Genomic DNA, 56846 nt, shown 5'->3' with positions numbered 1-56846 from the left:
TGAGCGTTACGGCCCTGATACATTTCCTACACCAACTGTGGAAATATACATAAACAATGAGATATTTCGTCATAAAGTTCGTGCCGTAGAACTTCCTTTTGCTGAGGCTGAAGGAGAACCTGGTATTGCTGGTCATGCAACAATTACACCTTCTGAATTATACAGTTCTTTGCACGATGATTATTTGGAATATGACTGTGTTCCAATATTTGGCTGTGGCTGTGGAATTGTTGAATGTTGGCCACTTGAAGTAGCTATAGATGTTGGCGAAAAGGTTGTTACATGGTATGGATTCAATATGTACCACCGGGATAATTGGGATTACAGTAAACTGGGAAGTTTTGTTTTTGATAAAAAGCAATATTTCAAGGAAGTAGATAGGCTGTTGGATATAAAAAAACAAGGCAGGGAGATAATTGAAAAATTCCAGGTTTCTTTTAAGCCTGAAAAATATGGTTGGGCAAATATGTATATGTACCTTGAAGGAAACAGATGTAAAACCCGTTTATCCTATTTATTCTCTCCTTTTGGTGATTTATTGAATATGCTAAAAAATGTGGAAAAAGGCAGTTCCTCAGAAAAAGTAACAATAAATGAAGAAGGTTTTTATACAGTTATAAATATTTGTGAGGGAAAATCAGCTGATATGCTGAATATAACAGTTATACAAGGAAATGCGGATGATACGATAAATAATCATCATCATTGCAATGTGTTGAGGAAAAACTTTTTGCAAGTATTAAAATGGGCTTTTGCCGAATTAAAAGATGAAGGATTTGATCCGAATTATTGGGATGAACATGAACCTGATTACGCATATAAGGACGAGGATGAAACAAATCCTCGGGATGTGTTGGATTCATTTTGGAAAGACTCTTGGTTTGAAATAAAAGAGTATGAGGGGATTTTTGAAGAAGCTGTTATTGAAAGAGCCAAAATATTATCTGAATTAGATAAAGATACAATTAAGGCACTTGAATACATGGATTTTGATGATAGCCGTTTGAAACGGTGGAATGAATCAAAAAGTCTGGCACGCTATCAGTTGGAATGTGAAAAAGAAGATGCCTGTCATGATCTTCAACAATACGATTGGTTTTATAATTTTGAAAAATATGATTATAGGTATAGTAGTTTTGACAGCAAAGATATAAATGAAATGTACTCTGGGCTGGCAAGAAAATTGGCGAATGAGTTATATGAAGAAGTATATGAAGATTTATTAGAATATGCACATGACACTGAAAGTTCATTTTATGGTGACTATCCGACTATTTGGGAACAGTTAAAAGCGGATGAACGTCATGGCGATCCTGCAATGAATGAAGAAGAACTGGAAAATGCCTGTTATGAACATTTAGATGGACTGATGGAACATGAATTATATCTTCTATGGGTATATTTGTGCGAAGATCCCCACTCTCCAGTGGAAGATTCATTAAAAGATGTTCTTATACGAATTAATGATCCTCGAGATGCAGATTTTAAAAATGATATTTTCCAAGAAATAATGCAAGCGTTGTGGAATGCTGCTGAAGCGGAAAATAATGATGAGTAGGTGACAGTATGCGTACGGCCAATAGTAGACAATTATTTAACTTGATGAGGGTGAGGTGATTGCCATGGAAGAATTAGCAAGAAAACAAGAGAACAGCGGCGTTGGATGACCCCCAAGAGAATTGAGGTGAGCACTATGGCAGAGAAAGATAAAAAGGATTTAGAGCAGTCAAACAAAAGTACAACTCACGCGAAGGGGCTTATGTCTACAGAGGAATTATTAATTTTGGCGTTGTCTGACGACCCAAAAGAAAGGAAAAAAATATCTGATTTAGTATGTGAGCGTGAAATGAAAAGGTTGGAAGAAGAAAGAAACATCAATAAGTCCTCTACAGAAAATGTGAATAAATCTACTATAACCGACCGTGACATAATGGAATATGCAGTAGATTTATTTATTGATGCACTGCCTAATCTTAACGAACGCAATAGCTTGCCAAAGGAGGCGTCCGCTGATGACAGAAGAACAAAAGAAGATGTATTCAGTTCTCTTAAAGACAAAGACTAAAGAGGAAAGAACGCAAGCTGCTAAAGACCTTTGTAAGAGTTTTGGAATTGAACTTCTCCCAGAGGAATTGGAAGTTATAGAAAACTGGGAACCAGATGATATTGATAAATAATCTGTAAATATTGTGTCGGCCGATTGGGGTGATATGTATGGAATATGAGAGATACGATGAAAAACTGTGGCAGCCGGAGGTATTGAAAAAGAAAGAACGCTCTATGAAAACCATACAGAAATATGCACATTTAGTATTTCTTTATGAGAGATTAAAAGAAGATGCCTTGCCTGATGATCACTCTATTAATTTGAAATTAAGAGAATGTAAAAATGAAGATGATTACTTGAAACTCAAATTTACAGCAGAAGAAGCAGCTTGGATTTTATGTTTATCATTCACAAATGAAATTGTTGATCCTATGCTTGCATCTGATGTTAAAGTAGAGTGTGCAGCACATTACAATGCAAGTAATTTTTTACAAACTTCCGCCTATAATATTATTTGGCGGGCAAGTTGGGATAATGATTTTATATATAAAGATAACGAAAATGGGGAATGTGAACCTGTAGAATTAGAACATCCAGTATCAAAATATTTTTCCAAAGATGAAAACACGATTATGGATATTGCACTAAGACTGGATGAGCTGATTTTGGGAGAATGGGAAAAGCAGGAAAATAAGGCGAATGCTTGACTTTAAAAAGGAGGGGCTGTTATGAAACTCGATCCTTGGAAACTATCATTAAAAGCCTATGAAGCAGATACACCAGAGGAAAGATTGGCAGCTTTTACTGAGCTTTATGAGCATTATGGGATAGAAATGCTGCCAGAGGAGAAGGAGATTGTGCTTAAGGATAAGAATTATAGGTCCGAAGATTGAACATTTACTTTAATAACTGGTTATGTGCAATTTTTAGTGACATGATTCTGCTTCTGTGATATATTTAGGCAAAGAGAAGAAAGCGGATGACCGGAGTCGTTTTGGGCGTTGTGTTCGGGGCTGTTAGCATCGTGCATCCGGGGAGCTTTTTTCTTTAAGAGTCCACTCCACCAGAAGATGGTCTGGTGGCAGTAGGTACAGGACGACCGACAACTTCTGTACTGTAGGACTCTTTTTTTATTGGGCGGGGCGCGTCAACCATTCGGTATCCATATTTTTTTAGCCACGCCAATTTTCCTTCAACTCCAATTTCTGTTACGATAAGCATATCACCTGTACCGGAACAGGCTATTAAGTAGTCTTGGCGTCTGGGAACTACCTCTCTGCTTAATCGGCATCATTATCAGGAGTGATGAGCGGAAGTTGGCCTCGGTGGGGAATAGATAGATGGGAAGAATATTATTTATATGCCAGTAGAACCAATCGCATATTTGTAGATGAATTATAAAAAGTATGTACTTTTATGTAGTACATGCTTTTTTTATTTTACGATCTGTAAAAGCTGAAAATTACGGTAATAAAGATTATATAGAGCGAACCACTTCAAAGCGTTCTAAATACAACACAAACAAAGGGGACACATCTATATGTTTGACCGCAGATTTTGGCAGATTTGGGAAGATATGAACCGTCGTTGCTATAGCAGTAAGGACATTCATTATTATCAGTATGGAGCAAGGGGGATAACCGTCTGCGACCGGTGGCAGAAATACCATAACTTTTATGACGATATGTATACCTCATATTTAGAACATTATAATGCTAATGGCGGTAACACGACTATTGAGCGAATCAACGTAAATGAACCATACGACCCTAGTAACTGTACGTGGGTGACAAAAGAGGAACAGGCAGGCAATAAACAAAGTACCATATGGGTACGAGGAACAGAAACAGAGCCGTTTATATCTTTGAAAGGGTATTGTACCCAACATGACCTCAATTACAAAACTATGTACGCAAGATACAAACGTAATTCATCGTTATTTGATTTACAGGTAAAAGAGGCATAAAAAATACCCAACGTGCAACAATAAATGCAACAAAATTTTGCATCGGATATTGCATCTGTTGTTGCACGTTTTTTATTGTAAAAAGCGTCGTAAATGCATATTTTATCAGGGCTGACAAACATTAAAATTAGATTAAAATTGCAGCATTTGGTTGCACGATTTGTTGCACTTTTTGTAACGTGTTGTATTTTTTTAAAAATAGCATTTGACACGGAACCCGCATAAATGCTATAATCCTTAACTGTAGGAAATAGAGGGCGAAGGACTTATAAGACCTTTATTGGTCTGCAAAACCTTTATTCCCCAGTTCGAATCTGGGTGGCACCTCCATTTTTCTTTTAGCTTAATATTGATAACAATATGCGGAAATAGCTCAGTTGGTAGAGCATCACCTTGCCAAGGTGGGGGTCGCGAGTTCGAGTCTCGTTTTCCGCTCCATTTTTTTATGGTGACATCGCCAAGTGGTAAGGCCAAGGTCTGCAAAACCTTTATTCCCCAGTTCGAATCTGGGTGTCACCTCCAGAGCATATTAAAAGGACTGTATCGTTTGACACAGTCCTTTTTTGTTGCTCATTATTTGATACTGTTAAGCTTATTTGCAATTTCCTCGGCAGAGGCATCGGTGTTCAGGGAGGTGATTATACCCTGGTTGCCCATGTAAACAGTACCATCGTATGCAGTAGCATCAACACCGCCGTTATCGTGGAAGGCTCTGGCAAGATTGCCGGCTACATAGTAGGCACGAACCTTTTCAGACATTTCCTCGGTAGCAGCAGGAACGATGAATTCCTTGTCGTTGACATAAACGGCGTTACCCTTAACATCAACCTTGTTTCCGCTGTATTCCTTCATTTTCTTAACATAGTTGTTAAGGCGTTCAGTATGGGAAGGATGGTCGGAAACGGAGAAGATGTCACCGGTCATTTTATCACTGCCGGATTTTTCAATTACGCGCTGCCATACAGCGGCACAGGCACCTAAATTGTAGTGGGAATTTGCCATGTACTGGAAGGCAATGTTATCTGCTTCCCACTCCATAGGCTTGGTAATATGAACCTTATCCACGTAGTTGGCAACTACATTGGTTACGGCTATGCCCACACCATTAGTATTGGAAGCAATGGCAGTGGCAATGAGGGTTACAGGAACGGAATTCTTGAAGCCCTTAACCACATGATCACGCATACCATGGGACATTTCATGTCCCAATACAACAGCTACCTCGTCATCGGTACGCAACAAATCAAAGATACCGGCATTTACGGTCATTACATGGCCCAAGGAGCAGGCCGCATTAAATTCTTTGCTTGGGTTAATAAAATAAAGGAAAGGCTTTTCATTAATAGCTGGCTCTGTTACGGCAACAGCAGTGGAAAGGTTGGACATAATCCCGTCCAAACGCTGGTTCAGTGCAGGATCATTATCTACACCCTGTTTTTCCTTCATCTGGGCATACAGCTGCTGACGACCTTCCTCGGTCTTGTTGATCTTGTCAATCTCCTTGTTATACTCAGACATCTGGTAGCCTGCAACGCCTACATTGATGATCGTGTCTATCCAGTTTGCGTCAGCCTGGGAAGGAGCACCGGCAAAGATAGGCATAGACACCAGCATAGCGCTGGCAATGATTTTGGAAAGTTTCTTTTTAAAATTAAACATTACAATCGCCCCTTATAATTTAATTTATTTACCTTGTTTATTATATCATAGTCCGCATTAAAATATCCTTAGAGGCAGAAAAATAGGAAATTAGAAATAGTCATCAAATATTGCTTATGGTAAAAAATCATAAGTTGGGGTATAATATTCAAGTGAATTTTTAAACGAGGTGTAAGAAAGACAATGCCAGAAATCGACATGACAAGAATTACCGACAATCTCATGAGCGTATATAATTACGCATTTATAGATGCAATGCCTTATGGATTTTATAAGCCAAATGACGCCATGTATGTTGGGGTAAAGCTGGTGGACAAGATGTACCACTGCCCAAAATGCAAGGGCGAATTCACCGTTAAATATCGTAATGACAATGATGGCATCACTTATTTTTCCAAGAGCCGTATTGCTGCCCAGAAAAAGGTTTATGAGGATTTGGGCCTGGATTTTCCCGCTAATTGGGAGCTGATGGAGCAGCCCTTTACCTATCATATAATAGGTGTCTGCAGTGAATGTGCCAAGAAGGATATTATGGAATCCCAGGAGGATGGCCAGCATATCTATAATTTGTGCCACGAGCTTCACATGCAGGATGAGCTTATGGCCGCCAAGGCGAAGAAGTATATGACCAACAGCTTACAAAAATGGTTGGACGGTATTACAGAGTCATCCTATTTGGTGCAGTTTGATCTCTCTACCAGAGAAAGCCTTCGTGATCTTATTTGCGCAGTGATTATGCAGGATACCAAGGCAGTGGAGGACGCTTTGCAGGAGTATAGGGATACCATTCAGCCTATTATATATGAAGCAAAGCAGCTTTTGGAAAAGCAGACCCCTGCCTGGAAGGCAAATGTGGCCCATTCCTGCAGCCTACCGGATTCCATGTCTGATGAGGAATATCACGAATATACTGTAGCCTTCCCGGATGAGTCTTCTGAGGGACAGGATTTTTATATGGAGAAGTCCATTGAAAAGGAGCGCGTATCCATGTTCCTTACCCAGCATCGTCTTACCTCCCTTGAGGAAGTGCTGATGGATGCAGGGTTCCATGAGGAATGGATTGATATGGTGGTGGAAAAGGGTACTTCCTTGACTAAGTAAGGTGATTTTCATGAATAATATTAAGTTGAGAATAAGTGCAGTGCTGTTTCTGCTGGTAATGCTTGTTTCTACGGTAGTCTCTGCGGCTGTGTCCGACGACTTTGCCTTTAAAGGCTTGAGACTGGGAGACAGCTACGATACCATGGTGGAAAAGCTGGGGGAGCCTGATTTTGATACTGATATGTATATTCGTGGTGTTCAGGTTATTCGCTATACCTATTCTGCTGATCAGAAAATATATGTGGATGCCAAGAATAAAACCGTGGTGGAAATGTTCTGCAAAAGCAAGCATTATGTGGGGCCTCACGGGGTAACCTACGGTGCCACCAGGGCTGGCCTTACCAAGGCTTTTGGAAAAGCAGAGCACAAGCATTTGGACGGCAATATTTATTATATTTACTATAATCCTGCTGTACCAAATGAAAAAATGCTTATAGAGATGGAGCCTGAAGATCGTTATCTTTTGAGCTGGACTTATACCAATTTGGATCTGGATGATCCTGGGATTATTATTACCGGTGAGGAGAAGGAACAAGAGCCTGCCAAGAAGTTTAACTATGGTGGTTTGCCAACGAATTGACAGGATAAACAGGTGATAGGTTTTGATTTTTAAGAAAAATACAAAGACAACTGTTTTGGCAGTTACGTTGCTGTTGGCCATGTCAGTAATTTCTGTGGTGGCATCCATGGCAGTGGCCAAGACAGTGGTACATAGTGATTATGCAAGGGCAATCCAAGGCAAGGATAAGAAAACGGAACAGCCACAAAAGGTCATGCCGCCAGCTCCACAGGTATCTGCAGATGCTGTGGTGGTCATGGACAATAAAACAGGCGAAATCCTTTATGAGAAAAATGGCGAGAAAAGTGAGCATCCCGCAAGCCTTACCAAGATAATGACAGCCATATTGGTTCTGGAGGATGACAGGGATGACCGTATTATTACTGTGAGCCCTTGGGCTGGACAGAAGCCGTATTCCTATTGTTATACTGGCCAGAGTATGCGCCAGTATGATATGCTGGCCCAGATGATGATGATTTCTGATAATGTGGCAGCTTCTGCTTTAGCTGAGGCTGTAGGGAATGGTAGTGCATGGCAGTTTTGGCAGATGATGAATGCCAAGGCCAAGGAGTTGGGGGCAAAGAGAACTCATTTTGAGAATGCCAATGGTCTTACATCCAATTTGCATTATTCAACAGCAAAGGATTTGGCTGTTATTTCTCATTACGCCATGGAAAATCCAAAGTTCAGAAAAATAATAGCTATTCCAGAAAAAACTTTTTTCAGTATAAATCCTCAGGGGGAAACCCTTCATTGTGAAAATACCAATGAGCTTCTTACTGATTATCAGGGGTGCATTGGTGGCAAGACCGGTTATACTGATGCTGCTGGTGGCTGCCTGATGGCGGTGGCCCAGCGTGATGGGGAAGAGGTGCTGGTGGTAATCCTTCATTCAAAGGATACTGATACCAGATTTACGGAAGGCGCTATGCTGCTTGATTACGGCTTCGAAGCTCTGAAGAGCCGTTAAGGACAAGGAGGTACATAGATTATGAAAAAGATTTTAGCTCTGGCCATGATGCTTCTGCTGGTTATGACCACTGGCTGTATGGCTTCAGACAAGGAAAAAGGAGAGAATGGAAAAATGGCAAATCGTATTGCGGTATTTGATACCAACAAGGGAACCTTTGAGATTGAGCTTTTTGAGGATAAGGCTCCTAATACTACTGGTAATTTTATTAAGCTCAGCGAAGAAGGCTTCTATGATGGGGTTATTTTCCATCGTATTATTGACGGCTTCATGATTCAGGGTGGTGACCCAACCGGTACTGGCATGGGTGGCCCTGGCTATACCATTAAGGATGAGTTCCACAAGGATCTCCGTCATGACAGCGAGGGAATTCTGTCCATGGCCAATGCAGGTCCAAATACCGGTGGTTCCCAGTTCTTTATCACTCTTGCAGCTACTCCTTGGCTTGATGGTCACCATGCAGTTTTTGGCAAGGTTGTTAAGGGAATGGATGTAGTTCGTGAAATCGGTCACACCAAGACTGGCGCTCAGGATCGTCCAGTGCATGATGTGGTTATCAACAGCATTAAGATTAAGGCTGCTGAGTAATTATCTGGATATGCAGGTAAGCTAAATGAGGGCTTTCACTTACATATTGGAGTGCGCTGATGGTACTCTTTATACTGGGTATACTACGGATGTGGAAAGGCGCCTCGCCACCCATAATAGTGGCAAGGCCAGCAAGTATACCAGAGGTCGTCTTCCCGTAAAGCTGGTTTATCTTGAGGAATGTATAGATAAGGAAACAGCAATGAGCCGGGAATGGCACATAAAACAATTGAGCAGGGTTGAAAAACTAAAGCTCATTGAAGAAAATAAGGTAAAATAAAAATAGACTGCGATAAAGTTGTGTAATTTTATCGCAGTCTATTTATTTATATATGCATCTATACTTATTCCAGCATTGTTAGAATCTGCTTTCCTATTAGTACGGCGGTGACAACGATGAAAAGTGGCCGTATGTAGCTTACACCCTTGGATATGGCTACCTTGGAGCCAGCAATGGCACCTATAATCATGAAGATACCCATAGGAACGGCATAGGTGAAGTCCACACTGCCAAAATAAGTAAAAAGAATCGCCGCCGCAATATTGCTGGCAAAGTTCATGGCCTTGGCGTTACCCGTGGCAAATATAAAATCAAAGCCTATCATAATGAAGGAAAATAATATAAAGGAGCCGGTGCCCGGACCAAAGAAGCCATCATAAAAGCCCAATGTGAAAGCCATAATCAGGCATAAAATCATTTTTTTACCGGTTATTTTCTGTGGTTTGGAATCCTTGCCCCAATCCTTTTTAAATACAGTATAAAAAAATACCAAAACCAGCATAACAATTATCAAAGGACGCAGGAATTCTGATGATATATGTTGAACTAATAACACACCGGCAAATGAGCCGATAAGGGATAGTGGACACAGCTTTTTCATAAGAGCTATATCCATTTTCCCCGCGCGGATAAAAGTGAGAAAGCTGAAAACAGAGCCCATGGAAGCGGCCACCTTATTGGTACCCAGAACTGTAACTGGGGGGAGTCCTGTCCACATAAGGGCAGGAATGGTAATGAGTCCACCTCCGCCCACGGCGGCATCAATAAATGCTCCCAAGAAACCGAAAAGGGCTAAAAATCCCATAATTTCCAAATCCATAGACAAAACTCCTTTCCTAATGTAGTCATTATACAATAGAATTGTAAATAAATTCAATTTATATATAATAAAGTATATATAACATAACTAATATTTATGCTTCTATATAAAAAAAGCATTATGTAGTTGAAACAGATAATATTGTTATGTTATACTACTAATAGGTTAACATAATCTAAGAAGGAGGGGTATTTTAATGAACTTATCAGTAAAAATCTTCATTTCACTGGTTCTCTCCGTAGTTGTCGGTTTGATTGCCGGTGAAGCAGGTCTGCCATTCATTAAATGGTGGATTGCACCAATTGGTACTATGTTCATCAATCTGATCAAGATGATGATCGTACCAGTTGTATTCTTCTCCCTGGTTGTGGGTATTACCAGCTTAGGTGATACCAAAAAGTTGGGCCGTATCGGTTTCAAGACAGTAGGTATTTATCTCTTTACCACCGCTATTGCCATCACCATCGGTTTCGTGGTAGCTGGTCTTGTTGGTCCTGGTGTAGGTGCTGACTTCGTAGCCGGTGCACAGCCAAAGGTTAAGGAAGCTCCTTATATTATGCAGGTGTTCCTTGACATGATTCCTTCTAATCCTATTGATTCTATGGCTAAAGCCGCTATTCTGCCAACTATCGTATTTGCGCTCTTCATTGGTGTAGGTATCGTAAAAGTAGGTGGTGAGAGGGCGGAGCTTCTCATCAAGTTCTTCGATGCAGGTGCTGAGGTTTGCTACAAGGTTATCGCTATTGTAATGGATCTTGCTCCTATCGGTGTATTCTGCTTACTGCTTCCTGTAGTAGCTGCAAATGGTCCTAAGGTATTGCTTCCATTGCTTACCGTTATCATCTGCGTAGCTATAGGTTGTACTATTCACGCTGTTGGTGTTTATTCAACCATGGCACGTATTTTCGGCAATCACAGCCCTATCGATTTCTTCAAGGGTATGTCTGAGCAGATGATGATTGCATTTACCACTTGTTCCTCTGCTGCAGCTTTGCCTGTAAACATGAAGAACTGTCAGGAGAAGCTGGGAGTAAAACGCGAAATTGCGTCCTTCGTACTTCCTTTGGGTGCTACCCTGAACATGGATGGTACTGCTCTCTACATGGGTGTTTGTACTCTGTTCGTTGCCAACGTATATGGTGTTCCACTTGGCTTTGAACAGATGATGATGGTTGTTTTAACTGGTACCTTGGCATCCATTGGTACTGCCGGTGTTCCAGGTGCTGGTCTTATCATGCTGGCAATGGTTCTCCAGTCTGTAGGTCTTCCTCTCGAGGGTCTTGCTCTTGTAGCTGGTATTGACCGTGTACTGGATATGTTCCGTACTTGTGTTAACATCACCGGTGATGGTGCTGTTGCTGTTGTTGTTAATGCGAGTGAAGAAGGCAAGTAAAAGTCTTATTTAAAAATGTGAGCCCCCTGCTTTGGCAGGGGGCTGATTTTTTAGGTAATGGAAATAGCTCATTTTTTTAAATAGCTGTAAAATATATATTGACGGTAAATAGGTAATGTGTTAGTATAATTAACATGTTAATACTTTAACGAGATAAAGAATAAAAACGTTTTAGGCAAATGGAGGAACGCTTATGACTTCAAATAATATGGAATACTTGACTATAGCCCTTCCCAAGGGGAAGCTCTTCGGATTATCTGCGGACCTTCTTGCCAAGATAGGATATACTGCGGAGGATTTGAGTGAAAAATCCAGAAAGCTGATTATTACCAACGAAGAAAAAAAGATTCGGTTTATTATCAGCAAAACAGCTGATGTTCCCACCTATGTCGAGTACGGTGCTGCTGATATAGGCGTTATTGGAAAGGATGTATTGCTGGAATCCGGAAAGGATGTTTATGAGCTTTTGGATTTGGGCTTTGGCAAATGCCATTTAATGATGGCTGTAGATAAGAATAATAAACGTGCTAAGCTATCAGATTATGCTCATACCAGAGTGGCCACCAAGTTCCCACATATTGCGGAAAAGTTTTTCAACAGCAAGGGAATGCAGATGGAGTTCATCAAATTGAATGGTTCCATCGAGCTGGGGCCTATAGTAGGACTTTCCGAGAGTATTGTGGATATAGTTGAGACAGGCACCACCCTCCGGGAAAACAATCTGGAGGAAATTGCATTTATAATGGATGCCACTGCCCGCCTCATTTGTAATAGAGTTAGCTTTAAATTGAAATTTGATCGCATTCATCAGCTTACTGAGGATTTGCGTAAGATATTGGAAATGGCCAAATAATTCGGGGGGATAGTAATGCAGATAGTAAATGTAAAGGACACCGGACTTATTAATGTGGAAAGGATGCTTAAGAAGCCTGCCTTTGATCAGGTGGAGCTTAATCCTAAAATTCGTGAGGCAAATAAGAAGCTATTTGGCCGTGATATGACTGCCGCTGAAATCGTTGATATGATTGTAAACGAAGTAAGGGCTGAAGGAGATAAGGCCGTTATAAAATATACCAAGCTCATTGACCGTACCGAATTTACCGCAGCTGAATTTTTGGTTACTGATGATGAATATGAGGCCGCTTATGAAGCTGCTGACCCTGAGATTGTGGAATCACTGAAGAGAGCTGCTGCCAATGTTCGTCAGTATCATCAGGAACAGAAGCCTAACTCCTGGATGACATACCGTGGACAGGGCTCCCTTTTGGGACAGTCTGTAATTCCTTTGGACAGGGTTGGGATCTATGTACCTGGAGGCACTGCCGCATATCCTTCATCTGTAATAATGAATGCTGTTCCTGCTGCTGTAGCTGGTGTGGGAGAAATCATTATGATGGTGCCACCAAAGGATGGCAAGATTAATCCTTATGTACTGGTGGCAGCCAAGGAAGCAGGCGTATCCAAAATCTTTAAGATAGGTGGAGCACAAGCCATTGCAGCTATGGCCTTTGGTACAGAAACCATTCCAAGAGTCGATAAAATCACCGGTCCTGGAAATATCTTTGTGACCTTGGCCAAAAAAGCCGTATATGGTCACTGTGATATAGATATGTTGGCAGGTCCGAGTGAGATTCTTATTGTGGCAGATGAAACTGCTGATCCAGCTTATACAGCGGCAGATATGCTTAGTCAGGCAGAGCATGATATGCTGGCCTCCAGCATCGTGATTACAGACAGTAAGACACTTGCTGAAAAGGTGGCGGCTGAAGCTGAAAAGCAGCTGCAGCAGCTGCCCCGTCAGGAGATTGCCAGAGCATCTCTTGATAAAAACGGACTTATTATTGTGGCTGAGGACATTATGCAGGCCATTGAGCTGGCCAACGTATCCGCGCCGGAGCACATGGAAATCCTTACAAAGGAGCCATTCCAGCTTCTTCCTTATGTGCGCCATGCAGGAGCCGTATTCCTTGGGGCCTATTCTCCAGAGCCATTGGGGGACTATTTTGCAGGACCAAATCACGTATTGCCAACAGGTGGTACTGCCAGATACTATTCTGTATTGAATGTGGAAACCTTTATGAAGCGTACCAGCCTCATTTCCTATACTCAGCCTGAGCTGAACCGTGTCAGTGATGATATTATCCGCCTGGCAGAGGCAGAGGGGTTACAGGCCCATGCAAATGCAATACGCATAAGAAAAATTGAGAAATAAAACGGAGGCTATAAAAATGGCAAAGCTAAAATATAGAAATAAACTGGCAGAGATGCCTTCATACGATGTGGTGGAGCGGGACTGGAATATTAAGGTAAATGCCAATGAAAGTGGTATGAACCTGCCACCTTTGGTGGAGGAGCGGGTGATGAGCCGCCTTTCCCGTGTGGCCTTCAACCGTTATCCAAATGAGGATTTGGAAATGCTCATGGAGGCAATTGGCAGGAATTTTGGTCTTGGTGTAGAAAATGTTCTTATAGGTAACGGTTCCAGTGAAATTATTGAGAAAATCTTCTATTGCTTCGGAGGCCGTGGTAGAAAAATTGTATTTCCACAGCCATCATTTTCCATGTATCACATTTATGCAAAGGCTGCTGAGGCGGAGGCTGTTCCTGTAGGCTTAAGCGAAAAGGATTATAGCCTTGATGTGAAGGAATTTGTCAATGTGGTTAATGACAATAAAGCCGCTCTTTGCGTAATTTGCAATCCAAATAACCCAACCGGTAGCTTTACTTCACTGGAGGATATTGAATATATTGCCAGCCATACCAGCTGTGCATTTTTGGTGGATGAGGCCTACATTGAGTTCAATGGCCAGACTGCTATTGGCCTTATGAAGAAATATCCGAATATGATTATAGCCAGAACCTTCTCCAAGGCCTATGGACTGGCGGCTTGTCGCTGTGGCTATATGCTGGCGGCAGCACCACTGACTGCTATGATTGCCAAATCAATGATGCCTTATCACATGAATGTGCTGACCTTGGTTACTGCTGATACTGTATTCCAGATGCGTGACGAATTTATACCAAGAATTCAGATGGCTATTGCAGAGCGTAAGCGAATGGAGGGACAATATGGTGCCTTAAAGGGCTTCAAGGTATTTCCTTCCAATACCAACTTTATTTTCGTCAAGTATGATAAGGCCGTGGAGCTGAATGAATACCTGGAAAGCCGTGGCATAGGTATCAGGAGCTTTGGCAAGGCACCTCTTTTGGAAAATGCCCTGAGAATATCCATGGGCAATCGTGATGAAAATGACGCTGTATTTAAGGCTGTAAAGGCCTTTGTGGAGGAGCAGAATTAATATGCGTACAGGAAAGGTTATCCGCGAAACAAAGGAAACTTCTATTGATTTAACCATCAGCCTTGACGGCAGAGGTGTATCCGATATTGATACTGGTATTGGCTTTTTTGATCACATGCTGAATCTTTTTGCTGCCCATGGACGTATGGATTTGGTGGTGGGCTGCAATGGTGATACAGATGTAGATGGTCATCATTCCGTGGAAGATATCGGTATTGCCTTGGGAGAGGCAGTAAAACAGGCTTTGGGGGATAAGAAGGGCATTAATCGCTATGGAACCTTCTACTTGCCTATGGATGAAACGCTGGTAATGGTATCCCTTGATATAAGTGGCAGACCGTTTTTGGTATACGATGCCGGCGGTCCTATGGCTCCAATGATTGGTAACTATGACACTGAGCTGACCGAGGAATTTTTGCGGGCCTTTGCCTTTAATGCTGGCATTACCCTTCATGTAAAGGTGATGTATGGTACCAATTCCCATCATAAGGTGGAGGCTATATTCAAGGCTTTGGGCCATGCCCTTAGAACAGCTGTAAAAATAGATCCGGAGGCTGCGGATGAGATTCCTTCTACCAAGGGAATGCTCTAAGCTGAAAGGAGTCAATTTATGATTGCTGTTATTGACTATGGGGTGGGGAACCTTTTTAGTGTGGAAAAGGCTTTTGCCCAGTTTACTGATGATGTGAAGGTGACCAGTGACAAGGCAGAAATTGAAGGTGCTGAGAAACTGATTTTGCCAGGGGTCGGGGAATTTGGGGCCTGCATGAAAAATTTGGAGGCTTCCGGACTTATCCCCACCATTATGGAAAGAATCTCTGGGGGAGTGCCACTTCTTGGAATATGTGTGGGACTTCAGGTGCTTTTTGAGGGCAGCGAAGAATCTCCAAATGCCAAAGGCTTGGGGGTTTTCAAGGGCATGGTGAAGCGCATTAATGCTCCTGGGTTGAAGGTGCCTCACATGGGCTGGAATTCTGTGGAATTTGCCCAAAAGGATTTGTGTTTATTTAAAGATGAACCAGAGGTGCCATATTTCTATTTTGTTCATAGCTATCATGCAGTGCCGGAGGACAGCTCTATTGTGGCTGCTACCACAGAATATGGCGAAAAGCTTACGGCGGCAGTAGCCAAGGGTAATGTGATGGCCACCCAGTTCCATCCGGAAAAATCAGGAGATGTGGGGCTGCTGATTATCAAAAATTTCATTGAGAGTTAATATCGAAATCAAATTATGCAAGGCTTTAGTGGAAGGAAGATTTTATGCTTATTTTTCCTGCTATAGATATTCGTGGAGGCAAGGCTGTACGCCTTTATAAAGGAGATTTTTCTCAGGAGACGGTTTTTGGCGAGCCAGAGGAAATGGCTGCAAAATGGGAAGCTCTTGGGGGGCAGTATCTGCATTTGGTGGATTTGGATGGTGCCAGAGCAGGCAAGTCCATTAATCTTGACGTGGTAAAGAAAATAATTGCCAAGGTCAATATCCCTGTGGAATTGGGCGGCGGAATCCGCACCATGGAAAATATTGATGAGGTTTTGGCTGCAGGGGTTCAGCGGGTTATTTTGGGCTCCGTGGCTGCCAAGAATCCTGCTTTGGTAAAGGAGGCCTGTGCCAAGTATGGTGAGCGGGTAGTGGTTGGCATTGATGCCAAGGACGGTATCGTAGCTGTAGATGGCTGGGAGGTTTCCGGAAACGTGGAGGTCGGGGCCCTTGCCAGGGAAATGGCCAAGGCTGGTGTGAAAACCATTATTTACACTGATATTTCCCGTGACGGTACCCTTGAGGGGGTAAATGTTGAAGCTACTGCCAAGCTGGCCAGAGAAAGCGGTATAAAGGTGGTGGCCTCTGGTGGCGTTAAATCAATCGATGATATTAAGGCACTTCTTCCTTATGAAAAGGATGGTATAGAAGGGGTTATAGTTGGCAAGTCCATTTACACCGGTTCCCTTGATTTATCTGAGGCTATCAAGGTTGCATCCGGGGCAGAGGAGTGATAAGTATGTATACTAAGAGAATAATTCCCTGTCTTGATGTAAAGGGTGGCCGTGTCGTTAAGGGCACCAATTTTGTGGGACTTAGAGATGCCGGTGATCCGGTGGAGCTGGCCCGCCGTTATGATGCGGAACGCTGCGATGAGCTGGTTTTTTTGGATATCACTGCTTCCAATGAACAGCGGGACACCATAGTACAGGTGGCGAGGGACTGTGCCTCCCAGGTGTTTATTCCCTTTACTATAGGTGGAGGCATACGAACTCCTGAGGATATGCGTAAAATGTTGAAGGCCGGGGCGGATAAAACCTCGGTGAATTCTGCAGCAGTAAAAAATCCTGATATCATACGTCAAGGCGCAGAAATTTTCGGGCGTCAGTGTGTGGTACTGGCGGTGGATGCCAAAAAGACGGGGGAAGATAAGTGGGAGGTATTCGTGAACGGCGGACGCACTCCTACGGGAATAGATGTGATAGATTGGGTTAAGAAGGGCACTGAATTGGGAGCCGGGGAAATTCTACTTACCAGCATGGATGCAGACGGCACCAAGGATGGCTATGATATACCTCTTACCAGGGCTGTTTCTGAGGCTGTTGATGTTCCTGTTATTGCCTCTGGCGGAGCAGGAAGGATGGAGCATTTCTATGATGTGCTGACCCTTGGAAAGGCAGATGCAGTATTGGCTGCCTCAGTGTTCCATTATGGACAGTTCACCATCAGACAGGTGAAGGAATACCTGCGGGATAGAGGAATAGAAATGAGATTTTAGGGTAGTCGGTACTAACTATCGCCTCAACTACATCACTAAAATATTTTTTTACAATAATTTGTATAGCGAGAAAAATTATAACTCGCTTTGCTCAAACAAATAATTTTTCTCACTAATGCAGGTATGTAAAAAAATATTTATTACGTGTTGTAGTTTAATGGCTCTTTTTAGTACCGATCTACTTGAAAATATATGTTGATAAGAGCAGTTTGACTGAAGCATTGGGCGATGGGCGTTAAAAAACTATTTTTTGCATTCTTACACAGCGAGAAAACATCCATTGTTTGAGCGAAGCGAGTTTGGATTTTTCTTGCTGACTAATTAAAAGCAAAATAATAGTTTTAGCCCTGAGTCCCTCGCTGAAGTCAACTGTCTCTTATCAACCGGATACACCAAAAATGGAGGGATACACTATGATTGACATTTCAATGATTAAATTTGATGAAAAGGGCCTGGTACCAGCCATTATTCAGGAAGAAAATGGCCAGGTGCTGATGATGGCATACATGAATGCTGACTCTCTCCAAAAAACCATTGAAACGAGAACCACCTGGTTCTGGAGCCGCAGCCGCAAGGCATTATGGAATAAGGGAGCCACCTCTGGTAATGTGCAGGAGGTAAAGGACCTTTATTACGATTGTGATGGGGATACCCTTTTGGTTATTGTTCATCAGAAGGGCACTGGTGCCTGCCATACTGGTACATATTCCTGCTTTAGCGGACGCAGACTGCTGAAAAATGAAAAGGCTCTGGCTGTGGTCGAGCAGCCTGAGAAGTATTATCTGGCCAACATCATGAACGAGCTTTATGATGTTATTAAGGACCGCCAGCTGAATCCAAAGGAAGGCTCTTACACCAACTACCTTTTTGAAAAGGGTCAGGACAAGATTCTTAAGAAGGTGGGTGAAGAGGCTGTAGAGACAATTATTGCCTCCAAGAACAATGATAAAAATGAAATCATCTATGAGATGGGTGACCTCTGGTATCACTGTCTTGTACTGATGGCATATCATAATATCAACCCTGAGGAAGTATTCTGTGAGCTGGTAAATCGTCATAATGGCGGTGATTATCATAAATTTACGGGTAAAACCGGCATTCGTCCTGTAGATTAAAATAATAATGTATTTAAAACGCTTGTCCTTTGTTATATAATTACAAGTAGTGATACTTTGAAGGGCAGGCGTTTTTTATGTACAAGGATATATTTAAGGCTTTGCGTGAGGCATCCTTGGTTAAAAATAATCTTAATACAAGAAAGATTAACCATGAAGAAGTGCCTATACCCCAAAAGCCATATCCTGAGGATGCCCAGCTGATAGCCTTGCCGGAGCCGGATTACCTGGAGGATAAGGAAGTCAGCTTTTTGGAGCTGATGGAGCTTCGTTCCACTGTTCGTGAATACAGTGAACGGCCTCTTACCATGAAGGAGTTGTCATTCCTTCTGTGGTGTACCCAAGGGGTTAAGATGGTGCTTCCTGCCGGTGCCACCAAGCGTACTGTGCCTTCGGCTGGTGCCAGAAACGCCTTTGAAACTTATCTCTATATAGATAAGGTCGAGGGACTTGAAAAAGGTTTGTACAGATTTTTGGCCTTTGAGCATGCACTTCTGCCAGTTGATATTGGAGATGGTGTCAAGGAAAGACTGCAAAAGGGCTTCAATAAAATAAATATGTATGATGCCAGTGCCGTTACCTTTATGTGGGCGGCAGTTCTTGACAGAATGGACTATGCCTTTGGGGGAAGGTCATTGCAGTATCTTTATCTGGATGCTGGTCATGTGTGCCAAAATCTTTATTTGGCATGCTATACCCAGGAGATAGGATGCTGTGCTATAGGTCATTTTAATGATGAAGAGCTGAACCGTGAATTAGGCCTTGATGGGGAAGAAGAATTCATGGTCTATGCGGCACATGTGGGCAAAATCAGATAAAAGGGGTTGAGTTATTATGGCTCAGAATACAAGAGAGAGTTCTATTTTTGCACCGATGACAGGAAAAATCGTTGATTTAATTGAGGTGCCTGATGATACCTTTTCCAAGAAAATGATGGGTGATGGTGTGGCCATTATTCCAAAGGATGGTATGCTGTACAGCCCTATTAGCGGTATAGTTTCCGTAGTGGCTGCCACTAAGCATGCTATTGGCTTTCAGACAAATACTGGCCTTAATATTTTGGTCCATGTTGGCTTAGAGGGCCATGAGGTGGCGGATAAGACTACCATTTTACATGTAAAGCAGGGCCAGCGTGTCCAGGCCGGTGATCTTGTGGCAGAATACGATTTGGGGGCCTTTGAGGAAAAAGGAATTAATACTATTACTCCTGTTATCGTTGTAAATGAGGAAGAAGAGGACACGGAAATCAAGGCCAATGTAGGGGATGTAGAGGCTGGCGCCGGTGAGATTTTTAGGGTAGTTGAGATAATTAAGGAAGAGGCACCTGAGGGGGAGGAAAAGCCTGCTGAGGAAGAGACAAAGGAGGCAGGAGCTCCTGAGAAGGAAGTAAAGAAGCCACCAAAGGATGTATCCGTTATCGATGAGCTAAAAAATGAAAGCGAGGAGTTCCTCAAAGATTCCACTAACTGGGTGAAGCTGGGAGCAATGTTTGTGGGGCTTGTTGCAGTAATGGTAGTTATTTTCGTAACCATAGGTGTATTCCTGAATAGTGGTGGCGGAGAATAAAAGTAAGTACAGTAGTTGTGGAGGATTTTTATGGAGCTGGATCAGGATATTCAATATTTGAAGGGAATCGGACCAAAGAAGGCTCAGCTCCTTAAAAAATTAGGTATAAGCAGAATTTTTGATATGCTGACCCACTATCCACGTTGCTATGAAGATCAAAGCAGCATTACTCCTATTGGGGAGCTGAAGCCAGGGGAAAAGTCTACTATTTCCGGCGTTATAACCTCTCTACAGGAAAAAAGAGCCGGGCGTCGAAATATGCTTATTCTGACAGCCATGGTTAGTGATGGCACTGGATTTGTGCAGATTACGTGGTTTAATCAGCGTTTTTTGAAGGCGAAGCTAAAGCCGGGTAAAAAGGTTTTTGCTACCGGAAAGGTGGAATTCGCTTTTGGAGGTCAGGGCCAGTACGCCATGAGTCAGCTTTCTTCCTTTGAGATTATGGACCCTGATGAGGATGAGACCAAGGGGCTGGGAATACTTCCTATTTATCCTTCTACAGAGGCCCTTAATCAAAAATTCTTCCGAAAATCCATCAGAGAGCTTTTAAATAGTGTGGATACAATTCCAGAGGTTATTCCTGAAAATATTGCCAATCGTTATAGGCTGTTGCCTCGTGGTGACGCCTTTTGGGGAATTCATTTCCCGGATAGCTTTGCCAAGGTTAAGCAGGCCAGGAATCGTCTGGCATTTGAAGAGCTGTACCTTATACAATGCGGTCTTATGATGCTGAAAAAACGGACTCAGGAGAAAAAGCAGGGCATAAGGCATGGGCTCAACAGCGTAATGGTGGATAAGCTTATGGGATCGCTGCCTTTTGAACTTACTGGGGACCAGCGAAGGGCCTGGAATGATATTTGTAATGACATGGAGAGCTCTGTGCCTATGCGTCGTTTGGTACAGGGTGATGTGGGATCCGGCAAGACGGTTATTGCCATGCTGGCCCTCATAAAGACAGTAGAAAACGGTTATCAGGGGGCTCTGATGGCTCCTACGGAAATTTTAGCCAGACAGCATTATGAAGGTTTCGTAAAACAGCTGGAGCCACTTGGAGTAAAGGTGGCTCTTTTGTCTGGAAAGCTCACGAAAAAGCAGCGGGAGCAGATTTACGAGGAGCTGGCAGCTCAGCAAATAGATATTGTTATCGGTACCCATGCCCTAATTCAGGAGCAGGTGTCCTTTAAGAAGCTTGGTCTGGTGGTAACGGACGAGCAGCATCGTTTTGGTATCAATCAGCGGGCTGAGCTGGAGAAAAAGGGCACACTCATGCCGGATGTGCTGGTTATGACGGCCACCCCAATTCCACGTACCATGACTTTGACGGTATATGGTGATTTGGATGTGTCACTTATTCAGGAACTGCCACCTGGCAGAAAGCCGGTGAGAACCTTCGTGCGCACTCCGGACAGGCGTGAGCTTATTTATAAATTTATGCGGGATGAAATTTCTAAGGGGCGTCAGGGATATGTTGTATGTCCTCTTATTGAGGACAGTGAGGAAAGTAATCTCCTGTCTGCTGAGGCAGTTTATGATGAGCTGACTCATGGTATTTTTCGGGATATTCCCTGCGGACTTGTTCATGGTAAGCTGAAGCAGAAGGACAAGGAAGCCATTATGCAGGAGTTCTACGAAGGACATCTTAAGCTATTGGTGGCAACAACGGTTATCGAGGTAGGTGTGAATGTGCCCAATGCCAGTATGATGGTCATTGAAAATGCCCAGCAATTTGGTCTGGCTCAGCTTCATCAGCTTAGGGGGCGTATTGGCCGTGGTGAATACAGCTCCTATTGCGTGCTGGTTACAGATGGTAAAACTGAAGTGTCCAAGGAACGCATGCGTATTATGGAGACCACCTCTGATGGCTTCGTATTGGCTGAGGAGGATTTAAAGCTCCGAGGGCCGGGACAATTCTTCGGCTCAATGCAGCATGGACTGCCGGATTTAAAGATTGCCGATGTTTTGCAGGATATAGACATTTTACTGGAGGCCCGCCGTGCAGCCCTTGAAACCATGGAAAACAGGGTGGATCTTGATTATGTGCTGCCAATATTGGAGCTTCAGTACAAAGAGCATTTTATGAATATTACCGATACCTAACTATACTATCAACTCAAATGCAGGTTATCAACAGGCAATGCGGATAACCTGCATTTTTAGTGGATAGCTTTCGGAATAATCGTATGATAAATTTATCATTACGTTTATCCTCTGTTTTACAATTGAAAAATAAAAATCATTAATAATTGAAATAAAATGCTATACTGTATCTGTATTTTATACAGTATTTTGTATACTTTATTTTGTTTATAAAAACGGGTATGTTTTTTATTGACTTGTATATTAACCGATGTATAATTATTGGTATGATGAATTTGGGGATATTCTATTTTTTAGAGGTTAGGAGGTAATCATATGTTTAAGCGTGTTCTTATTGCCAATCGTGGTGAAATAGCTGTCCGTATTATCCGTGCCTGTCAGGAGCTGGATATTGAAACTATAGCTGTATACTCTGATGCTGATGCCGATGCCCTGCATGTCAGATTGGCGGATAAAGCCGTAAATATCGGACCAGCGGATGCTCAGGAAAGCTATCTTAATAAAGAAGCAATCCTTAACGCTGCAATTCAGACAAAAGCTGATGCTCTGCATCCCGGTTACGGCTTTTTGTCGGAGGATGCAGATTTCGCAGAACAGGTAACAGATGCCGGTATTACATGGATTGGGCCAATGCCGGAAACCATTCGTCTGGTGGGGGATAAGGATATCGCAAGAGCCTCCATAATGCCGTCGGGTATTCCAATGGCCAAGGGCAGCAATCCGCTGAACAGCAACGAGGAAGCCATCAGGAGTGCCAAGGAGGTCGGTTATCCGGTTATTCTGAAGCCAGTTTCAGGTGGTGGAGGTAAAGGAATGTGTGTCGCTCGTGATGAAGAAGACCTGAAAAATATCTTGAAGCTACTGGTGGATATTACGAAAGAAAAATATTATTTCGAGCATTTCATTGAAAGATCACGCCATATTGAGGTACAGGTGGTGGCAGATAACTACGGGGAGGTTCTGCATCTTGGGGAGCGTGAATGCTCCCTGCAACGTCGCAATCAAAAGCTGCTGGAGGAATCACCATCTATTGCACTGACCCAGGATATGCGCAACCGCGTTGGAGCATTGGCTGTTAAGGCAGCAAAAAGTGTTCATTACTCCAATATCGGTACGGTAGAGTTTTTACTGGATTTAGCTGACAATGAATTTTATTTCATGGAAATAAATCCCCGTATCCAGGTTGAGCATGGTATTACGGAAGTAGTAACCGGTATTGACCTGGTACGCACACAAATTTGTATCGCCGCTGGTGAATCCTTGGATTTTACACAGGATGATGTAACTTTCACGGGACACGCCATCGAATGCCGCATCAACGCCGAGGATCCGGATAAAAACTTTATGCCATCCCCTGGACATATTACCTTTCTCCATGGGCCGAGCGGTCCACGGGTACGCTTTGACTCTGGTGTAACAGCGGGTCTGGACATCGAGCCTTATTATGATTCGTTGATTGCAAAAATTATTGTTCACGGACGCAATCGTGGCGATGCCATAAAAATTATGGAGCGTGCTCTGCATGAATTCCACATTGAGGGAGTAAAAACCACTTTGCCACTTCATAACAAAATCCTTCGTGATAATTATTTTCGTACAGGCAATATCGACACACAATTTATAAAAAAACGCATGCCGGCATATGTATCTGCGCCTAAGAAAATGAAGGGTATGAGTGATACTGAATTGGCCAGGGCCATTATCGAAAGTATGTATCTGGCATAACGAGGAAATCACATTAGTCCGGTATGCCAAACAAAGTCGATACCAAAGAATATCTGGAATACATCTTTACAAATATGTCCCAGTAAGAATCCTTAGAGGACGATTATGTTTTAGAAACATATCTCCCACGGAATGTGAACCTGCCAACTGAAGAGTAATGACAATATACTATGACGCAGCCTACGGGCTGCTTTTTATTTGTTGTTGAGGCATACTATATTTTGAAGTTTACGGTTTTTTTCTATATTTCTATGGCAAAATTTGGATAGTTGCTGTATAATATATCTATATTTTCACAAAGTAAAGTGTGAAAGAATAAAAGTACGAAAGCGTCATAAACATATAGTATATTAACAGGTGGTGTTTTTATGGTAAATCCTAAGTTAAGGGATGATTTGAACGATCAGCTTTGCGAGGCAGTTTTAAAACTGGAAACTGTGGAGGAATGCTATCAGTTCTTTGAGGATATTTGTACTATCAGTGAAATAAAGGCTATGAGTCAGCGCCTGGAGGTGGCCCGCATGCTGCAGGATCATCACACCTATGATGACATTGTAAGTCGTACCGGGGCCAGCACAGCTACCATCAGCAGGGTAAAGCGTTGCCTTAATTATGGTGCAGATGGCTATTCACTGGTATTGGATCGCTTAAAGGAGAAGAAATAGTATTAAAGCAAGTTGGGCGTAGGAGAAGTGACTATGGAAAATAGAGAAATGGTTTTGGAAATCCCTTATGGTACAAGAGACTTTTTACCTCGTGAGGCTGCCGGTAAGCGTGCCATTGAAGCAGCAATAGCTGAAGAATTCAATCTTTGGGGCTATGATGAAATAGTGACTCCAACCGTTGAATTTTTGGATACCCTTACTATGGGCAACGGAAGTAATTTGGAGCCTCACATGTTTAAGCTCTTTGATAAGAATAACCGTACCATGGCTCTGCGTTACGAGATGACTACTCCTATTGCCAGAGTAGCTGCTTCCCGTATGAAGGAGGATAAGCTGCCATTAAAGCTGTCATATATTAGCTCAGTATTTCGTTATGAGCAGGCCCAGACTGGTCGCCAGTGTGAATTCCATCAGGCGGGAGTTGAGCTGTTGGGTAGTGATAAGGCAACTGCAGATGCAGAGATAATTGCTTTGGCCATTTCTGCCTTGAAAAAGACGGGATTAAATGACTTTATTATTTGCCTTGGACAAGTGGACTTTATTAATGGCCTTATGAAGCAATGCGGCTTGAGTGCCAAGGAAATGGGCAATATCCGTGCAGCCATTGAAAACCGTGATTTGGTAGGTCTTAATAATATAGCTGATAAGGCGGATATTTCCGAGGATGCAAAAAAGATGGTTAAGGAGATTCCGCTTCTTCATGGTAACCGCGAAATCCTAAAGAAGGCCTATTCTATGGTGAACAATGAACAGTCCCGTAAGGCCTTGGATAATCTGTCTGAAATCTGCAATCTTTTGGAAGCCTATGGCGTGTCCAACTATATAACCTTTGATTTGGGTGTAATTCGTGATTTCAGCTATTATACCGGCATGGTGTTTGAGGCATATACCCCAGGGCTTGGTTATCCATTATGTGGCGGCGGACGCTATGACAACATGCTGACGGATTTTGGCACAGATATGTCGGCCACTGGCTTTGCCTTTGGCATAGAGCGGGTAATGTTGGCTTTGGAGCGTCATGGCTTGAAGGCACCGCAGACTCAACGTGATGTATATGTAGCTTTTGCACCTGGCAAGGAGCCGGAGGCCATAAAGGCAGTTCAGAAGCTGCGTGCGGCTGGGGAAGCCTGTGAGATGGCTATGGGACCGTCCACTGAACAGGATGCTGAGGAATATCGCGCAGGAAAGGGATATCAGCAGCTGATATTCGTAAAATAAATATGAGCAGAATAGTTCAATTTTTTAAGGGAGTTCTGGCTAAGGGTCCCAATAAAGAAGAACAGAATATAATAAATGACCTGCTGTCCCCTGAGGCTCAGCAGGCCTTTTATCACATGACAGTAGCTGATCAGCGCCATTGCTTAAATGTTATGAAAACTGCAATGGAAATTGCCAACAATAGATGCTTGTCTGATTCTATTGATATGGATTTTTTGAGGCGCTGCTGTCTGCTGCATGATATTGGCCGGGGTCCAAAGATGAACAGCTTCCGCAAGGCCTATGGCGTTTTATTGGATAAATTTTTCCATGACTGGTCCATTAATAACAGTGACAAGGCCAGTGATAATATCTTTAAGGATATTATGTACAGATATTATCAGCACCCGGAAATTGGCTGTGCGGAGCTACTGAAGCTGGGGCTCATACACGAGGCAGATATTGTCCTCAGACATCACAGTGGAGATAGGGAAAATTTATTAACAGGAGAGGCAGATATTCTTAGTGTACTCATGGAGGCTGACCAAAAAAATTAATATTTTTTTAAAATTTGCAGGATTTTTCTTTTTAATATAGAATATTACGTGCTGTGAGAGGATTTTTGTGTAGAAAGAGGCGGAGAAAAGAAATATGCGCTATGAAGCAGTAATATTTGATTTAGATGGAACCCTGATTAATTCCATCGACGATTTGGCGGATAGCTGTAATGAAATGCTGACAGCTTATGATTTGCCAAATCATGATGTAGAAGCATACAAGTATTTTGTAGGAAATGGCATTGGCAAGCTTGTGGAAAGAGCATTGCCTATTGACAAGTCCGCAGACAGATCGTTTTACGAAAAGGCATTGGCAAAATTCAAGGAGATTTACAACGGCAAGGTGTTGAATAAGACCCGCGCCTATTCCGGTGTTCGTGAGTTGTTGTTGAAGCTCGTCGAAAAGGATGTGCCTATGGCTGTTTGCACCAATAAGCCAATGGATGCGGCAAAGACTATTATCAGTATTTTGTTTGAGCCAGGTACTTTTAAGATAGTTATGGGAGATCGTCCTGGTCATCCCAGAAAACCGGATCCATCCACCTGTCGGGAAATCTGCAAGGAAATCGGTGTGGAGCCTGATAAAGTGGTTTATGTAGGAGATAGCGGCGTGGATATGCAGACCGCTGTAAATGCAGGCTTCCTGCCTGTAGGTGCCCGTTGGGGCTTCCGCAAGGATGATGAGCTTTTGAAAAATGGAGCTAAAATGCTTCTTGATAAGCCAACAGATCTTCTCTTTGAGGTACAGTTTAAAAAGTAAGGCCAACTTAAAAAGTAATTATTGAGGTGTGGCGTCAGTCACGGATGTTTGTGGTATAATAAACCATGCAATTATTCCGAGGGTGACGCCCTCTTTATGTCTTGGAGGAAAACAGATGGCAAAAGTTCCTGTAGAAAAGGGAAAGCAATACAATATAAAAATCAATAGCTTGGGCAGTAGTGGTGAAGGCGTGGGACGTATTGAAGGCTTCACCGTTTTTGTGGTGGGTGGTCTTCCTGAGGAGGAGCTTACTGTAAAGATTACTGAGGTAAAGAAAAGCTATGCTACTGGTAAGCTGGTGAAGGTGTTAAAACCAAGCTCTGATCGCGTGGTGCCTTCCTGTGGTATATACAAGGAGTGTGGTGGTTGCCAGCTGCAGCATCTTTCCTACGAGGGGCAGTTAAAGGCTAAGCAGCAGCAGGTCAAGGATGCTATGGAACGCATAGGCCATCTTAAAAATTTACCTGTATTGCCAACCATTGGAGCCAAGGAGCCATGGAATTACCGCAATAAGGTGGCATTTCCCGTGGGTCGTGAAAAGGGCAAGACTATTATTGGATGCTTTGCCCAGGGAACTCATAAGATTATTGATTCCTCTGACTGTATGATTCAGGATAAAATCAATAACGAGGCCATCAGTGCAGTACGCGAGGTAATAGATAAGCTGAATATTCCTGTATACGATGAGGACCGTCATACTGGTGTAATGCGCCATGTAGTGGCCCGTACTGGGGAAAAGGGACAGCTTATGGTGGTGTTGGTTACTGCGACCAAGCAGCTGAGCCGGGAAAAGGAGATTATCAAGATGCTTCGCAGCCGTCTGCCTCAGATGGTTAGCCTTCAGCAGAATATCCAGACTTATAGAAATAATGTTATATTGGGACGTGAGACTAAGCTGTTGTGGGGACGTCCAACTATTAAGGCTAAGCTGGGGAAGTTCAGCTTTAATGTTTCTGCCCGTTCCTTTTTCCAGGTTAATACCAAGCAGGCGGAGGTACTTTATGACAAGGCACTGGAGTTTGCCCAGCTGACTGGGAAAGAAACAGTTATTGATGCTTATTGTGGTACTGGTACTATCAGCCTTTATCTGGCCCAGAAGGCACGTAAGGTTTATGGCGTAGAAATAGTAAGCCCGGCTATTAAGGATGCGGAGAAAAACGCCCGTGAAAATAATGTTAAGAACGCTGAATTTATAGTGGGTGACTGTACTAAGGTAATGCCAAGGCTCTATAATCAGGGGATCCGACCTGATGTAATAGTGGTGGACCCACCACGGGCCGGCTGTACAGAGGTGGTATTAAAAACCTTTGCCAATATGAAGCCAAACCGTATTGTATATGTCTCCTGCAACCCTGCCACCTTGGCAAGAGATCTGGAAATATTGGATAAGCTGGGTTATAAGACTGAAAAAGTCCAGCCAGTGGATATGTTCATCGCCAGCAGCCACGTTGAGAGCGTAGCATTAATTAACAAAAAATAAAAGTGCCATAACCCCTTGTCCTATAAGGCTTCACGGCATATTTGTGACATATAAAAATAAAGAATTATGCTGTGCCAGAAAGACAGCATTTTAGTGATTTTCAGCAGAGCAACATACTCAAAATGATAGTTGGGTATGTTGCTCTGCTGATTTTTTGCATTAGGGTAGAGTATGTGGTACTGCTATTGGCATAGTTGGGAATGTGGGGACGATGTTGTTCTGAAACTATAAACATATCTACTCTGGAACGGGCGTAATTACTGGGGTGGGATAGATATGTTTATGGCACCTAGACTTTTTTATAAGTTGGGAATGTGGAAGTGCTAGAATGTAGAAGTGCTATCCCAATCCAATAAAAATGCTCCAGCTTTTGAAATACACATTTTTAAAAAGGATTTGCTAAAAATGTGTAGAATTACTAAATGAAATTTGTTAGAAGATATTATCCTTATAATTGTGTTTGGTACTCATGAAATGGAGGAGTTGGTATGATGAAAAATGTTATTTTATTATGTTGTTTATCTGGGAGGAAACGAATATGAAGAAAAGTATTATATTTTTAGCATTTCTAGTAATAATTGCATCGTTAAGTGTTGCTAATGCTAATGTAGGATATGATATCACTAACAAAGACTACAGCGGAACATATAAAGCGGGATGTACAGTGCCTAAATCGCCTAATTCGGACTCGAGTAGAGTAAAGGAAAACTATATGTATGGTGACTATAATTTTCCCGTAGCTGGTGTTACAGAATATGGAGCAATTTTTTTAGATATATCTAGCTGCTCTTATTATGTAGATAATGGTGTAGCCTATGTGTCATGCTTAACATATTATGGGAGCGGTGGTTCTGATGGAAATGGAAATGCGGCCAAGCATAGTCCTAAAACATTTAAATTCTGTACCTACAAGGGGGATGGGGTACGAATAATAAAGTTCTTAAGTGCTGTGAATCCAAAGACAGGAGCGGATTCGACTGCTGATGCATACAAATGGGATAATGGATTCCTTAAAAGTTTGTTTTGGAATGCCGCGTATTATTCTGAATTAAGTCAATATCTGGATTAGTTAGATTCATGGTAAATGTCCTTGGAATCTGAATATTATCTTTTATTTTTACTAGTGGTAATAAAAATAATGAAAGAAGGATTAAATCATGAAATTAACAAAAGTACTATGTATAGCCATCCTCATTGGTACAGTTTTCATTTCCGGTTGTGGAAACAATGAACAATTATCTCAGCTTCAAAATGAGAATCAGGAGCTGAAATCACAGATAGAGAGCCTACAAAAACAAAATAAGGAGCTTGAAAACAAGGTTTCTATGTATGTTCCCAAGGAGCAACAACAGAATAATAGCTCTTCGCAGACGCAATCCTCTCAACCTGTAAAGTTAGCTAAGATTTCTTTTGATAAAAGAGGTGTTACAGAAGTAAGCGTAACACTACAAAATATTACCCCGAAAACAATAGATGCTGTAGAATTTGTAATTTTGCAATTTGATAATTTTGGCAGACCTGCATATCGTTTTAATGACCCTTCGTATGGAAATGTAACTTCTGCGTTGACAATGCAAGGAAATGCTGCTCCTAATGGCTTTTTGACGAGTGGTTGGACACTTTTTAACACGGAAAAAACAACCAAAGGTAAAGTAGTTATAAAACAGGTTCACTTCACAGATGGTTCCGTGTGGAATAATGACAACTTTGACCAGGAAGTTGATGCAGGCAAATCATCATTAGAATAACATTTTTTATACGAAAATTATACTAAGTGAACTCGAGTCAGAGAAATTTGAAAAATTTTTATTAAAGGAAAAGTGCCTGACCGCCTTGTATTATGAGGCTGTCAGACACTTTTTAGCATTACAGTTGTAATTAGCAGAAAATCAGAGGGAGGAGGGGGGATATGTATAAAAAGCAATGCACACATTGTTAATAATACTATAATTTGTGGCCCGTACGGATTCATTATTGATTTGAACCTGCAGAAATAGCATTTAAAAAAGGAATTAATATAGTAATGTAGAATTAATAGATAATATAGATTAACGTTTATATGAAATTACATTTGGACGGGTGTTAGAATGGAATATGTCAGCTATGAAGAATATACTTATTTTATAGATAATTATCATTTAACTCAGGAAGCTAAGAATATATATAGTTATTTGGATGACTGGTGTTATCACGAAATACTTTCCGCATGTGACGGTTGGGAAATAGCTTACAAAGATATTCAGCGAATTACTAAATCAAGTGAGTTGCCAGATACTCGTTGGATAAGTTACATGATATGTGAATACTGCAAAAATAACGATATTGAAGTGATTGTAGATGATGCATTATTAGGGTTTCATGTTTTAACAGTTTCCCAATATTATAAAAAGTTATTTATGAATAATGTATTACTTAATATGTATTACGGAACAATCCATATTAAGATGGTAGATAGTCTATACACAAGATTAATCGAGCTTTTTCCACAAGCGGGTGCAGAGAAAATATATCTCGATTATTTAGAAAAATTGCAAATAAAAATTATAGGATATAATTCATCTTTAAAATCATTGTACTCGTATAAGGAGCTTTTACAGTTGTATAGAAAAGGCGATACTGATGCATTATCTGCTATATGTGAAAAAATGTCAGATACTGTAAAAAAAGCTGTTTCCTGTTATTATAAATATTTCGATAATAAAGCTTTGGTAAGTAAAGATGATTTGTATCAATCTATAATGCTTGAAATAATAGAAGTAATTACAAATTATGAAGAGAAAAAAACGGGGTTATCATTTTGGACCGGTGATGATTATACATATCATATTACTAAGTACAAAAAAGAGTATGATTTTGATGTGTTGGTAACAGGCAAGGTATATTGGGGTGATGGTGAAATACCATTTATAAATCATGTGCTTGCAAATGTAATAAAGAAGATCCTGGGAGAATCATTATGGTCGACCAATATGGGGTTACTTAGAAATGGCAGAAAACAAGAATACTTGAAACCAGTATATAAATATATGAATGTAGTAATGCCTAAAGTTGAATTAATGAAGGGGCCTTTAACAAAGTCACAAAATATTGAAGAATTTGTTAAATGGCATAATGATTGTACGAATAAAACGGCTGAGAAATATTTCTCTGAGTATTATTTTATGACTCATATTGAATCACTTGATTACTTTATGGAAAATAATGATATTGGTGAGTATGAAATAGTATCATTAAGCGGCGATGATAGTAAAAAAGTGGACTTAATTGAGGATGAAGTAATAGCTAATATTTATAAAGATACGCTTATAAAGGCGATTGATACATTAAAGGAAAGAGAAAGAAAGGTATTAGTACTTAAGTTTGGCTTGGAGGATTATCGAGAACGCACTTTGGAGGAAGTGGGGCAATCTTTTGGTGTGACCAGGGAACGTATTAGACAAACACTGAAAAAAGCAATTTCCAAGTTAAAACATCCAAGACGATTTTATCTTATTGACTATTGATTTAAAAAAGATATTTATAGCGAGTGTAAAATGAGACTGTTTAAGACGGGGGATTTGAATGGACCATGGTTCTAATACCTCTATTTATATTTACAGAATAATAGGATGCTTGCTTCTGTCCATCATATCTTTTTCTATTTTAGGCTGTGAAACTAAGGCGGATATTGAGACCAGGGAACAAAACCAACGGTATAGCTTTATTAATAGATCTATTGAGAGCTATCAAAAAGGAATAGAGATTTTTCATGAGATGGATTTTGCCCATCCTGACCAGAATAAAGCAAAGGAAGCAGCCACAGCATTTTTTGGCGGTACGCCGGATCACATCAGATTGAGTGAGCGAAATGACTGTGCCTCTACTATTGCTAAGGTCTGTCCCAATGCTGAAGTCTTGTATTATACAGCTAATTGCCTGGAAATAATTGCTGAATGGGGCGGCATCGAAAAAGGAATTATTGTAAAAAACAGTATGCTTCTTTATTATGCCGGCCTTATCCCTGAAAATTACAATGGGCCATTAAAGAAAAAGGTTTTGGAACTCCGAAGTCAGATTTTCGACATTAATGAAAATGTTGTAAAACCTAAAAAAGCTGCCCAGGAAGCCCGTCATAAACAGCTTCAGGATGAATATAATAGGACCTATTCTGAACGGGTGGCTAAGATGAGTGGCAATGCCCCCTATTATGATGAAGAATATTATGCTGCGGGCCATTACGAGGAAGATTACGATGATGATGGCTATCGCCTTGACCACCGTGAGGCCAGAGAGCACCACCGGCAGTCCGGCGGCGGTACACGTCGCTGGAGATAAAAATTATTCTTGTGGGTGTTTACTAATGAAATATAGAGTATCTTATTTGGACTAAATGAAAGTTGCAGGAGAACATTTATGGATAGAGAATTACCTCGCCCGGATGAAATCTGGCGGCATTTCAAGAATAAGCTTTATAAGATTATTGCCATTGCCCAGTACACTGAGACGGATGAAAAGATGGTTGTGTATCAGGCTATGTATGGCGGTGAAGGAATTTATGCCAGACCGCTGGATATGTTTATGAGCGAAGTTGATCGGGAGAAGTATCCTGATGTTAAACAGGAATATAGATTTGAACGGATTGAGTAGTATGGACTTACATGAAATTGTTTTACAGTATTTGGTTATAATCAATATTGCGACAGTTATAATTTATGGTTGGGATAAGCTATGTGCCATAAAGCGCTGGTGGAGGGTACCAGAAATTACATTGCTTGTATTTGCAGCTATCGGTGGCAGCATTGGGGCATTGCTGGGAATGAGAATATTCCACCACAAAACCTTGCATCTAAAATTCAAGTATGGCGTGCCAGTGATATTGATGCTGCAGTTGGCAGGATTGGTATGGCTACATACGCCTAGTAATTAAAGGGAGGGCCAGATGCCACATATATATGTAGATTCGGATGCCTGTCCTGTGGTGAAGCAGATAGAGAAGGTAGCCAAATAGATTTTTTTATCAACTTATAATGTATTTGTGAGGTTGATTGTGATGAATATTAATTATAATAAAGGAATACCTAGAGTTCCTGAAGGGGTAGAACCACCAAATGATTTAGTAAAGCTTCATATGAAGATCGATATGACCGTGGATATTGCAAGACAATCCTATGAGAAATGTAATAATAAAAAAATAGATTTATATTCTTTCGTAGAAGAGGTTTGTAATATTGTAAGTGCTACCTATAAAAGTATGCAGAATGGAAAACGAAGGTGGACGCGAGCTCAACTGGGGAAACTTTGTGTTGGTCTTGGGCTGACACTGGAGCAGGCAGATGAGCTATTCGTTCTTCAGGAAGGAAAACTCAGTATGACAAATAACCTAGATATAGTAATCTATTATGCATTGAAAGACAAAGATAGCGTTTTTGATTTTTGTAAAGAAGTGAAAGAACGGACAGGGAAAGATATAGACTCATTCAAATGAAAAATGGGATACAACTTGTCCCCTGCTTTATTTTATGACTGCTGATAAACTTACATCATCAAGTAAAATATTGATGAGGAGTTGATTACCATGACAAAGAAGTTTAGCTGGGAAAAATTTGATTACGATTTTTTGAAGGAGATTGTTTACAATCACAAAACACCTATGGAAAATCGTCCACAGCATCCTGTAAGGGAAAAAGAACGGCTGGCCATATATGTGGCCAATATATCCCCTGAACCTACAAAAAGGTTTGCAAAGAAATACCGGATTGTTATTGAGGATATGATTTTTAAAAATTATCCTGCTGTGGCCAAAAGGGTATATGAGCATATCACCCATTCCGAGCTGGAAGAAGGCAGGGATGGATGGCATGAACTCTGCAGAATGGAAACCTCATTACAGCTGGTGGAAACTTATTCGGCTATTCTTTATGAGATGGGAAGTGGTTATGAAGTACTGGAGTATTCATCCCAGTATAAATATCCTGTGAATATTGATTTAAGGAAAACCACCAGCAGGGAAGTACCGCTCTATGACTTTCAGGAGAAAGCAGTTGAAAGCCTCTGCAAAGATTTTATTACAGACAATCTTGGAGCCGGGATGCTGGTAATGCCTACTGGCAGCGGAAAGACACGCACTGCCACCTATTTCCTGCTGAAGTATATGATAACAAATGGGTATCAGGTAATCTGGCTCACCCACCGCCACATGCTGGTTGACCAGGCAGCAGATGCTTTTGTAAATAATTGCAGTCTTATTACAGAGGTTGATTCAAAAGCAAAATCCTTCAGATTGACCTGCGTATCGGGGCAGCATAGCAGCATAAGAATGGCGGATAAAAGGGATAATGTAGTAATCATCAGCGTACAGTCCGGGTTCCGCAATCTTGATTACCTTTACCCGATCTTGGCAAGCAAGGTGATTATAGTCATTGATGAGGCACATCACTCAGTTGCCAAGTCCTATCAGAGGGTTGTGGAGGCTATTTGCAAAAAGAAGCGGGACGTTAAGCTGTTGGGACTTACCGCAACACCGATACGGGGGACGGACAAGGAAAGCCAGCTTCTCTATAAATTCTTTGACAAGAATATGGTTTATGATATTTCCATGAAGGAGCTGATACTTAACAAGGTTCTTTCCAAGCCACAATTCCAGAAGGTTGAGACCGAGATAAACTTTGAGCCGCAGATAGATGTTAATGAGGAAAAGCTGATCAGACGCTACGGGGAATTACCTCCATCAGTAATTGAGAAGGTGGCTGAATCCTCAAAGCGTAACAAGCTCATAGTAAACCATTATCTGGAAAACAAGGAAAAGTATGGCAAGACCCTAATATTCGCCCTAAATGTGGAGCATTGCGTTACCCTGAACGATGACTTGAAAAAAGCAGGTGTGAAGTCGGATTACATTTATTCCGGGCGGGATGCCAAAGAGAATGAGTACCTTATCAGAGATTTCAAGAATGGTAAGCTGGATGTGCTTATAAATATCAACATTCTCACAGAGGGCAGTGATGTACCGACCATAAAGACCGTTTTCTTGACCAGACCAACCCAGAGTGAGGGACTGCTTATGCAGATGATTGGCCGTGGTATGAGAGGACCGAAAGCCCAAGGAACAGAAGTGGCCTATATTGTGGACTTCTGCGATAAGTGGGAGACTTTCAACAAGTGGTTGAGTCCTGAATGGATTATGAGAGAGGCCGGGGAAATGCCGGAAGAAAAGAAGCGGGAAACCAGGCCAGTAAAGACGTATCCTTTGCAGCTGCTTAGTGATATTTACAAGGGAATCACCTATAAGGGGGACGGAGTTCTCAGTCTGGTGGAAGGGGCCCCAGTGGGCTGGTATGAATGTCATACACCTTCCAATGGCGAGGCAAGAATACTGGTTTTCCAGGGACAGGAGGAAGGATTTGCCAACCTGGGCAATTTCCTTAACTTATGGAAAACAGGTATATTCAACAAAACATGCCAAACACTTTTAAATTCCCATTTTGGCCTTGCGGCCCTGCCACCGAAGCTGAAGGATATAGATATCTTCGTCCGCCACTGGATGCACAACAAAACTATTCCTAAATATCATGATATTGCCGATGATGACAAATTTGACCCTATGGCAATGGCAGAATATATAATGGCTGAAAAAATAATTGCTTCTGATATTTTAGATGTCATCAAGCCACATTATGAGGAAAACAAGGAGCGTATTAATATATTATACGGCAACCTTTCGGACTATTTTGGAAAGGTTATGGAATGTATTCGGGCAATCCAAGAAAGGGTAAAGAAAAACAGGAAAATCGAGCTGTTCCCGATGGAGGAGATTCCATATAAGATGGAGCCGGTCTACGATATTCATCAGCTATACAAGGAAGTAGTGGATGAAATGTTTGGGGGCAGCTATGATGGAATCGAATTTGTGGAATGGACACCAAAACCTCGCCGGGATTACTTTGGGGTGTATCATGGAGGCGGCAAAATATTTATCAATTCCCTGTTAAATTCTCCAAGCGTGCCAAGGGAAGTGGTAAAATTCGTCATCTACCATGAATTACTGCACCGTGATAACAGTCATCATGATAGTGCATTCAAAAATAATGAACACAAATATCCCGGATTTGCTGATTGTGACAGGTTCCTTGACAATACCTTTAGTAAGTTTGATTTAGATATGTAAAGGCATCCAGTATTAATTCAAATTTATTATTTTATAGGAAAAATGGGCATAGTGTTTAAACCTAAGAAAGAAGGATTGAATGTTATGGATATCGTTGGAAAAGAAGTATGTCATAAAAAAGTAAAATTAGGAATTGGTATTGTCGTTGATATGACGGATAATAATGAGATAATAGTAAATTTCGAGAGCAGATCTATGAAAATGCCATATCCTAACGCATTTAAAGAGCATTTAGTATTTACAGATTCCAATTTACAAAATGAAATATTGGCAGAAATATCAAAAAAAGAAGCTGCGAAAGCTAAGGTGGCTGCTGATAGACGTAAAACTGCAGAAGAAGCACGCCGTAGAGAGAACACTATTGCCAAACGTAAACCAGTTAAAAAGAGTATGTGCCCATGTATAGCGTTTAAACTAAATTATTGTGATGGAGGTGAAGATGGAGTATATGCTGGCTTTTTTGGAATATGTAGCGAGAAAATGATTAAATTAAATATAAAAATGAATAAGTCATGGTGTACTGACTCGATGTGTAGTTGTAATTTATTCATAAAAGGAAAAATTACTGAGAAAGATTTACTTGATACATGGAGTGAAGAATATCTGGATAAGTACCCTTGCATGGATTCAGTAGCACTTAGGGATTGGTCCGTCGAATCTTCTCCAGGAACTATGATTCGTAGTGCTGAACCTGGGCATCTTTGTGTGTTTACAACCCAATTTCCTACAAATGATTACAATAGCCTAATTAAGGACCGTGTGGTAGTAGGTATTTCTATTATTGACTCCATTGAACAGGGTAATAATGATAACAGCCGAGTCTATTCGGTAATTGATGAAGATTATCTACTGTTGTTTAATATTGACGAGGCAAAAAACTTCAAATATTGGGACATAGCTCATGTAAGTTCTAATCCAAATGATTTGTGGGGGAGTGGCTTATTTAGAAATTTTGATGATGAAATGGCAATAGATTTTTTAAAAAAAGCAATTGACATAAAACAGGATAAAGAAGGAAAAGAACATGCACGAAAATTTTTAGAGCATTATTGTGATATAAACGGATTAGATGCAAATCTTTGATGGTTTAATTGTAAGCGTCAAAATATAGTATACTATATGGCCCACGCCAAGTGGTACAAGGTTAATTGACCTTTGAAAATGTCAGAGGGCAAATATTAGTTCCAATAAATGCCCCTTATCGGAGGGTAAAAAATCATCCCCCGGAAACAGCATTGTTGCTGTTTTCGGGGGATTTGGTATTTTTAGGGAACCCAAGGGAGCATTGTTAAGTGTAAAATGATGGTATAATGTTATGAAATGATATATTGTTCGGATATATGAATGATGTATATTGACAATGTTCACATATCGGAATATAATAAGTGTAGATCTTGTAAAAAGTATTAAAAAGTAGGAGGGTGATATTGTGCTGTTAACATCTACAGAGATGGCTAGGAAATGGGGCCTTTCTAGCAGGAGAGTTGCAATCTTTTGCAGTGAAGGCAGGATAGATGGTGCTGTAAAAAAAGGGAAAACATGGTTAATTCCTTCTAATGCAGAAAAGCCAATTGATGGTAGAAGAACTGAGGCGGTGGAAATGACTATGGGTGAAGATGAAATCACAAATAGTTTGGCGATAAATGAGTTAATTGATTATGCAACAGGAAAGGTTATTCACAACAATCCAGAGGAAGCATTCCGTCAGGAATTTGAACACATTCTTATCGATGACCTTGGATATCCAAAAGAAAATATAGATATTGAAGTTGTAATTCAACGTGGTGCTAATAGGAATGCAGAAAAAGCAGATATTGTAGTCTATAAAAGTAATGTTCATCGTCAGGAAAACGCATATATTGTCATTGAGATTGAGACTCCGAAAAAAACATATGATGTTCAAGCACTTTCATATGTAACAGCGACAACGGCACCATATTCAGTGTGGTATGCTGGCATGGAGAAAAATAGTAGGGGCCCTTTTTATCATTATCGTGACATGGCAAAAGACCCTATAAATTTCAAGTTAATTCCAACATTACCGAGGTATGGCGAAACACAGGAAACAATCGGAAAATATAGAAAGTGTGATTTAAAGCCGGCAAAGGCCCTAAAACTCACATTTGAAAGAATGTATTATCACCTTTACGGTACTGGAAATATTAAGAGAGAAGAGAATATTGCAGTAGAAATCATTAAGATGTTGTTTTGCAAAATCATAGATGAGATCGCCCCTGAAGATTTATGTGAATTTCGTGCAACTCCAGCGGAGTTGGTAAGTGACGAAGGAAAAAAAGAGATTCGTGCGCGTATTGATGCTTTGTATGATAAACTTCTTAAAGATCCAGATTTAGGTGAGATGTTTAAGGATGAAGGGCTGGAATATGGAAATGATGAAATCGCGTATATTGTTTCTATCCTCCAGGGAATTTCACTTACTGACGAGGAGACAAATACAGACGCATTAGGAGATGCTTATGAGGTGCTTCTCCCATCAGCTCTTAAGGGAGAGAGTGGTCAGTTCTTTACACCACGTGAAATCGTCAGATTCGCTATTGATATTATCCAGCCAGATTATACAAAAAAAGAATATGTACTTGATACTGCCTGTGGTTCTGCTGGTTTTCTTTCTGTTGCTCTTGAAAAGATACGTAAACAGATTAACGAATTGTATGCGGGAAGAGGTTTTTCAAAAGAAAAGAAGCGGTCGTTGCTAAAAGATTATGCGGGGAAATATGTTTTTGGATGCGATATAGATCCTCTGCTTTATCGTATTTCAAAATCATATATGGCGATAATGGGAGAGGGCAAGGGAAATATATTTAATTTAGATTCTCTTAATGTTTTTGGCAAATTGAATAGTGATTTTACAAAATCAATTAAACCAGGAAGCGTTAATGTTATAACTACCAATCCGCCATTTGGTACTCAGATAAAAGATACCCGCAAAGAAGTATTAGAAGCTTATGATTTAGGGCATAAAATTGTTAATGGAGATCCTACTGAGGAACTTCTGGATGGGCAAGATCCGGATAAATTGTTTGTGGAGAGGGACATTTCGTATCTTATTGACGAAACGGATAATCACGAAGGTGGACGCATGGTAATTGTCCTTCCTAAACAGAACCTATCTGGTGCGAATGAAGATTCGATTGAATTCAGAAAATGGTTGTTAAAAAGAGTGCAGATTACGGCTGTGGTCGATCTCCCTCGTGAAGCGTTTCAGCCACATACAGGAACTAAGACATCGTTGGTTTTTTTGAAAAAAGTAAAACACGTCCAGGAAGACTATCCAATTTTTATGGCAGTTTCAGAATGTGTAGGACATGATCGAAGAGGATTACCCATTTACAGAAAGGATGAGAGCGGAAAAGATTTACTAGATGATAATGGAAATAAGGTAATTTGGAATGATTTACCAGAGATACTTGAACAATACAGAGAATATCAGAAGAGTGGAATGTTTCTGGATAAAAAAGAAGGCGCGCCGAGTTGCTTCGTGGTCCAGGCAAAAGATATTTTTTTGGACAATATGCGAAGAATTGATGCATGGTACTGGGATCCTAACAAGAACAACATAGCAAAAAAAGTTGAGGAATCAGTTGGGGGAGATGTAAAAGAAATTGCTCGACTGGGTGACTTGGTTGTTGCTCATGGGATATTTTATCCTGGGCGGCATAAAAGAAACTATGTTGAACCCAGCGAGAATAGCGTTCCTTTTTATTCGGGAACTCAAATTCTGCAAGTACGTCCGTTTGATATTAAATATCAGCCGGTGGACTATACACCTGCTCGTAAACACTTTGTCGATAAAGACTGGATTTTAATAACCAGATCAGGATCGACAGGAAGAGTAGTTATGGTAACCGATAGTATGTCGGGTTCTATGGTTACTGAGCATGTGATACGTGTAGTTTGCGACAAGAATATTGTGGATCCATATTATGTATATGCTTATCTTGCAACCGAGGAAATTGGAAAAATATTGCTACAAAAAGGAATTTACGCATCAGTTGTGGATCATATTACCCCAGATTTTGTTGCAACAATTCCAATACCTAGACTTGCACCAGAAAAAGAAAAAGAAATAGCAGATTGTGTTCGTGAAGCAGAAAGAAAACGTGACGAAGCAAATAAGAATTTTGTCCTGGAGCGACAGATGATTGAAGATATTATGTTTGACAATATGAAGGATTGATTTTTGCTTCGGTCCAAATGACTGCATAAATGTTTTTGCTAGAATTACCGGGTAGCTCCCAGATTTGTACGTCGAGCTGCCCGGCTTTTTTTAATTTATCTGAGAATTTCATTGCTCTATTCTCGGTCTTAAATATTTTTCTTTTTGTAATCATAGTTATTACCTCCTGGTACGTATGATATTCGCTCTACAACAAGTACAAAGCAAGTTTTTTCAAAAGAAATTAAATAATCGTATAATACAGTCATTTCAAGCAGCCTTCGGGCTGCTTTTTTGTTCTAGAATTTTAGAACGTTGAGTTTGAAAATTAATTAAATAGACGGAAATAACGGTATAAAATGGCATTTAATAAAAATATACGGAAAGAATGATAAAAAATGACATTATATGCAAATATGCGGAAAATATACTAAAAAACACCATTAAAAGCAAATTACAGGAAAAATGCAGTAAAAAATGGAAAAATAAACATAAAATATTGCAAAAAAGCAAAATATAATGTAAAACATGAAAAATATATTGCAATTTTGCAAAAACTAACGTTTGATTTGACATATTCAACAAGTAACTATATAATAGTTTATGGTAAGGGGAGGCGATAAATATGGAATTTGACAATAGTATTTTTTTTAGCAATATAAATTATCTCCTGCAAGTTCAGAATAAAAGAACAGGAAAATTTGAAACTGATGCCGGCGTTAATCCCGGATATATATCTAGGGTAAGTAAGGAGACGACTACAAAACCAGGTATAGAGTTTGTTATGAGAGCTGCTGAATTATTGGGGGTGAGTATAGATACTATCCTAAAAATAGATTTATCAGCTCTTAATCCAACGGAGGAGTATTTTTCTAGTTTTCTTGAAAAATTAAAAAAGGATACGGACGACAGAAAAATTGATTGGCAACTGGAAACTGCTGATTATCTCAATAGGTTAGAACCAGATCGTATGGGTAGAGTTAACCATCCTCTGTTGAGTGAGGAAGAATTTTATGTGCCAGCAGAAGAAGGTTTGGTAAATCGCGTTATATTTAAGTCGCGTACTTATGAATGTAGAACCGATATAAAAGGCCCATGCTATAATTTTCGCCTTAAAAATGGTATAACATTTTACATTATGAGTATTGAACTTTCATGGGGGAATCTGGTAGAAATTGATAACAGTCAAATTTTTGAAGTTTGGATGTATAATCCTGAAAATGGTTCAAGTCAGTATATAACTAACAGCGCAAAAGAATCATCACTTGGTGTTTTGGTTGAGAGTTTATATGCCTCGATTAAAGAATATTTTAAAATGCCTAAGATAGCCGAGCCTATCACCAAGGCAATTGATGCATTTATGCAAGATGACTTAACAGATGATTTATATGCTGTATCGGATGACGAAATCCCGTTTTAAAATGAAAGGTGGCTAGTTTGTTAATGACCGAAAGCAAATGTCCAGTAAAATGCCCTGTATGTGGTAACCCATTATTTTTTGTCAAAAGTAACCTGTTACTGAGGCAATATGTTACAGCCCAGGGTGCCCTTGCTAATTATGATGAGTATCATAAGTGTGTAAGGTGTCGAAATCCCATTTCTGTAAAACATAATAAATTTGCTTAGCACTGAGCACGATGCGATAAACTGACATACGAGCCTGGCAAGTAGAGTACATTAGTACTTTATTTGCCAGGCTTTTTTATTTTGTAAGAAAAAATGAGAAAGTTTTAATTTTGTGGAACTTTTCTGAGTTCAAATTGATGCATAATAACCAATGCTAGATGTTGCTATCATGTCCCAGTAGTATTGGAGCCTGATAGGAGCACCTAGTAGTGTTTCCAAAAAGATAATCAAATGCAGTCCAAGATGCGCATAGGGCGGCAGGGATTACATATAGCTGATACTTCATTATCACAGGAGAAGTGAAGCTATTGTAAGCTCTACCGTTATTTCTATGCGCTTTTTTAGTGCTTCGGTACAGCTCACAACAGTTTCTAAGCTAATGTCATCCTTTCCGTCCTACGCCTGGACAGGGAGGATGACAAACAATGAAAAAGTACATCTATGTCAATGCAGCAAAGGAAAAATTTTATGTCACCGATGAAGAATATCGTGACTTCTACCGTGGAGTAGACGCAAAGCGTAAACGGGAGCAGTACCACCATCGTTGTTACTGCACAAAAGAATATTTATGGAAGTGTGACGGTGATTGTGATATCTGTCAATTCCACAGTAAAGGAGATTTTGTGTCTTTGGATTATGAAAATGAGGAAGGAATGAGTTTGGCTGACAATATTCCAGGTGATATGGAACTCGAACAGATTGTGGCAGATTCTGCCCTTTTAGATGAGCTTTTTGATAAGCTCAAAGAGTTGGACCCTGATGGTGAGAAGATTGCCAAACTTTGGATGTCGGATCCTAATCTCTCAGACCGTAAAATTGCTGAGAAACTGGGACGCAAACAGCGCACATTTGCTAATCAGATAAAAAGAATCAGAAAAATTTTAAAAATAACTGCTCAAATTGATTCCTAATCTCCAGTGATAGGTGTGAGGCGAATGAGCCTGCAGTCAGGAGGTGAGGAAAATGCGAGAAATTGTAGAAGTGCTTTGTGCCATCAGTGAGGTGAGCGCAAGGCTGGCAAAAAACATCATGAAAAGAGAGGAGAAGCACGACAATGGAAGATATGGTTACGAAGCTCAGAAAAGCCGCCCAGTTAATTAATGAAGTGGCAGACAAACTTGGCAAATCTGAAGAGAAGCCGGTTACCTTTACTGATGTAAGAACTATCCTGGCAGATAAAGCTGGTAAGGGATTTGCTGATGAAGTAAAGGCATTAATCAAGAAGCATAATGCAGCCAAGCTCTCTGATATTCCTGAGTCTGAGTATGCAGATGTGGTCAAAGAAGCGGAGGCGATAGGCGATGCCAACTAAAGGTCACGCATTATTATCCGCTTCATCCGCCCCAAGGTGGCTTCATTGTCCACCATCAGCCAGGCTGGGAGAGTCCTACCAAGACCAGCCAAGTGAATATGCTGCAGAGGGCACTGAAGCACATGCCTTGGGAGAATATAAGGTGCTTAAAGCACTTAAGCGTAAAGCAACCAACCCTACCAAGAAGCTGAAATACTACTGTGAGGAAATGGAAAACTTCACTGATGGTTACCGTGACATTGTCATGGAATTGGTCAGAATGGCAAAGGAAAAGTGCGCTGACCCATTAATCATGGTGGAGCAGAGAGTAGATTTTTCTAACTGGGTTCCAGAGGGATTTGGTACAGCTGATGCTCTGATAGTTGCCGATGGTGTACTTACCATTTGCGATTATAAGCACGGTAAGGGTGTAGCCGTTGATGCCACAGAAAATGCCCAACTGAAGTGCTACGCCCTGGGAGCCCTCTCCATGTTTGACAGCATATATGACATTGATACTGTCCATCTGGTAATCTACCAGCCCCGCAGGGAGAATATCTCCGAGTTCGATATAGGCAAAGACGCTCTATACAAATGGGCTGAAGAGGAACTCCGCCCAAGAGCCGCTCTTGCCTATAAGGGCGAGGGAGACTTTTCCTGCGGTGAGTGGTGCAGGTTCTGTAAGGCAAAGCATGAGTGTCGAGCGAGAGCCGAGGCTAATATGCTCCTTGCCAAATATGACTTCCAGATGCCACCAACGCTTTCTGATTCAGAGATAGCGGTAATTTTGGATAAGGCAGACGAACTGGTTTCCTGGGCAAACGATATTAAGGCCTATGCTCTGCAGATGGCCATAGCAGGGAAGGAATGGCAAGGATGGAAACTGGTGGAAGGTCGCTCCAACCGTAAGATTTCCAATGAAGAAGCCGTCATTAAAGCAGTAACTGCTATGGGCAAAGACCCATTCGAGAAGAAACTCTTGGGGGTTACAGCCCTGGAGAAACTGCTGGGTAAGACTAAGTTCAATGAGCTTATTGGGCAGTATGTAGTTAAGCCACCGGGGAAACCTACCCTGGTACCGGAAAATGACAAAAGAGAAGCAATGAACAGTGATTTTAAGGAGGAAAATTAATTATGGCAAAATTGAACAATCCAATGAAGGTTATTACTGGTGAGCGTACCCGTTGGAGTTACGCAAATGTGTGGGAACCAAAGTCAATCAATGGAAGTGCTCCTAAGTGTTCTGTAAGTCTTATTATCCCGAAGGATGATACCGAGACAATCGAAAAAATCGAAAAGGCCATTCAGGCAGCTTATACCGAAGGCGCTGGTAAGCTCAAGGGCAATGGCCGTACCGTTCCAGCTCTGTCTGCTATTAAGACTCCGCTTCGTGATGGTGATACTGAGCGTCCTGATGATGCAGCTTATGCCAACAGCTATTTCGTAAATGCTAACAGCCCAAATCCGCCGGGAATCGTAGATGCGTCTTGCCAGCCTATCATCGACCGTAGTGAAGTCTATAGCGGTGTTTATGGTCGTGCCAGCATCAACTTCTACGCTTATAACAAGAATGGCAATAAGGGCATCGCTTGCGGGCTCAATAATCTGCAGAAGATTAAGGATGGCGAGCCTCTTGGTGGTCGCAGCAGTGCAGAGGATGATTTTGCAACTGAGTCAAATGAGGATTTCCTGAGTTAAGGTATCCAGTATGGAATATAGCTGAGTATATGAAGGCGGCGGTAGAGGATTTTCCTCTACCGCTTTGCTTTCTATGGAGGAAATATATGAATACAATCAGTATCGATTTGGAAACGTATTCTGATGTGGATATTGCTAAATGTGGTGTCTATAAATATGCTGAGTCACCCAATTTTGAAATCCTGTTATTTGCTTACTCGGTTGATGGCGGCAATGTGACTGTCATTGATATCGCCCAGGGAGAGAAAATCCCAGATGAGATAATTGGTGCTTTGTCTGACCCAAGTATTACAAAATGGGCTTTCAATAGCCAGTTTGAACGTGTCTGCCTGTCCGAGTACCTTCGCAGGTATTATTCCCTTGATACACATTATCTGAGTCCCGCATCGTGGAAGTGCTCCATGACATGGTGTGCTTATATGGGACTTCCAATGTCTCTTGCAGGTGCCGGGGCGGTACTGGGATTAGAGCAGCAGAAAATAACCGAGGGTAAGGAGCTGATAAGGTATTTCTGTGTTCCGTGCAAGCCTACTAAGGCCAATGGGGGCCGAACCCGGAACATGCCAATGCATGATAAGGATAAGTGGGACAGATTCAAGAAATACAATATCCGCGATGTAGAGGTCGAGATGGCCATACAGGATAGGCTTCAAAAGTTCCCAGTACCAGATTCTGTGTGGGAGGAGTTTTGGCTGGATCAGCAGATAAACGACAGGGGCATTGCCGTGGATATGGAATTTGCAAAAAATGCAATTTGCTTTGATGCCAAGTCACGTGATGCTCTTATGAACGAGATTAAGGATATAACGGGGCTTGAGAACCCAAACAGCGTTATGCAGTTAAAAGACTGGCTTATTGAGCAGGGGATGGAAGTTACCAGCCTGGATAAAAAGGCTGTTAGTGCAATGCTCCCGACAGCACCGCCCCATGTACAGAAGGTATTGGGAATAAGGAAGAAGCTGGCGAAGTCATCTGTAAAGAAGTATCAGGCAATGGAAAATGCAGTATGCAGTGATGGCAGGGCCAGGGGAATGTTCAGGTTTTATGGGGCAAACAGGACTGGGCGTTTCGCGGGGCGGCTGATTCAATTACAGAACCTTCCCCAGAACCATATCAGCGACCTTGCAGAAGCAAGACAGCTTGTAAAAACCGCCCCGTTTAAAGTAATGGAGTTGCTCTATGATGATATCCCGGATACGCTCTCACAGCTCATCCGCACAGCCTTTGTTCCTCAGGATGGGTATAAGTTTATAGTGGCTGACTTTAGCGCTATAGAAGCCAGAGTGTTGGCTTACCTTGCAGGAGAACAGTGGGTGCTGGATACCTTTGCTCGCGGGGAAGATATATACTGTGCCACGGCTTCAAGAATGTTTCATTGTAAGGTCGTAAAAAATGGCGAGAACGGGGAACTCAGGCAAAAAGGTAAACAGGCAACGCTTAGCTGCGGATATGGAGGGGCTGTAGGTGCTCTTATTGCAATGGGAGCATTGGAGTCCGGCATGAAGGAAGAAGAGCTCCAGCCACTTGTGGATGCGTGGAGAAATGCAAATCCAAATATCGTAAATTTCTGGTGGGCCGTTGATAGGGCCGTAAAAGAAGCTGTCATCCAGCATACCACAACAAGCACACACGGAATTAAGTTTATTTGCAAGAGCGGTATGCTCTTTATTGAACTTCCAAGCGGAAGAAGACTGTCTTATGTGAAGCCCAAAATGGGAGTCAATAAATTTGGCAGTGAGTCTGTTACCTATGAAGGTTCAAATGGTACCACAAAGAAGTGGGAGCGGCTTGAAAGCTATGGCCCCAAATTTGTGGAGAACATAGTGCAGGGCATGAGCAGGGATATTCTGATGTATGCCATGGCGACATTTAAGGAATACCGCATTGTAGCTCATGTGCATGATGAAATTATAGTGGAGTGCCCTGAAAGTACAGATGTAGAAACCATCTGCCAGCTTATGAGCAAGACCCCTCCTTGGGCGGCTGGACTGCAGCTCAAAGCTGAAGGCTATGAAGGAAAATTTTATAAAAAGTAATGCTCAAATTGAGCCTCATTCTCCAGTGATAACTAGGAGGGTAAGAGCACTTATCTTCGGAAAAAGTGCTCTTTTTTAGTTCTAAAAATTGAACTAAGTGTCCTTTTACAAGTGAAGACGTGGCCAGATGGCCGGAAAGTGAGGTTCATATGAAAGCATTAGTACCAATGGACGATTATGGCATTTTTGTTGATTGCCATGATACCGTCCGAGTCGACAGCCTGTATGTGGCTAAGTTTTTTAACAAAGAGCATAGAGATGTGCTGAGGGCAATAAGGAATTTGGATTGCTCGGATGAATTTCGCCAGCGCAATTTTGCGCAGTCGAAATATGTTAATTCTCAAGGGCACAATATGCCATGTTATCAGATGACCAGGGATGGATTTGTTTTTTTGGTCATGGGGTTTACAGGCAAGAAGGCCGCCCAGTTCAAGGAATTCTACATCAACCGCTTTAATGAGATGGAATCCCAAATCAGGTCATTGGTTAATGCCAGACAGCAGTTTCCAAAGCTCACCAAAATGGTCAGAGCTATCCATGAAAATCCGAAGCCGTACCATTACTCAAATGAGTGTGACCTTCTTAACCGTATTGTTCTTGGCATGAGTGCAAAGCAGTTCAGAACAGCTAATGGAATTGAGAAGGGTGAGTCTATAAGACCATATCTCACAGATGAGCAGATTGCTGACCTTGATTATTTGCAGGACGTGGATATCGGCCTTTTGGTCGCTGTGCCTGATTACAGTCAGAGAAAGAGAATGCTTGAATGGAGTCTTATGAATTATAGGGGTGAAAACAATGTTTTACGTTAAGGAAAAAATCAATGATGCGGTGGAGGTAACAATCGAAATTGCTGACAATGTGTTCTGCCAGTGCCCAAAGTGTGGTGCAGAGGTTGAGGTCGATTTATCGGACTTTATCGGGGATGAGGACTTTGATCTCTACGGCAGTTCTGTTTGCTGCAAGAAGTGTTCCAAGAAGTTCTTCAGGGAGGTAGCAAAATGAAGAAAGTTTATGTCTCAAGCCAACTTAGGGGAAATGTTAAGTCCAATATCTCCAAGGCCCAGTGGTATGCCCGTTTTGTAGCAGAGCGCGGGCATCTGCCGATAGCACCGCATATCTATTTTACGCAGTTTCTTCGTGACCATGTCCCGGAGGAGCGTGATATGGCCATGGAGATGAACAGAGAGCTTCTTGAGTGGTGTGATGAGCTGTGGGTGTTTGGGGAAGTTATCTCTGAGGGTATGAAGCAGGAGATAGAATGGGCGAAGGATAAGCCTATCCGCTATTTTACGGAGGAGTTGAAAGAAAAACATGATATTTAACAGGGCGGGCGTTAAATACGCTCAGAAAAATTGTAGGTATCCATATAGTGTTGAGGTTACTGATATTGAGGGCATGAAAGATGTAATTGCCTTTGACCATGTGTGTGCTAACTACACCAATAACTATCGCAGCAAGGATAACTTCATTGAAGCTGATGTCATTCCAATGGATATTGATAACAGTGGCTCAGATAATCCCGCCATGTGGATGACCCAGGAACGCATTATTGAAACTTTCAAGGATTATGATTTCGTACTGGTTCCAAGCCGTAACCACATGAAGGAAAAGGATGGGAAGTCAGCACGGCCAAAGTGGCATGTTTATTTTAGGATTACCAAGACCAATTCAGCTGAGCACTATGAGTCCTTAAAAAAGAGACTACAAAAGATGTATCCGTTTTTTGACCCAGAAGCTCTGGGAGCTGCGAGGTTTATCTATGCAACTGAATCTGAGGACATTTATTGGAATAAAGGCAGTATGACCATTGATCAGCTTTTTGGAGATGAGGATTTTGACTCGGTGCGTGAGGGTTCCCGTAATAGCTCACTTTCCAGGAAGGCTGCTAGTCTCCTTAAACGCTATGGAGACACAGACGAGGCGAGGGATTTATTCCTTAAGGCCAATGATGAGTGCGTTCCGCCCCTGGAAAAGGATGAACTCAGGACCATTTGGAGAAGTGCCATCAAGTTTTATAACGAGAAGGTACTGACAGACCCATCCTACATTCCACCTGAGAAATATGATGACACCGAATGGGATGACCCTATTCCTTTTGAGGAATATGTTATGCCACCTTTTCCGGTTGATGCACTGCCAAAGCCAATAGCAGATTATGTGCTGGCAGTATCTGAGAGTACGCAGACACCTCTTGATATGGCAGGCGTTCTGGCACTTCCTGCGATTGCTGTGTGCATACAGGGTAAATACTCCATTGCAGGCAAAGCTGACTGGATTGAACCACTTAACATTTATGCGCTTGAGGTAGCACAGCCATCTGAGCGAAAGTCGGCAGTCATAAAACTTATGTGCAATGCCATCTGCCTTTACGAGATTGAGTACAACAGAGTTCATGCGGCTACAGTGGAAAAGAACAAGTCCCGTTTGAGGATGTTACAGAAACAGCAGAAATCCATAGAGGACAGAATTGCCATGGGTAAAGCTACCATGGATGAACTGGAGAATGTAACCGAGGAGATTGCCAGCTTCAAGGAAATCAATCCTCTGCAGCTTTATGTAGATGATGTTACGACTGAAAAACTGGTATCCATTCTGGCCAAAAATGATGGCCATGCAGCCATCATATCAAGTGAGGGCGGCATTTTTGACACCTTGGCTGGTATCTATACAAAGACCGTAAATATTGATGTCATGCTTAAAGCATACTCCGGGGACACCATCAAGGTTGACCGCGTGGGCAGGGACAGTGAGTATGTACTCAACCCGGCTCTTACAGTGATGCTGATGGCGCAGCCAAGTGTGGCATCGCAGGTGTTAGGCAATAAGAATTTCCAGGGACGTGGACTTACGGCCAGATTTCTTTACTGCATTCCAAGTTCAAGGCTGGGTGAGAGAAACATCAACAGTAAGACTGTCCCGGAGGATGTTAAAGCAAGATACGAGACACTCATTACCAATATGCTTGATGACCCTTACGGCAATAAAATCATCACACTTTCTGATGCCGCAAGGGAGTTATTCTATCAGTTTTCCATGAACCTTGAAGCTGACCTTCTTAAAGAATACACCGAGTTTTCTGCATGGGTAGGTAAGCTGGGCGGGACGACCTTGAGAATAGCTGGTCTTCTTTGCAGGGCAGAGAAGTATGTATGCCATGACTTTTGTGAGCAGTATGAGGGTGATCAGGTAGATGAGGATGTGCCATTGGTGGTAAGCAAAGCTACTATGAGTAGAGCCATCAGACTGGCTAACTATTTTCTGGTACATGCAAGGGTGGCTTTTTCAGCAATGCCTGAGGAACAGATTAGGGAACAGGCAAAAGTAATATTGGACAAGATTCGTGAAAAGAAGTTGGAACGTTTTACCCGTAGGGATATGATGCGTTATTGTTCCAGATTTAAGCGTACAGAGGTCATCCAGCCAATTTTGAACTTCCTCGATGATTACGGATATATTCGCCAGGAACCCGTCACAGTCAAGTATTACGGGCGTCCACCATTACCATCTTATTTAGTCAACCCTAAGGTGTGACAATGGGCTTGTGTCAGTTTTTGTCTGGCTTGTGCAAGGCATGATTTTGACACTTCATACCGCATCAATTCTGTGATGTCTGATTATTGTCATTTTGTCGCTTATAGAGAATATAAAAACCCTTTTTTAAATATATATATATTTACTAATTTTCTAGATATTAAGATATCGGAAAATTTATATATTCGCTGGACTATGGGTGCCAAAATGACTAAATCAGGCTTTAAAACACTGATGTCGGAGCTTAAGGCCACTTTTTTGAAAACAAGACAGCCTTTGACAGAAGCCTGTTTTTTCGTGACAAAACTATAAATTGAGGTGATTTAGATGCTTGAGAAGCAGATTGAACGAAAACTTTGTGATGAAGTTAAGAATAGAAATGGTATGTGCTTAAAGCAGACTGGACTGGCTGGTATCCCAGACAGACTGGTGCTTCTCCCAAATGGCAAGTGTGCCTTTGTGGAGCTTAAGGCTCCCGGGGAAAAACCAAGAAAACTGCAACAGATAAGAATGAAACAGCTTAAGAAGCTGGGCTTCAAGTGTTATGTGATTGATGGAGCAGAGCAGATTAAGCCGATGCTGGAGGTGATAGCCGATGGAGTTTAAACCACATGGCTATCAGCAATATGCCATCGACTTTGTGGAAAACAATGAAATATCCTGCCTGCTGCTTGATATGGGCTTGGGCAAGACAGCAATAACCCTCACAGCATTAAAGGATTTGCTGGATAAAGGAGTGGTGAAGCGTGTTCTTGTTATCGCACCACTGAGAGTTGCACGAGATACATGGCCGGCTGAGATAAAGAAGTGGGATCATATTAGTGGGCTCCGACACACTGTTGCTGTTGGCAGCACCAAGGAAAGAATGGCAGCCATTAATGACAGCTCAGCCCAGATAGTTATCATCAACAGGGAGAATGTTGATTGGCTGGTAAAACACTGTGATTGGAACTTTGATATGGTTGTAATCGATGAGCTGAGTTCGTTTAAGAACCACAGAAGCAAGCGCTTCAAAGCAATGTGCAGGATGCGGCCGTTTGTTAAAAGGATTGTAGGTCTTACTGGAACACCTTCCAGCAACGGACTGATGGACCTTTGGGCGCAGTTCAAGATTCTGGATTATGGAAAGAGACTGGGGCGGTTCATCGGAAATTACCGTGAGTGGTATTTCCGGCCGGACAAGATGAACGGATATATTGTGTATTCTTACAAGCCACTTCCATTTGCTGAAAAGGAAATCTATGAGAAAATCTCGGACATCACCATATCAATGTCAGCCATTGACCACCTTGATATGCCGGAACTCATCACCAACGAGATAGAAGTGGAGATGAGCCCAAAGGAACGAGCCAAATATGATGAACTCAAAGATGAGATGGTTATGGAACTCCCGGATGGAGCTATTACTGCCGCCAATGCTGCAAGTCTTACCAACAAGCTGTGTCAGATGTCCAATGGCAGGATCTATGATGAGAGTAAGAATGTGGTGAAAATCCACGACCGAAAGCTGGATGCCCTTGAGGACATTATCGAGTCAGCCAACGGCCAGCCCCTGCTAATTGCATATTGGTTTAAGCATGACCTTGAAGCTATCAGCAGTCGGTTCAAGGTACGAGAGATAAAGACCAGTGCTGATATTGCTGACTGGAATGAAGGCAAAATCCCTGTGGCTGTTATTCATCCCGCTTCAGCTGGCCATGGACTGAACCTTCAGGCAGGAGGAAACACACTGGTGTGGTTCGGTCTTACCTGGTCTTTGGAACTTTACCAGCAGACCAACGCAAGACTCTGGCGGCAGGGACAGTCAGCAGGTACTGTTGTCATCCAGCACATTATCTGCAAGGACACAGTTGATGGGAGAATCCTTAAGGCTTTAAAGGCAAAAGATACAACTCAGTCGGCACTAATAGATGCGGTTAAGGCGGTGATATAGATGTGTGAAAATGGCATTTTTAACCTCGTGCAGGCCATTGTAAAACAGGCAGCCAAGGATTACAGAGCTGTCAGACACGAGAAGGAATCATACGAAAAGGATAAGCTGGAGAAGTTCTTCCTTTCCAAGTGGTTCAGTGACCTCACTGGGCTTGATGGCGAGATGGTTCTGGGTAGGCTTAAGGCAGGTGATTGATGGTGAAGGCTGTAGAGCTTTTTAATAAAGCTAGATTATTGGACATGGAGATTGATACCCTTATTGAGGAATCACAATCAATTCGTGACATGGCCACACGAGTTACATCAACGATAAATGATATGCCTGGAGCTCCATTAAAGAACAACGATAGGTTCCAAGACACAATGGTTTCCTTGATAGATTATGAGCGAAAGATTAATTCAAGGATTGATGAATTGGTTAATCTTAAGCAGGAGATAAATGATGTTATTGGTAAGTTACCAAGACTAGAGCATCGTATTGTTTTAGCAAAGCGTTATCTTCAAAGAAAGAGATGGGAACAGATTGCTGTTGAGATGAAGTATGAGGAGCGTCAGGTGAGGAGGTTTAAAACCGAGGCATTAAATGAAGCTGACAAAATCTTGTCCGAAAATGTCCGAGAATGTCCGACTGGTAGTGTGATATAGTATAAACTAGAGAAAGTAAGATAAGACGAGCCATCAGGGAGCAATCCTTGGTGGCTTTTCTATTGGAGTGATTAGTATGCCAAGGAAACCAATGAAGCCTTGCAAGCACCCTGGCTGTCCGAAGCTGACCGCCGGGAACTACTGCAAGGAACATGAAGCCATGCATCAAAAAGACTACGAGCGAACCCCAGAGGAACGTAAACGTTACGGTTACCAATGGAAGAAGGCTCGTAAGAGATATGTAGCTGCACACCCTGTCTGTGAGATGTGCCTGCTTAATAAGCGGGTAACACCTGTCGAGGAAGTGCATCATATCCTGCCACTGGATCACGGTGGTAATCATAATCCACTGAACCTCATGAGTCTGTGTAAGGCTTGTCACAGTCGTATTACGGCACTCATGGGCGATAGGTGGAACAAGCAGAAGGAATACACGTACTGAGGGGGAGGGGGGCCTAAAATCTCTGTGGAGCGGACGCTTGTCCAGCGGGCACCCCCCTCGCGCAGAAAAAGTGCGATTTCAGAAGGGTAAAAGGAAGGAGTGTTCGGTTTGCCGACTAAATCAAATAATATTGGAGGGCGTGGAGGTGCTAGGCCGGGTGCTGGTCGTAAGAAAAAAGCACTGGCTGACAAGGTGGCCACAGGCAATCCAGGCGGCAGACCGTTAGTTGTCTTAGATATTCCTGATATGCCTGAACCAGTCGAACTTGAAGGTGCTGATATGCCGGAGCCAAGAGAGTTCCTCTCCGCCCAGCAGCGTGATGGAAGTGAACTTGAGGCTAAGGAGATTTATACAGAAACATGGAACTGGCTGAAACGTCTCGGTATGCATACCAAGATTAGTAAACAGCTCTTGGAGCGTTATGCCATGTGCTCTGCCAGATGGATTCAGTGTGAGGAGCTGACAAGCCGTATGGGTATGCTCAGTAAACACCCGACTTCCGGCAAGCCAATAACCTCGCCATTCATAAACATCGGTATAAACTACATGAACCAAGCCAACAGGCTGTGGAATGAGATATTCCAAATAGTAAAAGAGAACTGCGTTACCGGCTATGAGGGAGACACCCCGTCAGATGATTTGATGGAGCGCCTGCTAAGAGCCAGGGAAAGGAAATAAAAAAGACCTCACACGGTGTGAGGTCTAATGGTTCTTGATAAATGTGTATAAGGCAAACAGTACGACAGTTGCACAAATAAAGAAATACAATGTTACTAATTTTGCTCTTAGTGGAATTTCATTGCTGGGTTCATAATCGATTAATGGTCTTTTATCTTCGGGGATTACTGCAGATATTGAACGTTCTTTTGCTGCCTTGGCACTTAAAGCTGCAGCCTGTTTATGCAGTTCTTTGCAATGGAGGTCATCAAGGTATTCTTCCATGCTCCTGTAGAGTCTTTGGTAGCAATGCAAAACACCAGGAACGGCACCCGTAAAGAAGATACTTATTAGCTTATAAATTATCCACGGTGTGATTACCAGAAAGATGATAATTGCCACAAAACTAGGTATTTTTATCGGGAAAAGGAATACCAAATAATGCCACATAATAATGCACCTCCCTTTAAAAAAATTGTAATACATTAGGGCAAGAAGCACAATTGAGTGCTGGTTAAAAAAACAACCATTTGAAGGATTGGAAGTGATTTGTTTGGAAAAATTGAAATACGAGCTGGTCGATGTTGACCAGCTTATTCCTTATGTGAACAATGCCAGAACACACTCGCCTGAACAGGTGACCAAGCTGGCAAGTGCTATCAAAGAGTTTGGGTTTATTAATCCGGTGATAACAGACGGAGAACATGGCATTTTGGCAGGACATGGCAGAATTGCCGCTGCAAAGCAACTGGGTTTGAAACAGGTACCATGTGTCTCCGCTGCTTATCTTACTGAAGCACAGAAGAAAGCTTATATCCTGGCAGACAACAGATTGTCTTTGGATGCTGGCTGGGATGATGAGCTTTTAAAGATTGAGATTGAGTCCCTTGAAAGTGAGGGCTTCGATATTGGCCTTACAGGCTTTGATGAAAAGGAACTGGCCGATCTCTTTGGCACAGATGATAAAGACACCGAGGACGATGACTTTGATGTCAATGCCGCCCTTGATGCGGCGGCTTTTGTTAAATCTGGTGACCTTTGGCTCCTGGGCGAACACCGTCTTTTGTGTGGTGATTCCACAAATCCAAAAGATGTAGCTACACTTATGAACGGCCAGAAGGCAAATGTGTGTATTACCGACCCGCCTTATAACTGTGCTTATAAAGGCGGTACCGGAATGACCATCATGAATGATAAATGGAGTGATGGAGAAGCCTTCTATCACTTCCTGTTGGACGCATTCAAGAATGCCTATAACAGCCTGGTTGATGGCGGCGCATTTTATGCGTTCCATTCGGATGCGGAAAAATGTAACTTCTTCAATGCTTCTGTGGATGCTGGGTTCCATTATTCCACGACCTGCATTTGGGTAAAGAATGCTCTGGTTATTGGGAGAATGGATTATCAGATGCGGCATGAGCCAGTGCTTTATGCTTTTAAGGACACAGCCAAGCATAAATTCTATGGTGACCGTAAGCAGACCACGGTCTGGGAATTTGATAAGCCAACGAAATCAAAGCTTCATCCGACACAGAAACCACTGCCGTTGATAGCTTATCCGATGCAGAACTCCTGCCAGGAGAACGGCATAGTTCTTGACCTGTTTGGTGGCAGCGGTTCTACTATGATGGCAGCCGCCCAGCTGAATAGAAAAGCCTATCTCATGGAGCTTGATCCCAAATACGCATCTGCCATTGTCAGAAGATTTGTGGCAAGCTACGGAACAGATGATGTGCGGGTAATCAGAGATGGCGAGGAACTTCCTTGCAACGATGTGTATATCCCGACAGACGAGGAACTTGAATTTAAGGAATCCTCAGTAACCGATAAGCAGAAGGGTTCTCATTCAGCTTGAATAGGCCCGGATACTTTAGCATGGCAAACTCGAGAAGACTAGAAATGCGAGTATACTGTATATTCTCATAAGACGAGGAAAGGCCCCCTCGCAGGGGGCGGGGGCTGCGGCTTTTCAGCCGCGGGTGAAAATGAAGGCCGGTTCCTGCTGGTAGTCTTCGCCTGGCCAAGCCTTGTGGGTGTTCACCAAGGTCATTCCTTCCAGCTTCCA

Annotated in this window: 63 protein-coding genes, 2 tRNA genes and 1 pseudogene (2 of these 66 cut by a window edge); 60 read left to right on the top strand and 6 right to left on the bottom strand. The window is 41.9% G+C overall.

Translation table 11 applies throughout. From position 1 onward, the window contains the following. The 5 genes from T355_RS13080 to T355_RS15205 all read left to right on the top strand — a co-directional run. On the top strand, positions 1-1558 hold the 3' portion of the coding sequence (locus T355_RS13080; RefSeq protein WP_037329611.1) for a hypothetical protein. 44 nt of this gene lie to the left of the window's left edge; the window shows 1558 of its 1602 coding nt (coding positions 45-1602); its start codon lies beyond the left edge, outside the window; the stop codon is at positions 1556-1558. A 135-nt stretch (positions 1559-1693) separates the two neighbouring features. Further along, positions 1694-2065, top strand: a complete 372-nt coding sequence (locus tag T355_RS0100640; RefSeq protein ID WP_027396052.1) for a hypothetical protein — start codon at positions 1694-1696, stop codon at positions 2063-2065. Further along, positions 2013-2177, top strand: a complete 165-nt coding sequence (locus tag T355_RS15210) for a hypothetical protein (protein WP_155851640.1) — start codon at positions 2013-2015, stop codon at positions 2175-2177. The genes T355_RS0100640 and T355_RS15210 overlap by 53 nt, the downstream gene beginning before the upstream one ends. Positions 2178-2214: 37 nt before the next feature. Then, positions 2215-2754 (top strand): hypothetical protein, encoded by a 540-nt coding sequence (locus T355_RS0100630; RefSeq protein WP_027396051.1) that lies wholly within the window; start codon positions 2215-2217, stop codon positions 2752-2754. 21 nt (positions 2755-2775) lie between these two features. Beyond that, positions 2776-2940 carry a hypothetical protein gene (locus T355_RS15205; protein ID WP_155851639.1) on the top strand — a complete coding sequence of 55 codons (165 nt, stop codon included), beginning with the start codon at positions 2776-2778 and terminating at the stop codon, positions 2938-2940. Positions 2941-3094: 154 nt separating this feature from the next. Here T355_RS15205 and T355_RS15200 read toward each other — a convergent pair whose 3' ends face one another. After that, positions 3095-3232, bottom strand: a complete 138-nt coding sequence (locus T355_RS15200) for a hypothetical protein (RefSeq protein WP_197019535.1) — start codon at positions 3230-3232, stop codon at positions 3095-3097. Positions 3233-3587: 355 nt separating this feature from the next. Between T355_RS15200 and T355_RS13075 the strand changes: the two genes are divergently transcribed. The 3 genes from T355_RS13075 (at position 3588) to T355_RS0100610 (ending at position 4535) form a co-directional block, all read left to right on the top strand. Beyond that, positions 3588-4013: a hypothetical protein gene (locus T355_RS13075; RefSeq protein WP_051555288.1), complete on the top strand. Its 426-nt coding sequence runs from the start codon at positions 3588-3590 to the stop codon at positions 4011-4013. Between the two features lie 362 nt (positions 4014-4375). Then, positions 4376-4451: transfer RNA gene (locus T355_RS0100615), tRNA-Gly, on the top strand. 9 nt (positions 4452-4460) lie between these two features. Then, positions 4461-4535 (top strand) — tRNA-Cys (locus T355_RS0100610). Between the two features lie 51 nt (positions 4536-4586). Here T355_RS0100610 and T355_RS0100605 read toward each other — a convergent pair. Then, complete coding sequence (locus tag T355_RS0100605) at positions 4587-5672, bottom strand: M48 family metallopeptidase (protein ID WP_027396050.1); 1086 nt, start codon at positions 5670-5672, stop codon at positions 4587-4589. 183 nt (positions 5673-5855) lie between these two features. Between T355_RS0100605 and T355_RS0100600 the strand changes: the two genes are divergently transcribed. The 5 genes from T355_RS0100600 to T355_RS0100580 all read left to right on the top strand — a co-directional run bounded on the left by T355_RS0100600 (position 5856) and on the right by T355_RS0100580 (position 9170). After that, the gene (locus T355_RS0100600; protein ID WP_027396049.1) at positions 5856-6773 is read left to right on the top strand and encodes a hypothetical protein; all 918 of its coding nucleotides are present in this window, start codon (positions 5856-5858) and stop codon (positions 6771-6773) included. A gap of 10 nt (positions 6774-6783) precedes the next feature. Next, positions 6784-7353 (top strand): hypothetical protein, encoded by a 570-nt coding sequence (locus tag T355_RS14565; RefSeq protein ID WP_027396048.1) that lies wholly within the window; start codon positions 6784-6786, stop codon positions 7351-7353. 22 nt (positions 7354-7375) lie between these two features. Further along, a complete protein-coding gene (locus T355_RS13065; protein WP_051555287.1) occupies positions 7376-8302 on the top strand; it encodes a D-alanyl-D-alanine carboxypeptidase family protein in 927 nt (308 codons plus the stop codon). A 63-nt stretch (positions 8303-8365) separates the two neighbouring features. Continuing rightward, entirely contained in the window at positions 8366-8890 is a 525-nt protein-coding gene (locus T355_RS0100585) for a peptidylprolyl isomerase (protein WP_269318742.1), read from the top strand. A 25-nt stretch (positions 8891-8915) separates the two neighbouring features. Continuing rightward, positions 8916-9170 (top strand): GIY-YIG nuclease family protein, encoded by a 255-nt coding sequence (locus tag T355_RS0100580; RefSeq protein ID WP_027396046.1) that lies wholly within the window; start codon positions 8916-8918, stop codon positions 9168-9170. Between the two features lie 64 nt (positions 9171-9234). Here the strand turns inward: T355_RS0100580 and T355_RS0100575 are convergent, their stop codons facing one another. After that, complete coding sequence (locus T355_RS0100575; protein ID WP_027396045.1) at positions 9235-9990, bottom strand: TSUP family transporter; 756 nt, start codon at positions 9988-9990, stop codon at positions 9235-9237. A 196-nt stretch (positions 9991-10186) separates the two neighbouring features. Between T355_RS0100575 and T355_RS0100570 the strand changes: the two genes are divergently transcribed. From T355_RS0100570 to T355_RS0100435, 29 genes and pseudogenes are all read left to right on the top strand, one after another. Continuing rightward, a complete protein-coding gene (locus tag T355_RS0100570) occupies positions 10187-11383 on the top strand; it encodes a dicarboxylate/amino acid:cation symporter (protein ID WP_027396044.1) in 1197 nt (398 codons plus the stop codon). A 193-nt stretch (positions 11384-11576) separates the two neighbouring features. Further along, on the top strand, positions 11577-12236 hold the full coding sequence (gene hisG / locus T355_RS0100565) for an ATP phosphoribosyltransferase (protein WP_027396043.1): 660 nt from the start codon (positions 11577-11579) through the stop codon (positions 12234-12236). Positions 12237-12251: 15 nt separating this feature from the next. Beyond that, positions 12252-13595 (top strand): histidinol dehydrogenase, encoded by a 1344-nt coding sequence (gene hisD, locus T355_RS0100560; RefSeq protein ID WP_027396042.1) that lies wholly within the window; start codon positions 12252-12254, stop codon positions 13593-13595. Between the two features lie 16 nt (positions 13596-13611). Then, the gene (gene hisC, locus T355_RS0100555) at positions 13612-14682 is read left to right on the top strand and encodes a histidinol-phosphate transaminase (protein WP_027396041.1); all 1071 of its coding nucleotides are present in this window, start codon (positions 13612-13614) and stop codon (positions 14680-14682) included. Between the two features lies 1 nt (position 14683). Beyond that, entirely contained in the window at positions 14684-15274 is a 591-nt protein-coding gene (gene hisB / locus T355_RS0100550; protein ID WP_037329610.1) for an imidazoleglycerol-phosphate dehydratase HisB, read from the top strand. 18 nt (positions 15275-15292) lie between these two features. Beyond that, positions 15293-15898 carry an imidazole glycerol phosphate synthase subunit HisH gene (hisH, locus tag T355_RS0100545; RefSeq protein ID WP_027396039.1) on the top strand — a complete coding sequence of 202 codons (606 nt, stop codon included), beginning with the start codon at positions 15293-15295 and terminating at the stop codon, positions 15896-15898. Positions 15899-15942: 44 nt separating this feature from the next. Then, positions 15943-16674 carry a 1-(5-phosphoribosyl)-5-[(5-phosphoribosylamino)methylideneamino]imidazole-4-carboxamide isomerase gene (gene hisA, locus T355_RS0100540; RefSeq protein WP_027396038.1) on the top strand — a complete coding sequence of 244 codons (732 nt, stop codon included), beginning with the start codon at positions 15943-15945 and terminating at the stop codon, positions 16672-16674. Between the two features lie 5 nt (positions 16675-16679). Next, complete coding sequence (hisF, locus tag T355_RS0100535; protein ID WP_027396037.1) at positions 16680-17438, top strand: imidazole glycerol phosphate synthase subunit HisF; 759 nt, start codon at positions 16680-16682, stop codon at positions 17436-17438. A 413-nt stretch (positions 17439-17851) separates the two neighbouring features. Next, the gene (gene hisIE, locus T355_RS0100530) at positions 17852-18553 is read left to right on the top strand and encodes a bifunctional phosphoribosyl-AMP cyclohydrolase/phosphoribosyl-ATP diphosphatase HisIE (protein WP_027396036.1); all 702 of its coding nucleotides are present in this window, start codon (positions 17852-17854) and stop codon (positions 18551-18553) included. Between the two features lie 77 nt (positions 18554-18630). Next, positions 18631-19371: a SagB/ThcOx family dehydrogenase gene (locus T355_RS0100525; RefSeq protein WP_027396035.1), complete on the top strand. Its 741-nt coding sequence runs from the start codon at positions 18631-18633 to the stop codon at positions 19369-19371. A gap of 16 nt (positions 19372-19387) precedes the next feature. Further along, positions 19388-20119 carry a PTS sugar transporter subunit IIA gene (locus T355_RS14560; protein ID WP_051555286.1) on the top strand — a complete coding sequence of 244 codons (732 nt, stop codon included), beginning with the start codon at positions 19388-19390 and terminating at the stop codon, positions 20117-20119. Positions 20120-20149: 30 nt separating this feature from the next. Beyond that, the gene (gene recG / locus T355_RS0100515; protein ID WP_027396034.1) at positions 20150-22216 is read left to right on the top strand and encodes an ATP-dependent DNA helicase RecG; all 2067 of its coding nucleotides are present in this window, start codon (positions 20150-20152) and stop codon (positions 22214-22216) included. Positions 22217-22531: 315 nt separating this feature from the next. Next, the gene (locus tag T355_RS0100510; protein WP_027396033.1) at positions 22532-23941 is read left to right on the top strand and encodes an acetyl-CoA carboxylase biotin carboxylase subunit; all 1410 of its coding nucleotides are present in this window, start codon (positions 22532-22534) and stop codon (positions 23939-23941) included. A 368-nt stretch (positions 23942-24309) separates the two neighbouring features. Continuing rightward, the gene (locus tag T355_RS0100505) at positions 24310-24606 is read left to right on the top strand and encodes a YerC/YecD family TrpR-related protein (protein WP_027396032.1); all 297 of its coding nucleotides are present in this window, start codon (positions 24310-24312) and stop codon (positions 24604-24606) included. Positions 24607-24639: 33 nt separating this feature from the next. Next, complete coding sequence (gene hisZ / locus T355_RS0100500) at positions 24640-25824, top strand: ATP phosphoribosyltransferase regulatory subunit (protein WP_027396031.1); 1185 nt, start codon at positions 24640-24642, stop codon at positions 25822-25824. Positions 25825-25826: 2 nt separating this feature from the next. Next, the gene (locus tag T355_RS0100495) at positions 25827-26360 is read left to right on the top strand and encodes an HDIG domain-containing metalloprotein (protein WP_027396030.1); all 534 of its coding nucleotides are present in this window, start codon (positions 25827-25829) and stop codon (positions 26358-26360) included. Between the two features lie 94 nt (positions 26361-26454). Next, a complete protein-coding gene (locus tag T355_RS0100490; RefSeq protein ID WP_027396029.1) occupies positions 26455-27120 on the top strand; it encodes an HAD family hydrolase in 666 nt (221 codons plus the stop codon). Between the two features lie 115 nt (positions 27121-27235). After that, positions 27236-28600, top strand: a complete 1365-nt coding sequence (gene rlmD / locus T355_RS0100485) for a 23S rRNA (uracil(1939)-C(5))-methyltransferase RlmD (RefSeq protein WP_027396028.1) — start codon at positions 27236-27238, stop codon at positions 28598-28600. Between the two features lie 538 nt (positions 28601-29138). Then, a complete protein-coding gene (locus T355_RS0100480; RefSeq protein WP_027396027.1) occupies positions 29139-29669 on the top strand; it encodes a hypothetical protein in 531 nt (176 codons plus the stop codon). A gap of 88 nt (positions 29670-29757) precedes the next feature. After that, a complete protein-coding gene (locus tag T355_RS0100475; protein WP_027396026.1) occupies positions 29758-30348 on the top strand; it encodes a DUF5780 domain-containing protein in 591 nt (196 codons plus the stop codon). Between the two features lie 339 nt (positions 30349-30687). Beyond that, positions 30688-32103: a sigma-70 family RNA polymerase sigma factor gene (locus T355_RS0100470; protein WP_027396025.1), complete on the top strand. Its 1416-nt coding sequence runs from the start codon at positions 30688-30690 to the stop codon at positions 32101-32103. A gap of 58 nt (positions 32104-32161) precedes the next feature. Then, positions 32162-32914, top strand: a complete 753-nt coding sequence (locus T355_RS0100465; RefSeq protein WP_027396024.1) for a hypothetical protein — start codon at positions 32162-32164, stop codon at positions 32912-32914. A 78-nt stretch (positions 32915-32992) separates the two neighbouring features. Then, positions 32993-33226, top strand: a complete 234-nt coding sequence (locus tag T355_RS13055) for a DUF1653 domain-containing protein (protein ID WP_037329609.1) — start codon at positions 32993-32995, stop codon at positions 33224-33226. A gap of 1 nt (position 33227) precedes the next feature. Next, entirely contained in the window at positions 33228-33506 is a 279-nt protein-coding gene (locus T355_RS0100455) for a DUF1294 domain-containing protein (RefSeq protein WP_071997146.1), read from the top strand. Positions 33507-33626: 120 nt separating this feature from the next. Continuing rightward, positions 33627-34064, top strand: a complete 438-nt coding sequence (locus T355_RS0100450; RefSeq protein ID WP_155851637.1) for a hypothetical protein — start codon at positions 33627-33629, stop codon at positions 34062-34064. A 90-nt stretch (positions 34065-34154) separates the two neighbouring features. Further along, complete coding sequence (locus T355_RS14555) at positions 34155-36743, top strand: DEAD/DEAH box helicase (protein WP_051555285.1); 2589 nt, start codon at positions 34155-34157, stop codon at positions 36741-36743. Positions 36744-36827: 84 nt separating this feature from the next. Beyond that, positions 36828-37826: a hypothetical protein gene (locus tag T355_RS0100440; protein WP_027396021.1), complete on the top strand. Its 999-nt coding sequence runs from the start codon at positions 36828-36830 to the stop codon at positions 37824-37826. A gap of 367 nt (positions 37827-38193) precedes the next feature. Then, positions 38194-38346 (top strand): annotated as a pseudogene (locus tag T355_RS15455) (DNA-binding protein); the annotation flags it as partial. Beyond that, positions 38344-40941 carry an N-6 DNA methylase gene (locus T355_RS0100435; RefSeq protein WP_331279572.1) on the top strand — a complete coding sequence of 866 codons (2598 nt, stop codon included), beginning with the start codon at positions 38344-38346 and terminating at the stop codon, positions 40939-40941. The pseudogene T355_RS15455 and the gene T355_RS0100435, both read left to right, overlap by 3 nt. On the opposite strand, the gene T355_RS0100430 is transcribed toward T355_RS0100435, so the two are convergent. After that, positions 40916-41095: a hypothetical protein gene (locus tag T355_RS0100430; RefSeq protein WP_027396019.1), complete on the bottom strand. Its 180-nt coding sequence runs from the start codon at positions 41093-41095 to the stop codon at positions 40916-40918. The two genes, T355_RS0100435 and T355_RS0100430, sit on opposite strands and share 26 nt — an antisense overlap. A 450-nt stretch (positions 41096-41545) precedes the next feature. On the opposite strand from T355_RS0100430, the gene T355_RS0100425 reads away from it, so the two are divergent. The 17 genes from T355_RS0100425 (at position 41546) to T355_RS0100350 (ending at position 54802) form a co-directional block, all read left to right on the top strand. Then, positions 41546-42340: a hypothetical protein gene (locus tag T355_RS0100425; protein WP_027396018.1), complete on the top strand. Its 795-nt coding sequence runs from the start codon at positions 41546-41548 to the stop codon at positions 42338-42340. 631 nt (positions 42341-42971) lie between these two features. Beyond that, positions 42972-43457: a helix-turn-helix transcriptional regulator gene (locus T355_RS0100420; protein WP_027396017.1), complete on the top strand. Its 486-nt coding sequence runs from the start codon at positions 42972-42974 to the stop codon at positions 43455-43457. Positions 43458-43509: 52 nt separating this feature from the next. Further along, on the top strand, positions 43510-43647 hold the full coding sequence (locus T355_RS15390; protein WP_197019534.1) for a hypothetical protein: 138 nt from the start codon (positions 43510-43512) through the stop codon (positions 43645-43647). Next, entirely contained in the window at positions 43601-43858 is a 258-nt protein-coding gene (locus T355_RS13045; protein WP_037329606.1) for a hypothetical protein, read from the top strand. The genes T355_RS15390 and T355_RS13045 overlap by 47 nt, the downstream gene beginning before the upstream one ends. Further along, complete coding sequence (locus tag T355_RS0100410) at positions 43848-44969, top strand: DUF2800 domain-containing protein (RefSeq protein WP_027396016.1); 1122 nt, start codon at positions 43848-43850, stop codon at positions 44967-44969. The genes T355_RS13045 and T355_RS0100410 overlap by 11 nt, the downstream gene beginning before the upstream one ends. Positions 44970-44971: 2 nt before the next feature. Beyond that, complete coding sequence (locus T355_RS0100405) at positions 44972-45535, top strand: DUF2815 family protein (protein ID WP_027396015.1); 564 nt, start codon at positions 44972-44974, stop codon at positions 45533-45535. Positions 45536-45621: 86 nt separating this feature from the next. Further along, the gene (locus T355_RS0100400) at positions 45622-47571 is read left to right on the top strand and encodes a DNA polymerase (protein ID WP_027396014.1); all 1950 of its coding nucleotides are present in this window, start codon (positions 45622-45624) and stop codon (positions 47569-47571) included. Between the two features lie 149 nt (positions 47572-47720). After that, positions 47721-48383: a Rha family transcriptional regulator gene (locus T355_RS0100395; RefSeq protein ID WP_027396013.1), complete on the top strand. Its 663-nt coding sequence runs from the start codon at positions 47721-47723 to the stop codon at positions 48381-48383. Beyond that, a complete protein-coding gene (locus T355_RS0100390; protein WP_027396012.1) occupies positions 48370-48576 on the top strand; it encodes a hypothetical protein in 207 nt (68 codons plus the stop codon). Before T355_RS0100395 ends, T355_RS0100390 begins: the two co-directional genes overlap by 14 nt. After that, the gene (locus tag T355_RS0100385; RefSeq protein WP_027396011.1) at positions 48573-48896 is read left to right on the top strand and encodes a DUF4406 domain-containing protein; all 324 of its coding nucleotides are present in this window, start codon (positions 48573-48575) and stop codon (positions 48894-48896) included. The genes T355_RS0100390 and T355_RS0100385 overlap by 4 nt, the downstream gene beginning before the upstream one ends. After that, on the top strand, positions 48886-51105 hold the full coding sequence (locus T355_RS13040; protein ID WP_051555284.1) for a DUF3987 domain-containing protein: 2220 nt from the start codon (positions 48886-48888) through the stop codon (positions 51103-51105). Before T355_RS0100385 ends, T355_RS13040 begins: the two co-directional genes overlap by 11 nt. A 327-nt stretch (positions 51106-51432) precedes the next feature. After that, positions 51433-51711, top strand: coding sequence for a VRR-NUC domain-containing protein (locus T355_RS0100375; protein WP_027396010.1), 279 nt, complete (start codon positions 51433-51435; stop codon positions 51709-51711). After that, positions 51701-53038 carry a DEAD/DEAH box helicase gene (locus T355_RS0100370; protein ID WP_027396009.1) on the top strand — a complete coding sequence of 446 codons (1338 nt, stop codon included), beginning with the start codon at positions 51701-51703 and terminating at the stop codon, positions 53036-53038. The genes T355_RS0100375 and T355_RS0100370 overlap by 11 nt, the downstream gene beginning before the upstream one ends. Then, positions 53039-53233, top strand: coding sequence for a hypothetical protein (locus tag T355_RS0100365; RefSeq protein WP_027396008.1), 195 nt, complete (start codon positions 53039-53041; stop codon positions 53231-53233). It begins immediately after the preceding gene. After that, the gene (locus tag T355_RS0100360) at positions 53233-53682 is read left to right on the top strand and encodes a hypothetical protein (RefSeq protein ID WP_051555283.1); all 450 of its coding nucleotides are present in this window, start codon (positions 53233-53235) and stop codon (positions 53680-53682) included. Before T355_RS0100365 ends, T355_RS0100360 begins: the two co-directional genes overlap by 1 nt. Before the next feature lie 76 nt (positions 53683-53758). Further along, positions 53759-54124: an HNH endonuclease gene (locus T355_RS0100355; RefSeq protein WP_027396006.1), complete on the top strand. Its 366-nt coding sequence runs from the start codon at positions 53759-53761 to the stop codon at positions 54122-54124. A gap of 108 nt (positions 54125-54232) precedes the next feature. After that, entirely contained in the window at positions 54233-54802 is a 570-nt protein-coding gene (locus T355_RS0100350) for a P27 family phage terminase small subunit (RefSeq protein WP_027396005.1), read from the top strand. 24 nt (positions 54803-54826) lie between these two features. Here T355_RS0100350 and T355_RS0100345 read toward each other — a convergent pair whose 3' ends face one another. After that, positions 54827-55231, bottom strand: a complete 405-nt coding sequence (locus T355_RS0100345) for a hypothetical protein (protein WP_027396004.1) — start codon at positions 55229-55231, stop codon at positions 54827-54829. Positions 55232-55334: 103 nt separating this feature from the next. Here T355_RS0100345 and T355_RS0100340 point away from each other — a divergent pair, with 103 nt between their 5' ends. After that, entirely contained in the window at positions 55335-56636 is a 1302-nt protein-coding gene (locus T355_RS0100340) for a site-specific DNA-methyltransferase (protein WP_027396003.1), read from the top strand. Positions 56637-56750: 114 nt separating this feature from the next. On the opposite strand, the gene T355_RS13035 is transcribed toward T355_RS0100340, so the two are convergent. After that, a protein-coding gene (locus tag T355_RS13035) for a DUF7698 family protein (RefSeq protein ID WP_037329604.1) crosses the window boundary here: on the bottom strand, positions 56751-56846 show its 3' portion. It continues 333 nt past the right edge of the window; only the last 96 of its 429 coding nucleotides appear in the window; its start codon lies off the right edge, out of view; it ends in the stop codon at positions 56751-56753.

It is taken from the genome of Anaerovibrio lipolyticus LB2005 (assembly GCF_000621545.1).
GTDB classification, from domain to species: Bacteria; Bacillota; Negativicutes; order Selenomonadales; family Selenomonadaceae; genus Anaerovibrio; species Anaerovibrio lipolyticus_A.
Note: the sequence above shows the minus strand (reverse complement) of the source record. Positions and strands in the feature narration are given on the sequence as shown.

What these genes read in the sequence shown, in the direction of transcription:
- T355_RS0100525 (WP_027396035.1), top strand. Translation starts at nt 18,631, where the DNA reads ATGTACAAGGATATATTTAAGGCTTTGCGTGAGGCATCCTTGGTTAAA.
- T355_RS0100600 (WP_027396049.1), top strand. Translation starts at nt 5,856, where the DNA reads ATGCCAGAAATCGACATGACAAGAATTACCGACAATCTCATGAGCGTA.
- T355_RS13075 (WP_051555288.1), top strand. Translation starts at nt 3,588, where the DNA reads ATGTTTGACCGCAGATTTTGGCAGATTTGGGAAGATATGAACCGTCGT.
- T355_RS0100395 (WP_027396013.1), top strand. Translation starts at nt 47,721, where the DNA reads ATGAAAGCATTAGTACCAATGGACGATTATGGCATTTTTGTTGATTGC.
- T355_RS14565 (WP_027396048.1), top strand. Translation starts at nt 6,784, where the DNA reads ATGAATAATATTAAGTTGAGAATAAGTGCAGTGCTGTTTCTGCTGGTA.
- T355_RS0100405 (WP_027396015.1), top strand. Translation starts at nt 44,972, where the DNA reads ATGGCAAAATTGAACAATCCAATGAAGGTTATTACTGGTGAGCGTACC.
- T355_RS0100505 (WP_027396032.1), top strand. Translation starts at nt 24,310, where the DNA reads ATGGTAAATCCTAAGTTAAGGGATGATTTGAACGATCAGCTTTGCGAG.
- T355_RS0100360 (WP_051555283.1), top strand. Translation starts at nt 53,233, where the DNA reads ATGGTGAAGGCTGTAGAGCTTTTTAATAAAGCTAGATTATTGGACATG.
- T355_RS0100365 (WP_027396008.1), top strand. Translation starts at nt 53,039, where the DNA reads ATGTGTGAAAATGGCATTTTTAACCTCGTGCAGGCCATTGTAAAACAG.
- hisA (WP_027396038.1), top strand. Translation starts at nt 15,943, where the DNA reads ATGCTTATTTTTCCTGCTATAGATATTCGTGGAGGCAAGGCTGTACGC.
- hisIE (WP_027396036.1), top strand. Translation starts at nt 17,852, where the DNA reads ATGATTGACATTTCAATGATTAAATTTGATGAAAAGGGCCTGGTACCA.
- T355_RS0100435 (WP_331279572.1), top strand. Translation starts at nt 38,344, where the DNA reads ATGACTATGGGTGAAGATGAAATCACAAATAGTTTGGCGATAAATGAG.
- hisC (WP_027396041.1), top strand. Translation starts at nt 13,612, where the DNA reads ATGGCAAAGCTAAAATATAGAAATAAACTGGCAGAGATGCCTTCATAC.
- T355_RS0100440 (WP_027396021.1), top strand. Translation starts at nt 36,828, where the DNA reads ATGGATATCGTTGGAAAAGAAGTATGTCATAAAAAAGTAAAATTAGGA.
- T355_RS0100420 (WP_027396017.1), top strand. Translation starts at nt 42,972, where the DNA reads ATGAAAAAGTACATCTATGTCAATGCAGCAAAGGAAAAATTTTATGTC.
- T355_RS0100455 (WP_071997146.1), top strand. Translation starts at nt 33,228, where the DNA reads ATGGACTTACATGAAATTGTTTTACAGTATTTGGTTATAATCAATATT.
- T355_RS0100605 (WP_027396050.1), bottom strand. Translation starts at nt 5,672, where the DNA reads ATGTTTAATTTTAAAAAGAAACTTTCCAAAATCATTGCCAGCGCTATG.
- T355_RS0100375 (WP_027396010.1), top strand. Translation starts at nt 51,433, where the DNA reads ATGCTTGAGAAGCAGATTGAACGAAAACTTTGTGATGAAGTTAAGAAT.
- T355_RS14560 (WP_051555286.1), top strand. Translation starts at nt 19,388, where the DNA reads ATGGCTCAGAATACAAGAGAGAGTTCTATTTTTGCACCGATGACAGGA.
- hisG (WP_027396043.1), top strand. Translation starts at nt 11,577, where the DNA reads ATGACTTCAAATAATATGGAATACTTGACTATAGCCCTTCCCAAGGGG.
- hisH (WP_027396039.1), top strand. Translation starts at nt 15,293, where the DNA reads ATGATTGCTGTTATTGACTATGGGGTGGGGAACCTTTTTAGTGTGGAA.
- T355_RS0100470 (WP_027396025.1), top strand. Translation starts at nt 30,688, where the DNA reads ATGGAATATGTCAGCTATGAAGAATATACTTATTTTATAGATAATTAT.
- recG (WP_027396034.1), top strand. Translation starts at nt 20,150, where the DNA reads ATGGAGCTGGATCAGGATATTCAATATTTGAAGGGAATCGGACCAAAG.
- T355_RS15205 (WP_155851639.1), top strand. Translation starts at nt 2,776, where the DNA reads ATGAAACTCGATCCTTGGAAACTATCATTAAAAGCCTATGAAGCAGAT.
- T355_RS0100345 (WP_027396004.1), bottom strand. Translation starts at nt 55,231, where the DNA reads ATGTGGCATTATTTGGTATTCCTTTTCCCGATAAAAATACCTAGTTTT.
- T355_RS0100480 (WP_027396027.1), top strand. Translation starts at nt 29,139, where the DNA reads ATGAAGAAAAGTATTATATTTTTAGCATTTCTAGTAATAATTGCATCG.
- hisD (WP_027396042.1), top strand. Translation starts at nt 12,252, where the DNA reads ATGCAGATAGTAAATGTAAAGGACACCGGACTTATTAATGTGGAAAGG.
- T355_RS0100400 (WP_027396014.1), top strand. Translation starts at nt 45,622, where the DNA reads ATGAATACAATCAGTATCGATTTGGAAACGTATTCTGATGTGGATATT.
- hisZ (WP_027396031.1), top strand. Translation starts at nt 24,640, where the DNA reads ATGGAAAATAGAGAAATGGTTTTGGAAATCCCTTATGGTACAAGAGAC.
- T355_RS0100475 (WP_027396026.1), top strand. Translation starts at nt 29,758, where the DNA reads ATGAAATTAACAAAAGTACTATGTATAGCCATCCTCATTGGTACAGTT.
- hisB (WP_037329610.1), top strand. Translation starts at nt 14,684, where the DNA reads ATGCGTACAGGAAAGGTTATCCGCGAAACAAAGGAAACTTCTATTGAT.
- T355_RS14555 (WP_051555285.1), top strand. Translation starts at nt 34,155, where the DNA reads ATGACAAAGAAGTTTAGCTGGGAAAAATTTGATTACGATTTTTTGAAG.
- T355_RS0100410 (WP_027396016.1), top strand. Translation starts at nt 43,848, where the DNA reads ATGCCAACTAAAGGTCACGCATTATTATCCGCTTCATCCGCCCCAAGG.
- T355_RS15390 (WP_197019534.1), top strand. Translation starts at nt 43,510, where the DNA reads ATGCGAGAAATTGTAGAAGTGCTTTGTGCCATCAGTGAGGTGAGCGCA.
- rlmD (WP_027396028.1), top strand. Translation starts at nt 27,236, where the DNA reads ATGGCAAAAGTTCCTGTAGAAAAGGGAAAGCAATACAATATAAAAATC.
- T355_RS0100575 (WP_027396045.1), bottom strand. Translation starts at nt 9,990, where the DNA reads ATGGATTTGGAAATTATGGGATTTTTAGCCCTTTTCGGTTTCTTGGGA.
- T355_RS13040 (WP_051555284.1), top strand. Translation starts at nt 48,886, where the DNA reads ATGATATTTAACAGGGCGGGCGTTAAATACGCTCAGAAAAATTGTAGG.
- T355_RS13055 (WP_037329609.1), top strand. Translation starts at nt 32,993, where the DNA reads ATGGATAGAGAATTACCTCGCCCGGATGAAATCTGGCGGCATTTCAAG.
- T355_RS0100495 (WP_027396030.1), top strand. Translation starts at nt 25,827, where the DNA reads ATGAGCAGAATAGTTCAATTTTTTAAGGGAGTTCTGGCTAAGGGTCCC.
- T355_RS0100370 (WP_027396009.1), top strand. Translation starts at nt 51,701, where the DNA reads ATGGAGTTTAAACCACATGGCTATCAGCAATATGCCATCGACTTTGTG.
- T355_RS0100390 (WP_027396012.1), top strand. Translation starts at nt 48,370, where the DNA reads ATGTTTTACGTTAAGGAAAAAATCAATGATGCGGTGGAGGTAACAATC.
- T355_RS0100430 (WP_027396019.1), bottom strand. Translation starts at nt 41,095, where the DNA reads ATGATTACAAAAAGAAAAATATTTAAGACCGAGAATAGAGCAATGAAA.
- T355_RS0100630 (WP_027396051.1), top strand. Translation starts at nt 2,215, where the DNA reads ATGGAATATGAGAGATACGATGAAAAACTGTGGCAGCCGGAGGTATTG.
- T355_RS0100355 (WP_027396006.1), top strand. Translation starts at nt 53,759, where the DNA reads ATGCCAAGGAAACCAATGAAGCCTTGCAAGCACCCTGGCTGTCCGAAG.
- T355_RS0100385 (WP_027396011.1), top strand. Translation starts at nt 48,573, where the DNA reads ATGAAGAAAGTTTATGTCTCAAGCCAACTTAGGGGAAATGTTAAGTCC.
- T355_RS0100640 (WP_027396052.1), top strand. Translation starts at nt 1,694, where the DNA reads ATGGCAGAGAAAGATAAAAAGGATTTAGAGCAGTCAAACAAAAGTACA.
- T355_RS15210 (WP_155851640.1), top strand. Translation starts at nt 2,013, where the DNA reads ATGACAGAAGAACAAAAGAAGATGTATTCAGTTCTCTTAAAGACAAAG.
- hisF (WP_027396037.1), top strand. Translation starts at nt 16,680, where the DNA reads ATGTATACTAAGAGAATAATTCCCTGTCTTGATGTAAAGGGTGGCCGT.
- T355_RS13045 (WP_037329606.1), top strand. Translation starts at nt 43,601, where the DNA reads ATGGAAGATATGGTTACGAAGCTCAGAAAAGCCGCCCAGTTAATTAAT.
- T355_RS0100425 (WP_027396018.1), top strand. Translation starts at nt 41,546, where the DNA reads ATGGAATTTGACAATAGTATTTTTTTTAGCAATATAAATTATCTCCTG.
- T355_RS0100580 (WP_027396046.1), top strand. Translation starts at nt 8,916, where the DNA reads ATGAGGGCTTTCACTTACATATTGGAGTGCGCTGATGGTACTCTTTAT.
- T355_RS0100585 (WP_269318742.1), top strand. Translation starts at nt 8,366, where the DNA reads ATGACCACTGGCTGTATGGCTTCAGACAAGGAAAAAGGAGAGAATGGA.
- T355_RS0100465 (WP_027396024.1), top strand. Translation starts at nt 32,162, where the DNA reads ATGGACCATGGTTCTAATACCTCTATTTATATTTACAGAATAATAGGA.
- T355_RS0100490 (WP_027396029.1), top strand. Translation starts at nt 26,455, where the DNA reads ATGCGCTATGAAGCAGTAATATTTGATTTAGATGGAACCCTGATTAAT.
- T355_RS0100510 (WP_027396033.1), top strand. Translation starts at nt 22,532, where the DNA reads ATGTTTAAGCGTGTTCTTATTGCCAATCGTGGTGAAATAGCTGTCCGT.
- T355_RS0100570 (WP_027396044.1), top strand. Translation starts at nt 10,187, where the DNA reads ATGAACTTATCAGTAAAAATCTTCATTTCACTGGTTCTCTCCGTAGTT.